This is a genomic window from Myroides odoratimimus, from assembly GCF_038039805.1.
Lineage (GTDB): Bacteria > Bacteroidota > Bacteroidia > Flavobacteriales > Flavobacteriaceae > Flavobacterium > Flavobacterium odoratimimum_B.
This window is the reverse complement of the sequence record NZ_JBBPHK010000019.1, coordinates 1-57671: the sequence shown is the minus strand read 5'-3', so window position 1 is coordinate 57671 and position 57671 is coordinate 1. Positions and strand designations below refer to the sequence as shown.

General features: G+C 34.0%; 53 protein-coding genes (1 of these 53 running past the window's edge). 21 read left to right on the top strand and 32 right to left on the bottom strand.

Going from position 1 to position 57671, the window contains the following annotated elements:
* Positions 1-1390: the 3' portion of a dihydrolipoyl dehydrogenase gene (gene lpdA, locus AABL85_RS13665; RefSeq protein WP_006257123.1), read on the top strand. It extends 2 nt beyond the left edge of the window; the window shows 1390 of its 1392 coding nt (coding positions 3-1392); only part of the start codon is in view: it crosses the left edge, with 1 base visible at position 1; its stop codon occupies positions 1388-1390.
* Positions 1391-1539: 149 nt separating this feature from the next.
* On the opposite strand, the gene purB is transcribed toward lpdA, so the two are convergent.
* Positions 1540-2889: an adenylosuccinate lyase gene (gene purB, locus AABL85_RS13660; protein WP_341310463.1), complete on the bottom strand. Its 1350-nt coding sequence runs from the start codon at positions 2887-2889 to the stop codon at positions 1540-1542.
* 621 nt (positions 2890-3510) lie between these two features.
* Between purB and AABL85_RS13655 the strand changes: the two genes are divergently transcribed.
* Together AABL85_RS13655 and AABL85_RS13650 are read left to right on the top strand one after the other, a co-directional pair.
* Positions 3511-4623: a hypothetical protein gene (locus tag AABL85_RS13655; RefSeq protein ID WP_341310462.1), complete on the top strand. Its 1113-nt coding sequence runs from the start codon at positions 3511-3513 to the stop codon at positions 4621-4623.
* Between the two features lie 81 nt (positions 4624-4704).
* Complete coding sequence (locus AABL85_RS13650; protein WP_341310461.1) at positions 4705-5835, top strand: hypothetical protein; 1131 nt, start codon at positions 4705-4707, stop codon at positions 5833-5835.
* 48 nt (positions 5836-5883) lie between these two features.
* Here the strand turns inward: AABL85_RS13650 and AABL85_RS13645 are convergent, their stop codons facing one another.
* From AABL85_RS13645 to AABL85_RS13625, 5 genes are all read right to left on the bottom strand, one after another.
* On the bottom strand, positions 5884-6729 hold the full coding sequence (locus AABL85_RS13645) for a DUF2911 domain-containing protein (RefSeq protein WP_286413979.1): 846 nt from the start codon (positions 6727-6729) through the stop codon (positions 5884-5886).
* A gap of 243 nt (positions 6730-6972) precedes the next feature.
* Entirely contained in the window at positions 6973-8958 is a 1986-nt protein-coding gene (locus AABL85_RS13640) for a protein-disulfide reductase DsbD family protein (RefSeq protein ID WP_341310460.1), read from the bottom strand.
* A complete protein-coding gene (tilS, locus tag AABL85_RS13635) occupies positions 8955-10274 on the bottom strand; it encodes a tRNA lysidine(34) synthetase TilS (RefSeq protein WP_341310459.1) in 1320 nt (439 codons plus the stop codon). Before tilS ends, AABL85_RS13640 begins: the two co-directional genes overlap by 4 nt.
* A gap of 177 nt (positions 10275-10451) precedes the next feature.
* Positions 10452-11507, bottom strand: coding sequence for an RluA family pseudouridine synthase (locus AABL85_RS13630; protein WP_286413985.1), 1056 nt, complete (start codon positions 11505-11507; stop codon positions 10452-10454).
* An 18-nt stretch (positions 11508-11525) separates the two neighbouring features.
* Entirely contained in the window at positions 11526-12161 is a 636-nt protein-coding gene (locus AABL85_RS13625) for a PASTA domain-containing protein (protein WP_286413987.1), read from the bottom strand.
* A 124-nt stretch (positions 12162-12285) separates the two neighbouring features.
* Here AABL85_RS13625 and AABL85_RS13620 point away from each other — a divergent pair, with 124 nt between their 5' ends.
* Both AABL85_RS13620 and coaD read left to right on the top strand, forming a co-directional pair.
* A complete protein-coding gene (locus AABL85_RS13620) occupies positions 12286-13266 on the top strand; it encodes a D-alanine--D-alanine ligase (protein WP_341310458.1) in 981 nt (326 codons plus the stop codon).
* Between the two features lie 11 nt (positions 13267-13277).
* Entirely contained in the window at positions 13278-13730 is a 453-nt protein-coding gene (gene coaD, locus AABL85_RS13615; protein WP_286413989.1) for a pantetheine-phosphate adenylyltransferase, read from the top strand.
* A gap of 57 nt (positions 13731-13787) precedes the next feature.
* Here coaD and AABL85_RS13610 read toward each other — a convergent pair whose 3' ends face one another.
* Positions 13788-14396, bottom strand: a complete 609-nt coding sequence (locus AABL85_RS13610; protein WP_286413990.1) for an NUDIX hydrolase — start codon at positions 14394-14396, stop codon at positions 13788-13790.
* A 7-nt stretch (positions 14397-14403) separates the two neighbouring features.
* Between AABL85_RS13610 and pyrE the strand changes: the two genes are divergently transcribed.
* Together pyrE and AABL85_RS13600 are read left to right on the top strand one after the other, a co-directional pair.
* Entirely contained in the window at positions 14404-15045 is a 642-nt protein-coding gene (pyrE, locus tag AABL85_RS13605; protein WP_286413991.1) for an orotate phosphoribosyltransferase, read from the top strand.
* A 23-nt stretch (positions 15046-15068) separates the two neighbouring features.
* On the top strand, positions 15069-15461 hold the full coding sequence (locus AABL85_RS13600) for an SRPBCC family protein (RefSeq protein WP_286436808.1): 393 nt from the start codon (positions 15069-15071) through the stop codon (positions 15459-15461).
* A 76-nt stretch (positions 15462-15537) separates the two neighbouring features.
* Here the strand turns inward: AABL85_RS13600 and AABL85_RS13595 are convergent, their stop codons facing one another.
* The 4 genes from AABL85_RS13595 to AABL85_RS13580 all read right to left on the bottom strand — a co-directional run bounded on the left by AABL85_RS13595 (position 15538) and on the right by AABL85_RS13580 (position 20431).
* Complete coding sequence (locus AABL85_RS13595) at positions 15538-16290, bottom strand: hypothetical protein (protein WP_286413994.1); 753 nt, start codon at positions 16288-16290, stop codon at positions 15538-15540.
* 425 nt (positions 16291-16715) lie between these two features.
* The gene (locus AABL85_RS13590; protein ID WP_341310457.1) at positions 16716-18251 is read right to left on the bottom strand and encodes a lectin-like domain-containing protein; all 1536 of its coding nucleotides are present in this window, start codon (positions 18249-18251) and stop codon (positions 16716-16718) included.
* Between the two features lie 8 nt (positions 18252-18259).
* Complete coding sequence (locus AABL85_RS13585; protein WP_286436806.1) at positions 18260-19774, bottom strand: hypothetical protein; 1515 nt, start codon at positions 19772-19774, stop codon at positions 18260-18262.
* A gap of 3 nt (positions 19775-19777) precedes the next feature.
* Positions 19778-20431 (bottom strand): hypothetical protein, encoded by a 654-nt coding sequence (locus AABL85_RS13580; protein WP_341310456.1) that lies wholly within the window; start codon positions 20429-20431, stop codon positions 19778-19780.
* Positions 20432-21043: 612 nt separating this feature from the next.
* Between AABL85_RS13580 and AABL85_RS13575 the strand changes: the two genes are divergently transcribed.
* A complete protein-coding gene (locus AABL85_RS13575) occupies positions 21044-22435 on the top strand; it encodes an RtcB family protein (RefSeq protein WP_341310455.1) in 1392 nt (463 codons plus the stop codon).
* 2 nt (positions 22436-22437) lie between these two features.
* On the top strand, positions 22438-23058 hold the full coding sequence (gene prfH, locus AABL85_RS13570; protein ID WP_341310454.1) for a peptide chain release factor H: 621 nt from the start codon (positions 22438-22440) through the stop codon (positions 23056-23058).
* Between the two features lie 281 nt (positions 23059-23339).
* On the opposite strand, the gene AABL85_RS13565 is transcribed toward prfH, so the two are convergent.
* Both AABL85_RS13565 and prmA read right to left on the bottom strand, forming a co-directional pair.
* Positions 23340-23615, bottom strand: coding sequence for an ATP-dependent Clp protease adaptor ClpS (locus tag AABL85_RS13565; RefSeq protein ID WP_286414002.1), 276 nt, complete (start codon positions 23613-23615; stop codon positions 23340-23342).
* A 21-nt stretch (positions 23616-23636) separates the two neighbouring features.
* Positions 23637-24470, bottom strand: a complete 834-nt coding sequence (prmA, locus tag AABL85_RS13560) for a 50S ribosomal protein L11 methyltransferase (RefSeq protein WP_286414003.1) — start codon at positions 24468-24470, stop codon at positions 23637-23639.
* Between the two features lie 121 nt (positions 24471-24591).
* Here prmA and AABL85_RS13555 point away from each other — a divergent pair, with 121 nt between their 5' ends.
* Together AABL85_RS13555 and AABL85_RS13550 are read left to right on the top strand one after the other, a co-directional pair.
* On the top strand, positions 24592-25827 hold the full coding sequence (locus AABL85_RS13555; protein ID WP_286414005.1) for a porin: 1236 nt from the start codon (positions 24592-24594) through the stop codon (positions 25825-25827).
* Positions 25828-25977: 150 nt separating this feature from the next.
* The gene (locus AABL85_RS13550; protein WP_286414007.1) at positions 25978-26457 is read left to right on the top strand and encodes a hypothetical protein; all 480 of its coding nucleotides are present in this window, start codon (positions 25978-25980) and stop codon (positions 26455-26457) included.
* Between the two features lie 80 nt (positions 26458-26537).
* Here AABL85_RS13550 and AABL85_RS13545 read toward each other — a convergent pair whose 3' ends face one another.
* From AABL85_RS13545 to AABL85_RS13525, 5 genes are all read right to left on the bottom strand, one after another.
* Complete coding sequence (locus AABL85_RS13545; RefSeq protein ID WP_006257142.1) at positions 26538-26774, bottom strand: hypothetical protein; 237 nt, start codon at positions 26772-26774, stop codon at positions 26538-26540.
* A gap of 83 nt (positions 26775-26857) precedes the next feature.
* A complete protein-coding gene (gene lysA / locus AABL85_RS13540; RefSeq protein WP_341310453.1) occupies positions 26858-28024 on the bottom strand; it encodes a diaminopimelate decarboxylase in 1167 nt (388 codons plus the stop codon).
* Between the two features lie 12 nt (positions 28025-28036).
* The gene (locus AABL85_RS13535; protein ID WP_286414010.1) at positions 28037-29356 is read right to left on the bottom strand and encodes an aspartate kinase; all 1320 of its coding nucleotides are present in this window, start codon (positions 29354-29356) and stop codon (positions 28037-28039) included.
* A gap of 477 nt (positions 29357-29833) precedes the next feature.
* Entirely contained in the window at positions 29834-30295 is a 462-nt protein-coding gene (locus AABL85_RS13530) for a hypothetical protein (RefSeq protein WP_341310452.1), read from the bottom strand.
* Positions 30296-30342: 47 nt separating this feature from the next.
* Positions 30343-31170: a siderophore-interacting protein gene (locus tag AABL85_RS13525; protein WP_286436800.1), complete on the bottom strand. Its 828-nt coding sequence runs from the start codon at positions 31168-31170 to the stop codon at positions 30343-30345.
* Positions 31171-31970: 800 nt separating this feature from the next.
* Here AABL85_RS13525 and udk point away from each other — a divergent pair.
* From udk to scpA, 4 genes are read left to right on the top strand one after another with little or no spacing between them, the layout of a single operon-like run.
* Positions 31971-32579, top strand: coding sequence for a uridine kinase (udk, locus tag AABL85_RS13520; protein WP_006257147.1), 609 nt, complete (start codon positions 31971-31973; stop codon positions 32577-32579).
* A 17-nt stretch (positions 32580-32596) separates the two neighbouring features.
* Positions 32597-32920: an FtsB family cell division protein gene (locus AABL85_RS13515; RefSeq protein ID WP_286414015.1), complete on the top strand. Its 324-nt coding sequence runs from the start codon at positions 32597-32599 to the stop codon at positions 32918-32920.
* Between the two features lie 22 nt (positions 32921-32942).
* A complete protein-coding gene (locus tag AABL85_RS13510; protein WP_286436799.1) occupies positions 32943-34313 on the top strand; it encodes a methylmalonyl-CoA mutase subunit beta in 1371 nt (456 codons plus the stop codon).
* A gap of 3 nt (positions 34314-34316) precedes the next feature.
* On the top strand, positions 34317-36446 hold the full coding sequence (scpA, locus tag AABL85_RS13505; RefSeq protein ID WP_286414019.1) for a methylmalonyl-CoA mutase: 2130 nt from the start codon (positions 34317-34319) through the stop codon (positions 36444-36446).
* A gap of 480 nt (positions 36447-36926) precedes the next feature.
* Here the strand turns inward: scpA and AABL85_RS13500 are convergent, their stop codons facing one another.
* The gene (locus AABL85_RS13500; protein WP_341310451.1) at positions 36927-37526 is read right to left on the bottom strand and encodes a hypothetical protein; all 600 of its coding nucleotides are present in this window, start codon (positions 37524-37526) and stop codon (positions 36927-36929) included.
* 201 nt (positions 37527-37727) lie between these two features.
* Here AABL85_RS13500 and AABL85_RS13495 point away from each other — a divergent pair, with 201 nt between their 5' ends.
* The gene (locus AABL85_RS13495; protein ID WP_286414022.1) at positions 37728-38975 is read left to right on the top strand and encodes a DEAD/DEAH box helicase; all 1248 of its coding nucleotides are present in this window, start codon (positions 37728-37730) and stop codon (positions 38973-38975) included.
* 52 nt (positions 38976-39027) lie between these two features.
* On the top strand, positions 39028-39693 hold the full coding sequence (locus tag AABL85_RS13490) for a SanA/YdcF family protein (RefSeq protein ID WP_286414024.1): 666 nt from the start codon (positions 39028-39030) through the stop codon (positions 39691-39693).
* A gap of 83 nt (positions 39694-39776) precedes the next feature.
* Here AABL85_RS13490 and AABL85_RS13485 read toward each other — a convergent pair whose 3' ends face one another.
* The 9 genes from AABL85_RS13485 to recR form a co-directional block, all read right to left on the bottom strand.
* Positions 39777-41168: a hypothetical protein gene (locus AABL85_RS13485; RefSeq protein WP_286414025.1), complete on the bottom strand. Its 1392-nt coding sequence runs from the start codon at positions 41166-41168 to the stop codon at positions 39777-39779.
* A gap of 33 nt (positions 41169-41201) precedes the next feature.
* Positions 41202-42137: a hypothetical protein gene (locus tag AABL85_RS13480; protein ID WP_341310450.1), complete on the bottom strand. Its 936-nt coding sequence runs from the start codon at positions 42135-42137 to the stop codon at positions 41202-41204.
* Between the two features lie 8 nt (positions 42138-42145).
* Positions 42146-43093 (bottom strand): DUF6175 family protein, encoded by a 948-nt coding sequence (locus AABL85_RS13475; RefSeq protein WP_286414029.1) that lies wholly within the window; start codon positions 43091-43093, stop codon positions 42146-42148.
* Entirely contained in the window at positions 43083-43589 is a 507-nt protein-coding gene (locus AABL85_RS13470) for a hypothetical protein (RefSeq protein ID WP_286414031.1), read from the bottom strand. The genes AABL85_RS13475 and AABL85_RS13470 overlap by 11 nt, the downstream gene beginning before the upstream one ends.
* 45 nt (positions 43590-43634) lie before the next feature.
* Positions 43635-44135, bottom strand: coding sequence for a hypothetical protein (locus AABL85_RS13465; protein WP_286414033.1), 501 nt, complete (start codon positions 44133-44135; stop codon positions 43635-43637).
* A gap of 428 nt (positions 44136-44563) precedes the next feature.
* Entirely contained in the window at positions 44564-45094 is a 531-nt protein-coding gene (locus tag AABL85_RS13460; protein WP_341310449.1) for a hypothetical protein, read from the bottom strand.
* Positions 45095-45353: 259 nt separating this feature from the next.
* Positions 45354-47531, bottom strand: coding sequence for a ferrous iron transport protein B (feoB, locus tag AABL85_RS13455; RefSeq protein ID WP_341310448.1), 2178 nt, complete (start codon positions 47529-47531; stop codon positions 45354-45356).
* Between the two features lie 23 nt (positions 47532-47554).
* On the bottom strand, positions 47555-47788 hold the full coding sequence (locus AABL85_RS13450) for a FeoA family protein (RefSeq protein WP_006257162.1): 234 nt from the start codon (positions 47786-47788) through the stop codon (positions 47555-47557).
* Positions 47789-48384: 596 nt separating this feature from the next.
* Positions 48385-49005, bottom strand: a complete 621-nt coding sequence (recR, locus tag AABL85_RS13445) for a recombination mediator RecR (RefSeq protein WP_025126055.1) — start codon at positions 49003-49005, stop codon at positions 48385-48387.
* 166 nt (positions 49006-49171) lie between these two features.
* On the opposite strand from recR, the gene AABL85_RS13440 reads away from it, so the two are divergent.
* Positions 49172-50674, top strand: a complete 1503-nt coding sequence (locus tag AABL85_RS13440) for a sodium:solute symporter (RefSeq protein ID WP_341310447.1) — start codon at positions 49172-49174, stop codon at positions 50672-50674.
* Positions 50675-50720: 46 nt separating this feature from the next.
* On the opposite strand, the gene AABL85_RS13435 is transcribed toward AABL85_RS13440, so the two are convergent.
* The gene (locus tag AABL85_RS13435; protein ID WP_341310446.1) at positions 50721-51077 is read right to left on the bottom strand and encodes a CoA-binding protein; all 357 of its coding nucleotides are present in this window, start codon (positions 51075-51077) and stop codon (positions 50721-50723) included.
* 228 nt (positions 51078-51305) lie between these two features.
* Between AABL85_RS13435 and AABL85_RS13430 the strand changes: the two genes are divergently transcribed.
* The 3 genes from AABL85_RS13430 to AABL85_RS13420 all read left to right on the top strand — a co-directional run bounded on the left by AABL85_RS13430 (position 51306) and on the right by AABL85_RS13420 (position 55499).
* Positions 51306-52016, top strand: coding sequence for an OmpW/AlkL family protein (locus tag AABL85_RS13430; RefSeq protein ID WP_286414041.1), 711 nt, complete (start codon positions 51306-51308; stop codon positions 52014-52016).
* Between the two features lie 112 nt (positions 52017-52128).
* Positions 52129-53451 (top strand): MATE family efflux transporter, encoded by a 1323-nt coding sequence (locus AABL85_RS13425; protein ID WP_286414043.1) that lies wholly within the window; start codon positions 52129-52131, stop codon positions 53449-53451.
* Positions 53452-53546: 95 nt separating this feature from the next.
* Complete coding sequence (locus AABL85_RS13420) at positions 53547-55499, top strand: heavy metal translocating P-type ATPase (RefSeq protein ID WP_341310445.1); 1953 nt, start codon at positions 53547-53549, stop codon at positions 55497-55499.
* Positions 55500-55540: 41 nt separating this feature from the next.
* Here the strand turns inward: AABL85_RS13420 and AABL85_RS13415 are convergent, their stop codons facing one another.
* From AABL85_RS13415 to AABL85_RS13405, 3 genes are all read right to left on the bottom strand, one after another.
* Positions 55541-56146 carry a hypothetical protein gene (locus AABL85_RS13415; protein WP_341310444.1) on the bottom strand — a complete coding sequence of 202 codons (606 nt, stop codon included), beginning with the start codon at positions 56144-56146 and terminating at the stop codon, positions 55541-55543.
* Positions 56133-56573, bottom strand: a complete 441-nt coding sequence (locus AABL85_RS13410) for an RNA polymerase sigma factor (RefSeq protein ID WP_425355296.1) — start codon at positions 56571-56573, stop codon at positions 56133-56135. The genes AABL85_RS13415 and AABL85_RS13410 overlap by 14 nt, the downstream gene beginning before the upstream one ends.
* An 80-nt stretch (positions 56574-56653) precedes the next feature.
* On the bottom strand, positions 56654-57511 hold the full coding sequence (locus AABL85_RS13405) for a TraB/GumN family protein (protein ID WP_341310443.1): 858 nt from the start codon (positions 57509-57511) through the stop codon (positions 56654-56656).
* Positions 57512-57671: the final 160 nt, after the last annotated feature.

Here is a 57671-nt window from a genome sequence, read left to right as displayed (position 1 = left end):
GAAATTCGATATTATTGTTTTAGGAAGTGGCCCTGGAGGTTACGTTACTGCGATTAGAGCTTCTCAGTTAGGTTTTAAAGTTGCAGTTGTTGAAAAAGAAAATTTAGGAGGTATCTGCTTAAACTGGGGATGTATCCCAACGAAAGCTCTTCTTAAATCGGCACAGGTGTTTGAGTACCTTAAACACGCTTCTGACTACGGATTGACTATCAATGGTGATGTAGATAAAGATTTCAATGCTGTTATCGCACGTTCTCGTAACGTAGCTGAAGGAATGAGCAAAGGAGTTCAATTCTTAATGAAAAAGAATAAGATCGAAGTTATCGACGGATTCGGAAAAGTAAAACCAGGTAAGAAAGTAGACGTTACTGACAAAGATGGAAAAGTAACTGAACTATCTGCTGACCATATTATCATCGCTACAGGTGCTCGTTCTAGAGAGTTACCTAACTTACCTCAAGATGGTAAAAAAGTAATCGGATACAGACAAGCACTAACATTACCTCAACAACCTAAGAAAATGATTGTTGTTGGTTCTGGAGCTATTGGAGTGGAGTTCGCTTACTTCTATAAATCAATGGGTACTGATGTAACTATTGTTGAGTTTATGCCAAATATCGTTCCTGTAGAGGATGAAGATATCTCAAAACAATTTGAGCGTTCTTTAAAGAAAAATGGTATCAACATTATGACTAACTCTTCTGTAGAGCGTATAGATACTACAGGTGAAGGAGTAAAAGCATATGTAAAAACAGCTAAAGGTGAAGAGGTATTAGAAGCTGATATCTTATTATCTGCTGTAGGTATCAAAACGAATATCGAGAACATCGGATTAGAAGAAGTAGGTATCGCTACAGATAGAGATAAAATCTTAGTAAACGACTTCTACCAAACTAACGTACCTGGATACTATGCTATCGGTGACGTAGTACCTGGACAAGCGTTAGCTCACGTGGCTTCTGCTGAAGGTATCTTATGTGTTGAGAAAATCGCTGGACACCATGTAGAGCCATTAGATTACGGAAATATCCCAGGATGTACTTATGCTACTCCAGAGATCGCTTCTGTAGGTATGACTGAGGCTAAAGCGAAAGAGGCTGGTTATGAACTTAAAGTAGGTAAATTCCCATTCTCTGCATCTGGAAAAGCAAAAGCTGCTGGTACTCCTGATGGATTCGTTAAAGTTATCTTCGATGCTAAATACGGTGAGTGGTTAGGATGCCACATGATCGGAGCTGGTGTTACAGATATGATCGCTGAGGCTGTAGTTGCTCGTAAATTAGAAACTACTGGATACGAAATCCTTAAAGCTGTGCACCCACACCCTACTATGAGTGAGGCTGTGATGGAAGCTGTAGCTGATGCTTACGGTGAAGTAATCCACTTATAAGAATTAGATTATTCAATATATAGAAACGGGCTGCCTTAGGGTAGCCCGTTTTTTATTTATCTATTCTAGAAACAGTGTTCTAATCATTAAATAAAAAAACGAGTCTTTCTTTCGAAAGACTCGCTTATTCATTTTATTATAAATTCTTATTACAGAATATCTACTCCTAAATAATTAGCTGGTGTGATTGCTTTAAGTTCAGTTTTAATCGCATCAGATACATTTAACGTGTCGATGAAATTATGCATTGATTCTTTATTAATCACTGTATTCGTTCTAGTTAAATCTTTTAAAGCTTCATACGGATTAGGGTATCCTTCTCTTCTTAGGATAGTCTGAATAGCTTCTGCTACTACAGCCCAGTTATTCTCTAAGTCTTGAGCAAACTTATCTGCATTCAGCAATAACTTATTCAATCCTTTTAGTGTAGACTCAAATGCAATAAGCGTATGTCCAAAAGGTACTCCTACGTTACGCAATACTGTACTGTCAGTCAAATCACGTTGAAGACGTGATATCGGTAACTTAGCTGCTAAGTGTTCAAAGATTGCATTAGCGATACCTAAGTTTCCTTCTGAGTTTTCAAAGTCAATAGGATTCACTTTATGAGGCATAGCCGAAGAACCTATTTCTCCTGCCTTAATCTTCTGTTTAAAGTAATCCATCGATACATACGTCCAGATATCTCTATCTAAGTCTATTAGTATCGTGTTAATACGTTTTAATCCATCGAAGAATGCCGCGAAGTGATCATAGTGCTCTATCTGTGTAGTTGGGAAAGAATGCTTAAGCCCTAAAGTCAATTCTACGAAGTCAGTTCCAAACTGTTTCCAATCTTGTTTTGGGTAAGCTACATGATGTGCATTAAAATTACCTGTAGCACCACCAAATTTAGCTGCAAAAGGTACTTGCTCTAATAATGCTAACTGCTGTTCTAGACGCTCCACGAATACGTAAATCTCTTTACCTAGACGTGTAGGAGAAGCAGGCTGACCATGCGTACGTGCTAACATAGGTACATCCTTCCACTCTATGCTTAACTCTTTTAATCTATTGATAACCGTTACTAAAGATGGTTTATACACATCCTCATACGCTTCTTTAGTCAACAAAGGTATTGAGGTGTTATTAATATCCTGAGAAGTTAGTCCAAAGTGAATAAACTCTTTATACTCTTCTAACTTTAGAATATCAAATGCGCTTTTCAGAAAATACTCTACTGCTTTCACATCGTGATTCGTAGTTTTCTCCATCTCCTTAATCCACAAAGCATCTTCTGTAGTAAACTCTTGATACAGTTTACGCAATTCAGGAAAGATAGAACTTGGGACATTGGCTAATTGAGGAACATTGTGCTCACATAGAGAAATAAAGTACTCTACTTCTACTAATACTCTGTACTTGATTAATGCTTCTTCTGAGAAATAATTAGCTAGTGCATTGGTCTTACCTCTATAACGCCCATCGATAGGCGAAATAGCATTTAATTCTGTTAGCATATTTTAGATTGTGTTGTTAAGACACAAAGATAAAGCATTCGATATAGAATCAAAATAACTTAAATAAAAAAGATAGTTGATAGTAGGTTTGTTTTTTTGTGAGGGTGGTTTTCTGTGATAGTGTTTTTCTGTTGTTTGCCTACGGCATAGGGTAATAGGAATTAGAGATATGGTTAATTGACAGTTCACGACTTCACGATTTCACGACTTCACAAAAAAACAACTTCATAGAAACAAAAAAAGATAGCTCATTAGAACTATCTTTTCTTTATATATTCAGCTATAATACTTCATAAATCAGTATTTTAAGCACATTCTTAATTAAAATTACTTGCTCCACTCTCTTATAGCGTCTTTATTGTTCTTAAGATAAAATATCTCGATAATTACATCTAAATCGATAGGCCTAAGTATCACTTCAAAAAGAAACCTTCTTATTATAAACTCTCAATATTCTAACTAAGTCATAAACACTGATAACACATTTAGCCTTAAAAAAATATAACTAATAACTTATCATAACTTCAAACTAAAGCAACATACAATAAATTAACAAATAAACAGATTAATATAAATCAATTTAATATATTTACAACTGCAATTTTATTTAAACTGTAAAAAATGATAGCTAATAAACTACTTTTATCAATTCCTCTACTTTTAACTTATGTATCATTTGCACAAGTAGGAATCAATACTAATTTGCCATTACACCCTTTACACGTAGATCCTAAAAAAAATAATACTGAACAGTTAACTGCTGAGCAGACAAAAGATGACTTTGTAATCACTAAAGATGGGTATGTTGGTATTGGGACAATTACCCCTAATGCAACAGTTGATATCGCTTCGGACCCTACTAATTTAACTAAAGTAGATGGATTAATCCCACCAAGAATAACAGGAGATCAATTAAAAGCTAAAGAGCAATTATACAATATTGAACAAGCTGGTTCAATATTGTACATAACAAAAGCAGTTACAGCAAGCTCTCCTAAAACTAAAAATATTAACAGTGAAGGTTATTACTTTTTCGATGGTAATGTATGGTTAAAATTAGGAAGCATAACAGCTGATAATGGAGTAAATATTGATAATAACACTGTAAAGTTAGGAGGAGCATTAAGCCAATCTACCACTATCTCTACTAGCATTCCTACTCCTTTAAAAATAACAGGATTAAGCAATCCTACTGCAGGTGAAATAACAGAAAACGTCATAATATTAGACGATGGTACCTTAATGAAGCTTAAACCTGATCAAATATCTGGTAATCTTGCAAAAACAATTTATATTCAAGGAACTGATGAACTTACTGTAAAGAATGGGGAAAGAGGAAAAGTACCTGGATTACAGTTTACATATACAGCTACTGTTAAACAAACTCTTTTTTTTACAGTAACAGGTTATACTTCTAAACCTGGAGGAGGAACTGTTGGTTCTGGGCAAGGAGTATTTGAACTCTATCAAGATAATGTAAAGATATCTTCTGCTTATGCAGCTATTGCAGATACTCAGAGTGGAACGGTTGCAACTAACCTTGTTAACTTACCTATTCCTGCAACGTTATTGAAAAGTGTTACTTTAGATCCAGGAACTTATACATTTCACGTATCATTTGCTTCATGGAGAGCAGATTTAGTTATTAATAAAGTTCCAACTAACTATGGAGGATATAACAATGATGCAGAATCTATGTTAACAAAAATGAATGTGTTAATTTATAACAACTAACATTTAAAAAGTTCTCCTACAACATATAAATTTACAATTTATATAAGAGAACATTCTTTTTATGTATTAAAAATTAAACAAATGAAAAGAAATAAGACATTAACGATACTATTTTTTATTTGTGCATATAGTTATGCACAAGTTGGTATCAATACAACTCTGCCCCTTCAGCCTTTACACATTGATCCTAAAGAAAATAATTCAATAAATATTGGATTAGAACAATATAACGATGACTTTATAATTTCAAAAAACAATGGTTCAGTCAGTATAGGCACTCATTTACCTAAAGCGACTATAGACATTATGGCTGAACCAACTAATACTTCTAAAATCGACGGTTTATTATATCCTAAATTAACTGGTGATCAACTAAAAAGTAAAGACGAAATATATAAAATAGAACAAAAGGGTAGTATCGTTTATGTAACTGATGCTGTAACTGTGCAATCACCTAAAACTGAAAATATAACAGCGGAAGGTTTGTATTTTTACGATGGTGATAAATGGCAAAAAATAAACAATGTTACTCAAGTCTCTAATGGACTATCTAAAGACAATGATGATATAAAACTTGGAGGAGTATTAACTCAGCCAACTTCTATTGAAACAAATTTAACAAATAAGTTAAAAATAACTGGATTAAGAAATCCGGATGCTTCAACTAAATTTGAAAATCTAGTCATCGATAACACAGGAACATTAAAGAAATTACCTACAGAACAAGTATCAGGTAATCTAAATGGTACTATATATGTTCAAGGAACAAATGAGCTCACAATAGCTGACGGCAAAAGAGCTAAAGTCCCTGGAATGGAATTTACCTATACTGTACCGAGTAAACAAACCCTTTTCTTTACAATAACTGGTTATGCTTCAAAACCTGGTGATAATACAGTTCAAGGTTCTGGTCAAGGCGTATTTGAACTATATCAAGACAATGTAAAAATATCTTCTGCTTATGTAGCCGTTGCAGACGCAACATCAGATAAAACATCTGGTAACAGTAACACTAACTTAACCAATTTACCTATTTCATGTACTCTCCTTAAAACTGTAGAGCTACAGCCAGGAACATATACTTTTCATGTGTCAATTGCTGCTTGGAGATCAGATCTAATTGTTAATAAAATCCCTACAAATTACAAAGGATATAATAATGATTCTGAGTCTATGTTATCAAAAATGACGGTGCTTGTTTTTAACAATTAAACTAGTTCCACAAAATAAAAGCGAGTGGTTTTAGTACCACTCGCTTATTTATTTACTCCACTCTCTTATAGCGTCTTTATTGATCTTTATATAATCAAGGTTATTCGCTTTCTCTGCTAACTCTAATGCCCATTTGGCAGTTTCTACAGCAGCTATTTTATCTCCCCCTTTAGCTTGGATCTGTGATTTTAAGCGTACGAAGTAGTACGGTATTTTCTCCCCTGATTTTTCTATAGCCTTATTTACCCAATCTAGAGCTTTTACAAGATCTTTATTCGTTAGGTAGTAATATTCTGCTGCACCATAGTAGTCAACGATTGTAGGCCCATCAAATGTCTCTTCTATACTTTGCATTGCCAATTGATCTGTTGGTACTTTAAAACGGATAGGCACAACAGTTTTCTCCCACATAATCTCTAAGTCCGCATAGTCTATGTTCACATTATTCACTGCTACAGTTAATGTCTCAAACTTGCGATCAGAACCAATAGGTTTAACCTTAGTCGATAAAGCTACTTTACTCTCGTCCCATTTCTCTGGTAATCCCCAGTTATTCGTATCTGCATAGAATATTACTTCCCATTCTTCTACTTTAGGAATAGTAAATAATGCATACGATCCTTTCTTTAATTTCTTACCACCGATCTCTACATCATTACCAAAAGTAACTACCGTATTCATATTCGCTCCTGTTCTCCACATTCTTCCATAAGGAACTAAATCACCAAATACTAAACGCCCTCTCATATTCGGTCTTGAGTAATCAATTTTGATATCTGTAAGTCCCACTACTTGATGTGATTCTGCTTTTGTACTTGTAGGTGGAGTGTGAACTTGTGCTTGTGTACACAGTGTAAACAATGCAAATGATAATGCAACTAAACTTCTTTTCATTTTTCTTAGCTTATTTTATACGCTCTAATTAATCATCTAATATTCTGAAGAATACATCCTCTATTATTGATTAACAAAAGGTACTTAAATTAAATATTGTGTTTTGCTACCCTACTTTAGAAGGTTATCAAATGTATTAACTTTCTTGTTAAAATTAAATCAAAACACCTGTGTTTTTTTATACTACTACCATAAAAAAAGCCACGTGATATCACGTGGCTTATCTTAAAATATAATCGTAAGTTATTTTACTTTATTAATACCGCTTTCTAACCATGCTTTATAGTCTGGTGCATCTGGCATATAACCAACAGCTTCATTTAAGCGATTACCTTCTTTATCTAATACGATATAATAAGGCTGTGCATTCGCTTGGTAATGTTTCATTTGGAAATCACTCCATTTATTACCAATCGTTTTTATTTTCTTACCTGTAGTTTCAGAAATATACTGTTCACTCTCTGGTAATTCTTTCTTATCATCTACATATAATGAAATTAAAACAACTTCATTTTTTAAGATAGATAATACTTCTGCTTCTGACCATACATAATCTTCCATCTTACGACAGTTTACACATGCAAAACCTGTGAAGTCAAGTAAAACTGGTTTATTTACAGACTTAGCATAAGCCATACCTTTTTCATAATCTGTAAAGGCAATAATATCATGTGCTCCTAGTTTAGCTCCGTCTGGAATAGCAGTAGCTACTCCTCCTCCGTTACCGCCTTTTCCTCCTACACCATAAGGACTTTCTGAATATGTCATTGGTGGAGGGAAACCTGAGATAATCTTAAGTGGTGCTCCCCATAGCCCTGGTATCATATAAATCGTAAATACAGATACCAATAAAGCCATAAATAACCTTCCTACTGATATACTATCTGTAGGGCTATCATGAGGTAACCTGATCTTTCCTAATAAATACAACGCCCATGCTCCAAAGATAGCAATCCAGATCGCTAAGAATACTTCTCTCTCTAACCAATGTGCTTGTAGAACAAGGTCTGCATTAGATAAGAATTTAAACGCTAAAGCTAACTCTAAGAATCCTAAAGATACTTTCACAGTATTCAACCATCCTCCTGAACGTGGCATAGAGTTTAACCATCCTGGGAACATAGCGAATAACATAAATGGCAATGCTAATGCTAGAGAGAACCCTAACATTCCTACGATAGGTGCTATACCTCCTTTAGATGCTGCTTCTACTAATAATGTCCCTACGATAGGTCCTGTACATGAGAATGACACTATAGCAAGTGCTAATGCCATAAATAAGATACCTACAATACCTCCTCTATCTGCTTGTGAATCTACTTTATTAGCCCATGAGTTAGGTAGCATAATCTCAAATGCTCCTAAGAATGAAGTAGCGAATATCACTAACAATAAGAAGAAGATAATATTAAAATACACATTCGTAGAAAGTGCGTTTAATGAATCTGCTCCAAATATTGCAGTCACTATCGTTCCTAATACTACATAGATAAGGATGATAGATAATCCATAGATAATTGCATTCTTAATTCCTTTCGCTCTAGTCTTAGACTGTTTAGTAAAGAAACTCACTGTCATCGGAATCATTGGGAATACACATGGTGTTAGTAATGCTGCAAATCCTGATAAGAATGCCAAGAAGAAAATAGTAAACAATCCTTTTTTCTCTTCCTTCGTATTCCCCGTAGTAGTTACTGTTGTATCAGTTGTATCACTTTCTTTTTTAGTATCTACAGCAGTAGTTGCTATGTCCTCAAAGTTCTTTACTTCCTTCGTTTCAAGTGTTTTTAAGTCGTAAACAAATAAATTGCTCTGACTAATACACATTTCATCACATACCTGATAAGCTAATTCTACTTGGATAGTTTCCACAGCAGGATTAGTTATCTTAATGTCTTGAACTAATTTAGCAGAGTCTACGAAGTAGATTTCATCCACACCAAAAACGTCATTAAATGAAGTCTTTGTCTCACTCTCCTTTGCTTTACCTTCTAATGTATAATTACCTTCTTGATTATTATAAATAAACTCTAAAGGCAGCGAACCTCCTTCTGGGTTATATTGGGAGTATAAATGCCAGTTCTTTTCTATTACAGCATCCCAAGTAATGGTGTATTCTGTATCAGACTTTTTCTCAATTTTAGATTGCCATTTAGCAGGATTAGTAATCTGAGCCTGAACTGATATAAATGACAATAAAAAAAGTAGCAAATAAGCTAATTTTCTCATAGATTAATTTGAATTTTAATAATGTTTGTTGTTGTATCTTTTATCTTAAATCGTTCATCCATTCGACTACCGATAACCCATACAATCTTATTTTCTGAACATAAAAGCCAAGTATTCTCTTTATCAAAAAGACTATACTTCTCATCTTTAAAGAACTTACTCACTTTCTTTGTTCCTTTCATCCCAAATGGGATAAATCTATCTCCACTTCGATATTTACGTATAGTCAATGGAAAAGTCAATAAATCTCCATCTACATAAATGGTCGAAGCATCGCTTGTTAACTGTTTTTCTTCATAAGGTGTTATACTAATCGTTAGTGGTTGGGTTAATGTTTGTTTGTTCTCTAAAAAATATATTTGTTCTTTATTCTCTATTTCTTCTGAAAGAGGTTTTATAATAAACTCTCCTCTATTCTTCAACAGTACATGAGTAGATGAATAAATCATTTTTCCCGATGTTCCATTAATTAAATCTTCAATATCAGACCAAGCCGTAAATCCTAATGGAGATAACCACTTATACAAATACGCCTTTGGTGAAGAAAGACTTTTTAACTTCTCTAAGTTTATACTTATCTTCTCACCGCCATGTTCGGTAACTACCTGACTGTAATAATATTTGCTAGCATCTTCACTCAAATCTACTGTCTGTTGCAAATATTCTATTGTCTGTAAAAAAGACTGACAAAAATATTCATTCGTCTCTTTTAGAAGTGGCAATATATTCCTACGAATTTTATTACGCAAATATTTTGTCTGACTATTTGTTATATCTTCTCTCCAAGTAATATTATTCTCTTCTGCATAATGGGCGATATCCTCTCTAGTAAATGGCAATAATGGTCTTCTGATATAGCCATTTCTAGCAGGTATTCCCAACAATCCTTCTATACCAGTCCCTCTAGATAAATTAATTAAGAACGTCTCCATTGAATCATCTAAATGGTGAGCAGTTAACAGAAAAGTCTTTCTCTGTTGTGCAGCTAGTTCTCTAAACCAATCATAGCGCAATTCTCTAGCTGCAATTTGTATAGACACTTTGTTCTCTATAACATACTGTTCTGTGTCAAACTCTGCTACAAAAATGGGTATACCTAATCTAGCACCGAACTCTTCTACAAATCTTTGATCTTCATTACTATCCTCTCCCCTTAAATGAAAGTTACAGTGTGCTATAGTGATATCTAATCCTATTTTATGACATAAGTACGCTAAAACAATACTATCTATCCCTCCGCTTACTGCTAATAATAACGGTTCTTCTAATAACTCTTTGAAGTTATTCTCTATATGTAATTTAAACTGATTAAACATCTTCAACTAAAGTCAACAAAGTAACTAAAATAATTTAATTACTTTCCTTCTATTTATGTTTTTTTAACCTAGATTAAAGCTTTTTTCTCCTTTTTTAAATGATTTTTTAGGACAACTTAAAAAAAGAAAAGAAAAAAAGCCTCATCATTAGATGAGGCTTTGATATATTAAAACAGACTACAGTCCATCTACTTTATTTCCAAAATTAGAAGCTTGAGCATACGTTCTCCATTTCTCTATACACTCTATCATATCTGTAGGTATCTCAGAGTTAAACCTCATTCTTTCTTTCGTGATAGGATGTGTGAAACCTAAAGTCTTAGCATGTAAAGCCTGTCTAGGCAAAACAGCAAAGCAATTATCTACAAACTGCTTATACTTCGTGAAGGTCGTTCCCTTTAGAATCAAATTACCCCCATAACGCTCATCGTTAAACAGTGTATGACCAATATGTTTCATATGAACACGTATCTGGTGTGTACGACCTGTCTCTAGACGGCAAGACACTAAAGTTACATACCCCAAGCGCTCAAGTACTTTATAGTGTGTCACAGCCCATTTACCCATACTTTCATCATCAAAGGCTGCCATCTGCATTCTATCTTTTACATGTCTACCGATATAACTCTCTATCGTACCTTCATCCTCTTCTACATTTCCCCATACCATAGCGATATACTCTCGCTCAGATGTCTTCTCTGCAAACTGCTTTTGAAGCTCAGTCATTGCCCATTCAGTCTTTGCAACAACTAATAATCCACTAGTATCTTTATCAATACGGTGGACCAACCCTGGTCTTTCACTACTATTTAGAGGTAAATTCTCAAAATGATAAGCTAAAGCATTTACTAATGTCCCAGTATAGTTACCATGTCCTGGGTGTACTACTAGACCTGCTGGCTTATTCACTACTAATAATGAATCATCCTCATATACTATATCAAGAGGAATATTCTCAGGTATTATAATATTTTCGAATGGTGGTTGTTTCATCAGCACACGCACCACATCATTTGCTTTTACTTTATGATTTGATTTTACAGGTACATCATTTACAAATATGTTACCATTAGTAGCAGCTTGTTGTATTTTATTACGTGTAGCGTTCTCTACTAAGTTCATTAAAAACTTATCCACTCTTAAAGGAGCTTGTCCTTTCCCAGCTTCAAATCTATAATGCTCAAATAACTCACCTTCTAAGTCATCGAACATTTCTACATTATCTTCTTGCATTAATCTTATTTAAATCTTTTAAAAATCAAATTCACTAGAATTACTAGAGTTGCCATTAGCATCTTCAATAGCTGGTGCAACATCCAGTTCCTCCTCAGAATAGCCAGCTCTACCATCTCCTAAAACAAAATCAATTCTAGAGTCTTTCGCTATTTTATCACCTTCATTTAAAACCTTTCCTTTTTGGTAAACTTTAAGAACTACATCTTTCCCAATAAAAGTCTGATATGAAATAGTTCCTTCTTTTAAACCTAATGACTTAATAGTCGCTAAGGCCTGACGGTAAGTTAACTCTTCTAGTTTTGGCAATTTTACATTACCATATCCAGATGCATTAATCTTTACATATATCTTTCTATTTGTTTTCACTCCTGTCTTAGGAGCTGGGTCTTGCTCTACAATGCTTAATGGAGGAAAGTCTTTATCATAGTCAAGTGTATCTAACACAACCATGTTCAACTCATTCTTCTGTAACAATTGTAATGCCTGATCAGTATCTAGCTTAATCAAACTTGGCACTTCTATTTTTTCACCGTGATTAGTTGTATGTGCTAACCATCTAAGTGCTAATAATACACCTAGTATAACGATTACGACAGCACTCGCTAAGGAAATAAAAAAGGCTCTACTTTTTAGAAAATCCATTAATTTCATATCTACTTATTTTGAGCAAAGATATAAAATCGAAAACATTTTTTGTTTCTATGTTTTATTATAAATTTGTTTTGAACAAATACAAAGTAGTAATTTATACTAATGTATTAAAATTTAGCTCTATATGAAGCACGTAGCAGTAATTATGGGGGGATATTCTAGCGAATATAAAATCTCATTGACTAGTGGTAAAGTGGTATGCGAAACACTAGACCGCTCTAAATATATTCCTTATCCAATACATATTTTTGAAAACAAATGGGTGTATGTAGATGAAAACAATGATGAATTCCCTATTGATAAAAATGACTTTTCGGTAAACTATAAAGGCAACAAAATAACCTTTGACGTTGTATTTAACGCTATACATGGTACTCCTGGAGAAGATGGACTAATGCAAGCTTATTTTTCTCTAATCGGAATGCCTCATACTTCTTGTGACTACTACCAAGCTGCTTTAACAATGAATAAAAGAGACATGCTTTCTGTCTTAAAACCGTTTGGTATTAAAACTGCAATATCTTATTACTTAAATGAAGGGGATGTAATCAATACTGAAGAAATTATTCAACGTGTTGGGTTACCTTGTTTTGTAAAACCAAATAGATCTGGTTCTAGCTTTGGTATCTCTAAAGCAAAAACTACAGAAGAATTAATTACTGCCATAGAAGTAGCTTATAAAGAAGATAACGAAATTATAATCGAAAGCTTCTTAAATGGTACTGAAGTATCCGTAGGCGTTATTGACTATCAAGGAGAAATTAAAGTATTACCTATGACAGAGATAGTTTCTGAAAATGACTTCTTTGATTATGAAGCTAAATATTTAGGTAAGTCTCAAGAGATAACTCCTGCTAGAATAGATGACAAAACTAGAGACAGAGTTGCTGATATAGCAAGTAGAGTATATAAAATATTAAATATGCAAGGCTTCTCTCGCAGCGAATTTATCATTGTAGACGGTGTACCTTTCTTATTAGAAATGAATACTGTTCCTGGATTAACAAAAGAAAGTATTTTACCACAACAAGCAAAAGCGGCTAATATTACCTTAGCTGATTTGTTTGACAACGCAATTGTTTTAGCTTTGCAAAAAGCAAATTAATTTTAGATACTATGAGAAGAGCAGTCTTGCCAGGTTCTTTTGATCCTATTACCAATGGCCATTATGATATTATCAAAAGAGCATTACCTCTATTTGATGAGATTATTGTTGCTATAGGAGTAAACTCAGATAAAAAATATATGTTTTCACTAGAAGACAGAAAGCGGTTTATTGAAGAAACATTTAGAAATGAACCTAAAATTAAAGTTGCTACTTATGAAGGCTTAACTACAGATTTTTGCTTTAAAGTAGATGCACAGTTCATCCTAAGAGGGCTAAGAAATCCAGCTGACTTTGAGTTTGAAAAAGCAATTGCACATACTAATCGCTTCTTAACAAAGATAGAAACTGTCTTCTTGCTAACAGCAGCTAGTACATCATTTATTAGCTCTAGTATAGTAAGAGATGTTATTCGCAATAAAGGAGACTATTCTAAACTAGTCCCTCCTACCGTAAAATTCTAATCTAGTATAGAATCAAAAAAAAGCCTATCTAAATAATTTAGATAGGCTTTTTTTGATTTATTTATCTTTCAATATTCCTAGCTCATCTATAAGCAACTTAATATTCTCATACGAGTTATTCATTGCTTCTCTAATCTGTTCTTTATTTAACCAAGCTACTTGTTCTATATCTTCTTCTATCTGCCCCACTAATGGTCCATCAAAAGAAGAAGTCATTTCATACCACGTAGTAATTTTTAATCTATACTTACCATTTCGCTTAAATATATGATATGTCTTAGGCAACTTACGCACTATCTTTAGATTAGATACACCTGTTTCTTCTTCTACTTCACGTATAGCCGTTTCTTCCATTTCTTCTCCTTTCTCTATTCCTCCTTTAGGTAAATCCCACTTGCCACCTCTAAGAATAAACAGTACTTCTCCTTTAGGATTAAAGACCACTCCACCACCTGCTTTTTGCACAGGAATTTTCTCTTTTATCTTCTTTAAGATCTCTTTTTCATCAGGATGATATAAAAAAGCCTTATCAATTTTATTTTGAAAATATTTAATGATAATTTTGTCAATATCGACACTATCTAATAAGAACAGTTGAAAATCGGTTTCTTTCTCGATTTTATCTGTTAAGAACAATGGTTTGTCGTTTACAAAAACTTTATACATTTGTATTATGATTTTTAATAAAGAAACAGCACACAAAACTGCCGAGTCACTTCTGCAAATTAACGCAATTAAATTAAATCCTAAAAATCCTTTTACTTGGGCTTCAGGATGGAAATCTCCAATCTACTGTGATAACCGTATTACATTGTCTTATCCAGAGATACGTAAATTCTTACAAAAAGAGTTTGCTGAGAATATCGTAGCTAAATATGGCAAACCTGATGTTATAGCTGGTGTCGCAACTGGAGCTATAGGTATTGGTCTTTTAGTAGCTGAAGCATTAGAATTGCCTTTTGTATATGTTCGTCCTGAGCCTAAAAAACACGGAAGACAAAATCAAATCGAAGGACAATTAGAAGCAGGTAAGTCTGTTGTGGTAATCGAAGACCTGATCAGTACTGGTAAAAGTAGTCTACAAGCTGTAGAAGCACTAAAAGAAAACGGAGCTAATATCTTAGGGATGGCTGCTATCTTTACATATGAATTCCAAGTAGCGGAAGATAACTTTAAAAGCGCTGGTATCGAACTTACAACACTAAGTAACTACACTTCTTTATTAGAAAATGCTGTAAATCAAAAATACATTTCTGACAGTGATCTAGAAACACTACAAGAGTGGAGAAAGAATCCTTCAGAGTGGAATCAATAATAATATCCTAAATACTAGAATATATGAACTTAGAAAGTCCAAAAGTAACCGTTGCTAAATCAGCTGAATATATCTTCAACGCTTTGACAGACGTTAAAAACTTCGAAAAGTTAATGCCTGAATCAATTGCTAAGTTTGAAGTTACAGGAGATGATTCTTTTATATTTGCACTTAAAGGAATGCCTGAAATCAAATTAAAACAGAAAGATCAAACTCCTAATTCTAAAGTTGTTCTAGGGGCTGCTAGTGATAAACTTCCTTTTACATTAACTGGAAATATTACTGAGATAGATGCTAATAACTCTGAGATACAACTTCAATTCGAAGGTAGCTTTAACCCAATGATGGCGATGATGGTAAAAGGTCCTATCGGTAAATTCATTGAAGCTTTAGCTGGAAATATGAATAAATTATAACATAAGAAAAGAGGAATTTACTAAGTGTAAATTCCTCTTTTTATTTTTAGATGTTCACAATAGAATCTTTATGCTCTTATTTGAACTCCACTTTATACTCTAATACTTTAGGATTAGCTATAATATCAGACATAGAGAATTTCTTTTCAAAAGATTTACCATCTTTACTGATTACAGCATCCTCATAAGATACAGACTTAATCTTCTTGTCAAAACTTGTTTTTAGAACATAAGTAAACATCGCTTCCATTCCTCCCATCTCATTAGCTTTCTTAGCTTCTTCAGTATCTTTTACACTAACCTTTCTTTCGAATTGTTTGCTGTCTAGGCTATACTGACTTTCTACTAATAAAGGTGGTTGTTTTTTCCCATTTTGCTTCTTATCTAATTCACTTGTTTTATCTGTTATTTTATTGATATTTATAAGTGATTGATTTAAATCTGCTACATCCTTTGCTATCACTTTTAAATTAAAATCAGCCAAAGAGTCTTTCATATTAATCATAAAGCGCACATTCTTAGTATTATCAAACAACTCTTTATTCGCTTTAATGATACTATCTTTCTTCTGTTCTCCGTTCTTTTCTTTCAACATCGCAAAGTCAAGTATCTGATCTATACTTAGCTCTTGTCCACTAATTAATTCTAACTTCTCGGCATCTCCTTTAAAAATAGCATTCTTATCAGGCACATTTTGCAATAACTCTTTAAAGTCCATTTTAAAGGTGTAATCTACAGCCCCACTATCCTTCACATACAGTTCTTCCTTCGTCACACATGACTGAAGTGATAAGCTCAATCCTAAAAGGAATAAATAAATCTTTTTCATTTTTTTTATTTTTTTTGATACACAAAGGTAAACTTTTAAACCACTGAAAAAATATGAACATAAAAAAACAACAATAAATCGATCTGACTTATTACTGTCTTTAATAAAGTATACTTTATTAAACTCTTATTAATTCAAACGTTTTACAGAAAAATAAGATACAGGTCCTAATCCTGAATTACCAGCACTAAGAGCTTTAACAATCAATAAATAATATTTCTTAACTAAATGAGTCTTGCTAACCAAGAATATTTATAACAGTATAATTTGCAATACTTATATTTAATATAATTGTGAAGATTAGAAATCTTATACAAATAAAAAATCCTCAAAAGCATATGTTTTTTGAGGATTTTTTATAATATTAATTTCACTAAGTTATAAAGTCCACAACTACTTAAAAAAGTATAAGTATATAGGTCTTTTTAATTAGTTTTCTTAATTCCTTTATTAACAATAAGACTTGGATAAAGATCAACTCCCGTACCTTTTTTTACAAAATTCAGAGTAATAGCAGCCGTTCTAGAGCGATACTCTTCAATACTTATATCTACGCCAGTCGCCGGTTTCAAATTCTTGATATCATAGTAAAAAACATAAGGTGTGTCTCCTACAAATCCTTCTTCTGGAATGAAACTAACTTCCCCACTATCTTTGTCATAATTAAATGTTCCAATACCAGGTTCATTTAACACATAAGGATTAGGTGTTAAGACCACTTGCTTTGTCACTGGATCCATCTTTTTAAATCTAAATGAAGCTTTATCTAAATACAATACTGACTTTATAGGTGGATTCAAAACAGAATAGACATTACTATTGTACCCAAATGCAGAATACAATGGTTTAAAAACATTTTGAATATCAGGTAGAACTCCATAATAGGTCATATCATTTGCTACAGGTGAAAAAGGTAGACTCAAAGCAATATTTCGAATATGTGCACGAATAGAAGCTGCTCCAGTAGAACCTGTAAAAGCCATTTTTAAACTTTGAGGAACAAGGATGTCAAGACTTCTACGTTCTGAATTTTTATCAGTTACTTGTTCTATATAATCAATCTTACCAGCCTTAGGAATAAAATAGTTTTTAACAACCGTTGATTTAAAATCTCCATGAAGTACATCAACCGAAATGAAAAAACCATCCTCACTGTTAACATCATCAATACCTGGAACTAATGAAATAACAATTTTTCGATATCCTACATCTCCAATACTAACATTTGCTTTTCCACTTCTAATATCAAAACGCTGTCCTTCAAAACCTCGTGATTTTATCTCAACAGCACCTGTAGTTCTATTTAAAAAATAATTCTTATTCTCTACAGTATTAATAGCAAAAAGAGCTGGATAACCATCATACTGAGAAGTAGGACTATAAGGCCCTCTCAACACAACGTAATTACCTTTAGCATCGTCAGTCATAAGACCATTTCTAATCTCATCCTTGTTTTTCATTATGTTTTTATAATTCCCATATAAATCCAATCCCAAACCAAGAAAACCTTTAGAAAAACCTAATTTTGAATTCGAACTGGTAAGGTGTTTACGAGGAGCATACCCTAAAGCTCCCCCTTTGGCTCCCATAGTTGGATTGGCCTCTGATCCATCATATAATACCATGGCGATACCATCACCATATCTCGGTTGAGCAGAACCAGAATCCAAACCAAATTCAAATTCCAATATAAAACCTTTTTCTGTAGTAAATTCTAAATTATCTAAAGCTACACCAGCATATTGTTCATAATTATCTATCAACTTGATTCCATCCTTAGTAAACGTAATCAATCCAGGTGAAGGTTTATCTTTAGTACTCTCTCCTAATATTTTAAAACCTTCTGAGGTCTGCCCTGTATTAAAGTAAGGAAATTTATTTTTCTGCCCAAAAGCTAATTGACTTACCACTAACAACATGATACAGTAAAATAACTTACTGTACTTATATAAATTCTTCATATCCATAACTAAATAGAATTACCATTTACCATTAAAATATCGTTGCAATTCACTCCAAACGTCAATCTTACTGTTCCAGTATTAGATCTAAACTGCTCACTTCCTAAATTAGTACCATCAGATAACACTTTCTCTTTATTTCGTATCGTAAAAAAAACCTGATCAGAAACAGGCATGGCAACACCTTTTTTAGGTGTAAAAACAGCTTTCTTTGTTGCTGGATTGTACTCATAAGTACCATAATTAGTAGTTGCAATATATGGTTGAGCTGTATCTTCATACATACCATTAACTAATGTTCTAAACTGAAAACTATAAGCATCTAATAAATCTGACCTTCCTAAATCATGTATATCTCCTTCTCCTTGATATTTATTGTTGTCAAACCCAACACTATTAGCCAAAATATCAATTTCTGTAGGTACATCTTTGCAAATATCAGTTAAGAACAAATCTCTTATCGATGGTGAAAAAGGCATGTATAAACTCAAATTTCTAACAATATGTCTTTGTGTATACGTTCCTGTGGCAGCAGCAAACCCTATTTTAAAAGTTTTAGGAGCTAACAAATGTAATTCTGCTAATTTATCCTCAGATTCTCTAACACTTATTGCCTCCATATAATTAATCTTACTATCATCAGGTAAAAAGAAATCATTAATAACTCTATCTTTTTGATCTTTATGAAGAATGTCAACGGACATAAAAAAACCTTTTAATCCTTCTTTTTCACCAGGTAACATTGATATTTCTACTCTACGATAAGACGGATGTCCATAAGTAGCTGCGATATCATTTTCATTCTCGCTAATACTCTCTCTTAATTTAAAACTAAAAGGTGTTGCCTGTGGAGCTTTAGGTTTTACATTATACTTACCTGTGGTAAAATCAAGCACTGCACGAGATTCAAAATCTTCAGTACTTTGAGTGATTAACACAGGATAACCTTTTCCTTGGTCTCCTTGTCCACGAATCGTTACGTGATTTTTTGCTTCTCCAGACTTTCCTCCTGTTAGTGTATTATTATCCACTCCGTCTCTAATTCCATTTCTATATTCTTCAGATGAAGCACGACGAAGCTTAAAATTCCCCCATACATCAATACCTACAGCCAAAAATCCTTTACTTAATCCACCATCTGATGTAGTAGGTTTTTTATAAGCATATCCCAAACCTGATCCATCAGCCCCCATCTTAGGAGATGTTACTACTCCATCAAATAAAACTAATGACAAACCGTCTGCAAACCCCCTTCCGCCTGTCATTATATAATCAAACTCAATAATAAACCCACGGTCAATAGTAAATGCCATATCATTTAAATAAAACCCACGAGTTAAGTTAGTACTCGAAGTAGTTAAAGTAGCACCATACTTATCAAAAGTTACTTGTCTATTAGGGTTTAGTTGACTAAATTCCTTCCCATCAGTCAATGTACTCTGATATGGAAACTGAGCCAATAACTTAGTCTGACAAAATAAGAACAATGTCAAACTAATTATAAGTATAAAACTCTTCCTCATATCCTATTTTTTAACAATAATAATATTCAAGTAAGAAGCTGCTGTCAACTTTCCAACATTAGCTTTATAAATTAAATAATGTTTGCCATTAGCATCAGGACTTTCTATTCGAAGAGCACTAAAAGCTGTTTTATCAAAACCTATTATCTCAAATTCTACCTCATCAGCACCCCACAAATCAACTCCCCCTCCAATATGACCATTATTACCGATTTGTTTTACATACTCATCATATAAAGAAATCTTCTGTTCTGTAGCATCATACATCTTAATAGGAAATGGAGGCATATATATCCATTGTCTAGTAGGAGCAGCATTTAATCCATCCCACTTCTCACCGTTCCAAATCTTTAGACCCGATGATATTGTACTTGTTCCACCACCTACGTGATACACTTGTAATCCTATGTGTTCTTTTCTATTCTCAGGAGTCTCGGTCTTAACCATAGGGGTTAACTTCTTAATATCTGTCAACATCACTCTTGGTAGCATAAAACCTTTGCTTCCTGTAATATTATCTGCATCTGCCGATTTAGATTTCACATCTACCAATGCTCCCTCTATTGGCATCGTACCCCCACCAAGTACCACCTGCCCGTAAGACAATCCAATATTAGTTCCTACTAATATTCCCATTAACAATAACATTTTTTTCATTTCTTAATATATTTTCTTTCTTTTCACAATAAAACACAATTAAGCAACAGTATGCAAAATCAGAAACAAAAATAATAATAAATACAATTAATTTAACAGAAAATACAAACAAAAAAACCTAAATACGAAAATACAAATCACGTTATGCGATTTAATATTAATTTAATTACAAAAAACACTTTTAATTTCATATTCTTTAACAAAAAACAATATAACACAACACATTTACTAATCGTAAAAACATCATAAACAGTTAATTATCTAAAAACACAATCTTTTCCTTGCACAATTCAAATATTTTACTGAATCTTTGCAACGAAATAAAGTTTAACTATTAAAAACGAAGAACAATGTTTGTACTAAATTATACTTCTACATCATTCGCATCAGCAGGGATTGCTGGGGTGTGTCTTCGTGCTACTTTTATCTAAAATATCTAAATTTTACATATAATAGAAAAGCCCGAAGATTGATTCGGGCTTTTTTTTGTTTATTCCGGACCCTTAACGAGATTAACCCCGAATTGACTGATAGATGCTAAAGATCTTCAGTAAAAATCAAATCAGTCCTATTTATACGGATTGAGCATTTAGTCAATTTAAATTTTACATCATGGGAAGGAAACTTTCTGGGAAAGACTTTATTAAAATAGGTTTTCCTCAAAATAATACCATAAACATCGCCTTAGGGCAAGTAAATAGATATAAGAAAAAAGAGAATAAAAACAGCATACTTGAAGAAGCTAAACTTGTACTACAGAATCCTGAATCTTTTATGGGAGATGGTATCTGGGGAAAAGTAGCAGAGAGTATGATCAAACAAGTAGAAGTCAAAAAACATCAACTCAATACCAATAGAGTTCCGTTCTCTATTTATGGGGAAGATGCTATTGACGAACAGACGAAGTATCAACTGTTCACTGCTTTAAAACTACCTGTAGCAGTACAGGGGGCACTAATGCCTGACGCACACTATGGATATGGTTTACCTATAGGCGGGGTATTAGCTACTGATAACGCAGTTATCCCTTATGGTGTTGGAGTAGATATAGGCTGTCGCATGAGTATGTCAGTCTTTAATTTACCAGCTAATTTCCTAAAAGGTAAAGACCATCAGTTACTAAACATTTTGTCAGAACACACTAAATTCGGTATGTATGACACACATAAAGTAAAAGCTGACCACGAGGTATTTAGTAGAGATGAATTTAAGAATATCCCCTTTGTCAAAGGTTTATTAGACAAAGCCTATAAACAATTGGGAACATCAGGTGGTGGTAATCACTTTGTAGAGTTTGGCATCGTCAGATTGACAGAAACTAAACCTGAGTGGAAACTTGAGCCTGGAGAATATATTGCAGTTCTTTCACATAGCGGATCTAGAGGATTGGGGGCAAATATCGCCAAGCACTATACCTATCTTGCGACTAAACAATGTCCCCTACCAAGCAATGCTCAGCATTTAGCTTGGTTAGACCTCAACACACATGATGGACAAGAGTATTGGCTAGCCATGAATCTTGCAGGAGATTACGCAAAAGCTTGCCACGATGATATACACCGTCGCATTGCTAAAGCATTAGGTAAGCAGATAGCTTTCACCATAGAAAACCATCATAACTTCGCTTGGAAAGAAGTGATTAACAACAAAGAATTAATTGTTCACCGCAAAGGGGCTACTCCTGCTGCAGAAGGACAATTGGGAATAATACCTGGATCTATGACTACTAATGGCTATATAGTCGAAGGTCTGGGAAATGCAGAGAGCTTAAATTCTGCCTCTCATGGAGCAGGACGCCTACACTCACGCGCGGCATGTAAACAGAAGTTTACCAAGAGTGAGATTAAAAAAGAACTTAGTTCTACTGGCGTACAGCTTATAGGAGGTAGTGTAGATGAAGCCCCAATGGCTTATAAAGACATCAACGCAGTAATGCAGGCTCAAAGCGAATTAGTAAAAGTATTGGGAAGCTTTACCCCAAAATTTGTAAGAATGGATAAGTAATTATGGCAAAAGTTATTCAGATTACATCAGGTAGAGGTCCTCAAGAGTGTGATTTTGCCGTTAAGAAAATCGCACAACTTTTTATAGACGACGCAGTCAAATCCAATATTAAAGTTGATCCAATACAGGATAATACCGACGCACATGGCGCGTCGGTCTTTATCCAAATCGTCGAAGCGTCTAAAGAAGTTGATACTTTTTTGAGAACTTGGTTGGGTACTATACAGTGGATTTGTGAAAGTCCATTTAGACCTAAACACAAAAGAAAGAATTGGTACATTGGTATATTTGAAAGTACTAAATCAAGTAATAACATAATTCTTGACACTGATATTCAATACCAAGCCGTGCGCAGTTCAGGAGCTGGCGGACAGAATGTCAATAAAGTTAGCTCCGCTGTCAGAGCTACTCATACCCCTACAGGTATTACTGTACTGGCTATGGATAGTAGATCACAGCACCAAAATAAAAAATTGGCTACAGAAAGACTTTTAGAGAGATTTCAAAAAATGGCATTAAATGAAATCAAACTAGAAGAAAAGAGTACGTGGCTAAACCAAACGAAAATAGAGAGAGGTAACCCTACTCGAACTTTCATTGGCATAAAATTTAGAGAAAAATAAATACCAAAAGGGCTATTCTAAACAGATAGCCCTTTTTTTTGTTAATCTATATCCCTATGATAGTATGTCGGTGGAATAATGATGGGATAATGATCGCATTAAAATAGCCTAAAACTATGCGACTACTATGCGATCACTATGCGACCGTTATGTGACCACTCCAAAAAAAGCTCAATAATGAGCATAAAAAAACAGATTACCCCTTATTGTGATAATCTGTTTTTACTTTCTTTACGATCTTTTAGATACTATAACCTCATTGCTTAGATAGCAAAGACAATCTACACTATTTCTGCACTTAATCCGGCATCTAATAACTGTAAACACTGAGATTTAAGTTTCTTAAACTCTCCTGTCTTCACTGTGCATTTTCCTGTATAATGTACTAACATAGCACATTGCTCTGCTTGCTCAGATGTATGATCACATACACGAATAAGAGTGTCAATTACATGGTCAAATGTATTAACATCATCATTGTATAGAACGATTTCACTATTTCCATTCAACAACTCTTCTACATTGACTTTTTCTTGAATCTGTTCCTGTGTACTCATAATATATTATAATAACGTTTTTTATGCTTTAATGAACTTCAAAGATACCCAATTATTTCTTTCAAAATTACTTTCAAAAACCAAACCAATTTTTTCTGCACAATTTTTTATTGCTGTAATATCTTCTGTATAAAAACCACTAAAGTAAATTTCACCTCCTTTTTGTAAACTAGCTACATACTTATCCATATCATTCAATAAGATATTTCTATTGATATTAGCTAAGATAACATCATATTTTGGCTCCTTACTAATGATAGAAGCATCTCCTTCGAACACCTCTACATTAGTACACTTATTTCTCTCTGCATTCTCTATAGAGTTAAGGTAACACCAGTTATCGATATCGATAGCATCTACGTGTTTAGCTCCGCGCATAGCAGCTAGTATCGCTAAGATAGCAGTACCACACCCCATATCTAACACTACCTTATCCTGCATATCATTATTTAATATCTGACGAATCATCATAAAAGTTGTTTCATGATGTCCTGTACCGAAACTCATCTTTGGTTCTATAACGATATCATACTGAGCACTTGTCTTCTCGTGAAATGGTGCTCTTACATAACATATTCCATCTACATCGATTGGATCAAAGTTCTTTTCCCACTCCTCATTCCAGTTTACCTGAGCTATTTCCTCTTTTCTATAAGTAATCGTAAACTGTTCTGACTGTAAAATAAAAACATCTTCTAGAATATCCTCTGTCCACAAATCTTTTTGAACGTAAGCACTAACACCTGTTGCTGTCTCTTCAAAACTCTCAAATGCCTTCTCTCCTAACTCAGCAATTAGTATTTCTGTACCAAGTTCTCTTGGTTCTACATTAAAATGATAACCTATATATACCATAATTTTTAATTAAATCCGTTTCCTTAACCTTTTGGTAACATTAATTTTACATTGAACTAACAACATAAGTATTTCTATTGCAAAACTAATGTTATTTTTGCACAAATAAATACAACACACTATGAAAAAGCTTTTACAATGTCTTTTTTTGCTTTGTCCAATGCTGATAATGGCACAGGACATTAAGCATGAAACCACTAGTAATGAATTAAAATTAGAACAACTACCATACTATAGTTATGGTAAAGGATTAGGGATGACTTCTGCAGATAGTATCTTCCAGTTGAATATCCGATTCAGAATGCAGAACAGATTAACCTTCAATGAGAACGATGGTGAGAAAAACACCTATGAAGGAGAAATCAGAAGATTACGTCTAAGATTTGATGGTTTCGTAGGTAGCCCTAAGTTCTTATATGTAATTCAGCTTTCATTCGCTCCTAAAGATTTAGGTACAACCAAAGAAAATGAACCTATCAATATTATCCGTGATGCTGCCCTAACTTATCGTCCTAATGAAAACTGGAACTTTATCTTCGGACAGACTAAACTACCGGGTAACAGACAGCGTATTAACTCATCAGGAGCGCTTCAGTTAACAGACCGTTCTATTAATAACGCTAAATTTAATATCGACCGTGACTTCGGTATCCAAGCTTATTATCTACACGAAAAGAAGAATGAGTTCGGATATAACATTAAGACTGCAGTATCAACAGGTAGAGGTCGTAACTTCTCAGGTAGCGAAAGCGATAGTTATGCATTGACAGGTAGAGTAGAGTTATTCCCTTTAGGTAGCTTTTCTAAAAACGGAGCATTCTTTGAAGGTGATTTAGCCAGAGAAGCAACTCCTAAACTAATGTTATCAGGTACCTTCCATCGCAATAATAATGCAATGAAATCACAAGGCCAAACGGGAAATAAGTTAGGAGAAGCTAAATCATTCAACTCATTAATGCTAGACGGTATCGTGAAGTATAATGGGTGGGCTGGTATGGTATCATACATGAACAGAACCTTAGATGACGCCTTATCACTAAACAATCTTGAAGACCCTACAGCTGGATATAACTACATCTTCGCTGGTCAAGGGATGGACTACCAGCTGAGTTATATATTCCCTAGCAATTATGAAATCATAGGACGAGTATCTACTCAAACAATGAAAGATCAATTACACAAAAACACAGACTTTAATTTGCCGAATACAACTCAGTTCTCATTAGGAGCGAACAAATACCTTTGGGAGCATACTTTTAAATTACAAGCTGAGTTAACGTATGATAAACAGAAGTTCTATCAAGGCCCTACAAAGAACAATTGGTATTTTAGACTACAGTTCGAAATAGGAATATAATAAAAAAAATGTCAATAATTTATTATTATCAAAAATACACCCCCTAAATAATTAACTATTATTTAGTGTTTTATCAAACCTACTATAACCAAACTTTAAGTTCTTATTGTTTACTTTTGAAACATAATTCAAAGCTAAAATTAAATAAGTATGAAAAAGATTATCGTTGTAGTAGGTTTTATTTTTGCTTTCATTTCTATGGGTTGTGGGAATAATAGTGCTACTGCAGGCAATGCTCCTGTAGATCAACCGAATTTATTGACTTCAATTACAGCAGAAGATAGAGAGTTTAGAATAATCGAACAGAGTGAAATCAACACGCTGAACAAAACTATTATAGAACAAGAGCTAAACTCTATCGAGAAGATTATGCAAGAATATGCCCCTGAAGATATGGAGGCTGAAGGAAACTATACCTATATCATCACAAAGGCAACTACAACAGATCCTAATAAATTCACTCTTTCTTTATTAGAAGATGGTATAAATGATGATTCGTTAAAAGCACTGAAAGTAATCATGACTGTAGAGAAAAAGAAAGACACTTTTAGAGTACTAGGTATTAAAGAAAGTTACCAGTGCTGGAAAGACAGAGGTCACCAAGACTGGGGAGCCGATTACTGCTTATAACATAAAGAGATACATTACCTCAATTAACTATAATAAAAAAGTCATACTAATAAGTATGACTTTTTTTTGTATTATTTAGCTTATTCAGCTTGCTCTGCTTGAGGCTCATCTTCTTTTCTTCCAATATTCATATTTGGGAATTTTTGTTGAATAGATTTCAAAGCGAACTCATTGATTTCATTCATTGCTTCTGGTGAAGGCAATTTCATTGTTTCTGCATTGTGCTTTAAAACTTCTTCTAATAAAATCTGTGTTCTTAATAATTGAAAATTTAAATCAATTATTTCTCCTGCTACATCAATGTCTCCTAATGTCATTATTACTCTTTTTTAAATTTATAACTTTCTATTGTTCGAACTCAAATTTAACAAACTATTCTTAATATGAAACTATTTTAATGTTATTCTTTGAAAAAATATTCTAACTCTTGTCTCAAGTTATAACGCGATGACATCACCTCTCCGTAAGCTCCTGCAGAACGTATAGCGATTAGATCTCCTCTTTTCAATTTTGGAAGTAAAACATCTTTGCCAAAACAGTCACTACTCTCACAGATCGGCCCTACTACATCATATTTCACTTCTGTTTCGTTAGTCACCTCATCTGTATATTTATCAGATAGCAATTCTACCTTGTGATATGCTTGGTATAAGGCTGGTCTTAATAGCTCTGTCATACCTGCATCTAGAATAGCAAAGTTCTTCTTCAGTCCTTCTTTTATATATAGCACTCTACTAATCAGAGTTCCACTATTAGCAATGATAGAACGCCCTAGTTCAAAGTGAATTTGTTGGTGTGGTCTCACGTCTAAAAACTCATGGAACAAATAGAAGAAATTAGAGAAGTTAACAATAGCTTCATCATCAGGTTCACTGTAATTAATTCCTAATCCTCCTCCTAAGTTTAACACAGGTACATCATGTCCTCTCTCATAGAACCAAGTATTCCACTCATTTACTTTTAGACATAGACGTTTAAACACATTCAGGTCTGTGATCTGTGACCCCACGTGGAAGTGCAACCCTATTAATTCTAAATATTCATTCTTATTGATAATCTCGATACAGTTCGTTAACTCGTGCATCATGATCCCAAACTTATTCTCATCTAATCCCGTAGTGATATAGTGATGCGTCTTTGCATCGACATTAGGGTTTATACGCAAGGCTATACGCCCTTTTAGCTGATGCTTAGTAGCCAAATCACCTATCACTTGTAGCTCTTGTACAGACTCTACATTAAACGACATAATCTGATTCTCTAACCCTATCAGTATCTCTCTATCGGTCTTCCCTACTCCTGCGAATACGATATCTGAAGGAGCAAAGCCTTCTGCTATAGAGCGCTCTATCTCTAGTCCACTCACACAGTCCGCCCCAAAACCATGAGCACTAATCTCTCTTAAGATACGAGGATTATTATTAGCCTTTATAGCATAGTGAATATGATAACCAAAACGATCTGCAGCACTCTTCGCGACAGATAGTGTTTCTCTTAAAAGTGGTAAATCGTAGTAATATAAAGGAGTCTCTACTCCTTCTAATTCTTGTATTATCTCTCTTGTCATCCTATTCCTTGTTTAAAATAATCTACTGTGTAATGATCTCAATGCTTCTAACTTCTGACTAGCTGGAACTAAAATAGAAATATTATGCTCACTTCCACCATACGATATCATACGGATAGGCAAGTGCTTCACTGCTTCAGAGACGATAGTAGCATGTCCTAATTTATTATTTCTAAAATCTCCTACGATACAGATGATAGCCTGATCTGTATCTACTTCTACATGACCGAAGAAGTTTAGCTCTTCTATGATCTCTTTTAGATACTGTGTATTATCTATGGTTAGTGATACAGCTACTTCTGAAGTAGTGATCATATCTATCGGTGTTTTATACCTTTCGAATACTTCGAATACTCGTCTTAAAAACCCGTATGCTAATAACATACGTGAAGAATGAATACGTATAGCTGTAATACCATCCTTAGCTGCTATTGCTACAATCTGATCATCGTTCTGACAGTTATCTGAGATTAAAGTACCTGGCGCACTTAACTCCATCGTATCTAATAATCGCACAGGTACATTAAATCTCTTCGCAGGGAATACACTCTGTGGGTGTAAAATCTTTGCTCCGAAATAAGCCAACTCTGCCGCCTCATCAAAGCTCAGATTAGCAATAGGTTTTGTATTTGGCACATAACGAGGATCATTGTTATGGAATCCATCTATATCTGTCCAGATCTGTATCTCTTCTGCCTGTAATACTGCTCCTATTAGAGAAGCGGTATAGTCAGACCCTCCTCTTCTAAGGTTGTCGATCTCTCCAAACGCATTTCTACAGATATACCCTTGAGTGATAAATAGAGTCTCCTCAGGATATTGTGCTAATAGAGTACTTGCTTGAGTGCGGATATAGTCAAGATTAGGTTCTTGTTCTTCATCGATACGCATAAAATCAAGTGCAGGAAGTAACACAGAGCTTACCCCAATCTCTTTTAAGTAAAAGTGAAATAGCGTAGTAGATAGTAACTCTCCTTGTGCTAATGCTATTCTTTCTTCTATCGCAGTAAATAGATCATTGCTAAAAGACTCTAACAAATTAAAGTGGTGATCTATCACTTCTGTCGCCATCCGCAGACCCTCCTCTGTTTTAAATAATTGCTTTATGAAAGTTTTATAAGTAGCATATAGGTTATCGATTTGTTTCTTTGCATCCTCCTTTTTACCATTAGTATACGCTTCTGCTATTCCTACTAAGGCATTAGTAGTACCTGACACAGCAGATAAGACTACTAAATGACGATCGCTTTGCTGCGAGTGAATAATCGGCAACAGCTGTTGCATCCTTTCTGGGCTTCCTACTGAAGTACCTCCAAATTTTAAAACTTTCATATAAAATTAATTTGTTATTAAATGTATTCTCTTTACTCAGATCAAAAACTATACTACTCTGTAATACCTTCTGACCATAAACCAAAAAAAGGGGCTTGTCGTGATGACAAGCCCCTTTAGTATATCTTTAGTTCATATCCATAGGAAAGCTGCTCACGACGTCGGACGTAAGTACTGTTTCTTTCCCTTCTTTATAATTGATATAAACATTTTCTTCATTGATTTGAGACAAATATAAACACTTTATTTAATAACCAACACTTTAAAACAACTTTTTTAAAATAAACTGTAAAGCTTAATCACCTCTGTTTTAAAAAAACTTACCTTAACATCTCTTCTCTATTCCCATATAAGCGATAACTAAAAAAGAATAACCTTGCTCTTAGTTAATAAAGCTGTATCCTCTTTAAAACAAAAAAAAGAGACAATACAATAATATCGTATCATCTCTTCTTGTTCAATTTATGGAAAACTATTTTATTTCTTCACTAATATATAATCTCCAGACTCATGCTCATTCACCACATCTCCTTCACTATCTAGAAAATATAATTTGCCCTCTTTTACTAAGAAAGCGTGTGCAGCACTATACTCATCTTCTCTTAGGTACAGTCTATCTTGCTCTAGCTCCCACTCTCCTTCTTCATGATGTGTACCTGTGGAGCTAATGACTCTATACACATACTTATTATCTTCTTTGATCTGAGCAGATACTTTGAGTACCTCCATATCTTCTCCTTCTTCTGTCCAAGGAAACCTTCCGTCATAAGTACCATATATGACCTCCTCCTTTACTACATCTTCAGCAGGGAGTATAACACCTTGTTCTGATGGAGTAGACACTTCTATAGTCTGCTCTACTTCTTTACTCTCCTTACACTGTGAGAAAAACACACCTAATAAGGAGAACAACATTACCGCAACACTTCTTTTCATCATTCTATTTTTTAAGACAACAAAGATGAAGCATTTCTTTCAAAAATTGATTATTCTAGGCTCGCTTTTTCAGCTCTACGGTCAGCTTCAGAAGCAGACTCTGCTTTACCGAACTTCCAGTAAGAATAAGCGTACAACTCATCCTTAGTCCAGTTTAATTCTTTTCGAAGGTAGTTTCTCAATTCTTTTACTGTATCAAACTCAGCTGCTACATATCCAAACTTAGATATCTCATCACTGTGCTCTGCTATGATTTCTTTTGCTCTCTTCGCTAGTTCAGAGTTTTGCCCAGAAGTAGGATTGATCAGCCATTCTATTTTAGACTCTGCATGAGTAGGTAATTCCTGTATATCCTCTACACTTTCTACCTCTATCACAGCATTCACTCTAGCATCTACAGGTAGAGACTCTAATATAGCTCCTAGCACTGGTATAGCTGTACCATCTCCTACTAGTATATACCATGCAGCCTCAGGATATAGCTCACTAGGATCACATCCCATAGCTACTCCTAGCGGATCACCGATCTCAGCATTAATAGCCCAGTTAGAAGCTGGCCCTTCATCACCATGTGCTACGAAATCTATGTATAACTCATTCTTCTCTAGATCTATTCCTCTATGCGTATAAGTACGTACATAAGGTTTAATCGCCTCGTCTTGAGGTTTCCATGCCCCTTTCTCGAAGTCAAACTCTGGTAGGTGTACCTCAGCACATCCTTCTGGAGCGATAAATATTTTATTATTTACTCCTATCGTTGTATCCTTAAAATCAGCCACATCATTCCCACTTAATGTAATACGTATATAATGTGGCGTGATATACTCCCTATTCTTTAATGTAAATACTTTGCGCTGTATGTTACCTTTCTTTGCCATATTGTTGTTTTATTCTTTGGTTCTATTTCTATAAATCACACAAATATAACTTTTTTATTTAGATTCAATATAAACAGCTAATTAAATCAGTATTTTATCCAATACGCCCCTCTTATTGTCCAATTAATTCTCATACCTAAGTACAGCTAGTATTATCATACTATTGCAGACGTCAGTATATAGGCTGATTCTGGTTATAATCTATTCTTCCTTTTAGCTATCATTACACTCTACAGCATGGCTATACTACCTTATAATTAGTATTATTTTCTATAGTCTACCTCATATGTTGTACTTAAAGGAGAATACATGGATAATAAAAGATGCATCCTTCGACAAACAATACCTCAGCTCCACTAAACTCGACTTATTCTCCATGTATTGTCGAACAACTTATACACCATTCTATATTTTACAGGGGTTGAGCAACATATAATCAATACAGTAAAAAAACACAAAAACAAACCAAACAACTATAAATCAATCAATTAACAAAAAATGTACTTAAAAAAAAGTATATCATTTATTTTGAAAAACAATCATATTTACCGCTAAAAACTACTTTTTAGAAAAAAAGAGGGTATACATTCTATAAAAGGAAGATTTGAAAACTAAAAAAAGGAGGTGAAAATAAAAAAACAATATCTTTTTTTTAGAAAACAGATCAATATAAGTAGTCTTAATCAGCTTACAGAAGCTTATTAAACTTTTGATAATAAAAGCCAAAAAACAGTGAATCAATAAAAAATGTTTCTATGCAAGATTATTAATTTATACTTTTGCTAAAAATATATTATAACATGCTTATTATAGGAATTGCAGGAGGTACTGGAAGTGGTAAAACTACAGTAGTTCAACAAATTATAAATGAACTACCGGAAACCGAAGTTGGAGTTATATCACAGGATTCATACTACAAGGCGACTGATAATCTTTCGTTAGAAGAAAGAACGTTAATTAACTTTGACCACCCTCGTTCAATTGACTTTGAATTATTGGTAAAACACCTAAAAGAATTAAAAGAAGGAAACAGTATTAACCAACCTGTGTACTCGTTCGTAAAACACAATCGTACTGATGACTATATCTTAACTCACCCTCGTAAAGTAATGATCGTAGAAGGTATTCTTATTCTATGTCATCCAGAGCTACGCGATATGTGTGACATTAAGATATTCGTTCACGCAGATTCTGATGAGCGTCTAATTAGAAGATTAAAGAGAGATATAGCTGATAGAGGTAGAGATATGATGGAAGTAGTAAACAGATATCAGACAACTTTAAAGCCGATGCACGACCAGTTTATCGAGCCTTCTAAGGCATTCGCAGACATCATTATCCCTAATGACACCTATAATACTGTTGCTATCGATATTGTTCGTACAGTTATTAATGAAAAAATCGGTTAATTTACTATCTTTAGGCTATGAAAATAGTTGATACCTTAAAAAATTATAAATATGTAAGCCTACTAAAAAATCCTTTTTTTTTAGTAGGTCTTTTATTTGTAATTTGGATAATATTTTTTGACAGTTCTTCTTTATTAGAACAGCGGGTTATAGATCAAGAGATTAACAAGCTGGAGGACAATAAGAAGTACTTCGAAAACGAAATAGCAAAAGATAGACAGGCTATCAAAGGTCTAAAAAGTGGAGACGCTACAGAAAAATATGCTCGTGAAAATTATTATATGAAGCGGGAGAATGAAGATGTCTTTATTATAGAGTTTGACACACTGTCTGCACAATAAGTTTCACTACCAACCAAAAATTATGACTAACCAATTATTCGAAGAATTTGAAAAAGTTTCTTCTAAGGCGTGGAAAAACCAAATACAGTTTGAGTTAAAAGGCGCTGACTACAATGAAACACTTGTTTGGGAAAGTTTAGAAGGAATTAAGGTAAAGCCATTCTATCACAATGATGCTGATCACCGTCCGATTCCTGTACAGACTCGTACCTCTCATTTTAACATTGTACAGAGGGTATACGTTTTTGATATTGAGAGATCGATAGCAAAGACGCTTGATACACTTAATAGAGGAGCTGAAGTGATCTACTTCACGATAGACAATCCTTCTATAGATGCTACAGAATTATTAACTGCACTACCAAAAACGCACCAATACTTCTTCGTATTTAACTTCCTAGATACTGCATATACTAGAAAGTTATCTACGTATGCTACTAGCAATGGATATAAAATAACTATCTTATTAGACCCTATACACCAACTAACAACTGATGGTAACTGGTACACTAACCTGAACAGCGACCTAAGTAATCTAAATGAATGTGTAGGTATAGCTAATAATGTAGCTATACATGTGGATGCTACTGTGTACCAAAATGCTGGTGCTAATATGACACAGCAGTTAGCATACGCAATAGCACATCTAAATGAATACCTCAACAGAGTAGAACTAAAGAATACTCCTATTTATATAGAAACGGCTGTAGGAACTAACTATTTCTTCGAAATAGCAAAACTACGTGCACTTCGCTTACTAGCAGAACTAGTAACTAAAGAGTACAATATAGATACGAAGATACACATCATCGCTATCCCTACTAAACGAAACAAAACATTATATGACTATAATGTGAATATGCTACGTACTACTACGGAGTGTATGAGTGCTGTATTAGGTGGTGCCGACTTGGTTAGTAATTTAGCTTATGATGCTATCTATCACAAAGAGAATGAATTCGGTGATCGTATATCTCGTAACCAACTCCTAATCTTAAAACAAGAAAGTTATTTCGATGCAGTGGACAATCCTGCTGAAGGGGCATACTATATCGAATCACTTACTGCTCAACTAGCTGATAAAGCATTAGAGCTGTTTAAATCAATAGAAAAAGCTGATGGATTAATCACTTCTCTAATAGAAGGAACAATCCAGAAAAAAATAAATGAAAGTGCTCAGAAAGAACAAGAGCTTTTCAACAATGGTAAAGAAGTCCTATTAGGTACTAATAAGTATCCTAATCCTCAAGATGTGATGAGTCACGAACTTGAGTTATTCCCTTTTGTTAAACAGAATCCTCGTAAGACGCTTATCGTTCCGATTATAGAGAAACGACTGGCAGAAAGCTATGAACAAAATAGATTAGAGGAAGAAAAATCAACTAAACAATAAGGCATGAAAAGAAAGGACTTACAACATTTGACTATAAATACCTCAACAGTGAGAACTCAGTCAGAAGCATCTGACTTCACTACTGCTGAAGGTATCGATATAAATAAAGTCTACAGTGAAGCTGACTTAGATAAAGTAGAGCACATAGGCTTCGGAGCAGGGTTTGCGCCTAACTTACGTGGCCCTTATGCTACCATGTATGTACGCCGTCCATGGACTATACGTCAGTATGCAGGATTCTCTACTGCTGAAGAGAGTAATGCATTCTACAGACGTAACTTGGCTGCTGGACAAAAAGGACTATCTGTAGCCTTCGACTTAGCTACACACCGTGGATATGACTCGGATCACGAGCGCGTAGTAGGTGATGTAGGTAAAGCTGGTGTAGCGATAGATAGCGTAGAGGATATGAAGATCTTATTCGATCAGATACCACTAGGCGAAATGTCTGTATCTATGACGATGAACGGAGCTGTACTTCCTGTTCTGGCTTTCTATATCGTAGCTGCTATGGAACAAGGAGTAGATAAAAAACTGTTGTCTGGTACGATACAGAATGATATTCTAAAAGAATTTATGGTGCGTAATACGTATATCTACCCACCTACTCCTTCTATGAAGATCATCGCTGATATCTTTGAATACACAAGTAATCATATGCCGAAGTTTAACTCTATCTCTATCTCTGGATATCACATGCAAGAGGCAGGTGCTACAGCAGATATTGAGTTAGCTTATACCTTGGCAGATGGACTAGAATATATCCGTACTGGACTTAATGCTGGTATGAAGATAGATGACTTCGCACCTCGACTGTCATTCTTCTGGGCGATAGGAATGAACCACTTCATGGAAATCGCTAAGATGCGTGCAGGTCGTATGTTATGGGCAAAGTTATTAAAACAGTTCGAACCTAAATCCGATAAATCATTAGCTCTGCGTACACACTGTCAGACTTCCGGATGGAGTCTTACAGAGCAAGACCCGTTTAACAACGTGGCTCGTACTGCTGTAGAAGCGGCTGCGGCTGCATTTGGCGGTACACAGTCTCTACATACGAATGCTCTAGATGAGGCTATCGCCTTACCAACAGATTTCTCTGCGCGTATTGCTCGTAATACACAGATATTCTTACAAGAAGAGACTAAAATATGTAAAACTGTAGACCCTTGGGCAGGTAGCTACTATGTAGAGAGTCTTACACAAGAGATCGCTGAGAAAGCGTGGGCGCTGATAGAAGAAGTGGAAGAATTAGGTGGGATGACTAAAGCTATCGAAGCAGGTATTCCTAAACTGCGTATAGAAGAAGCAGCTGCTCGTAAACAGGCTCGTATTGACAGTGGACAAGATGTTATCGTAGGAGTAAATAAGTATCGTCTTGAAAAAGAAGATCCATTACATATCTTAGAGGTAGATAATCAGACTGTGCGCAAAGCTCAGATAGATCGTCTAAACCATATTAAAGCTACTCGTGATAATGCTAAGGTAGCTGAAGCACTAGCTGCATTAACACAATCAGCTAAGACTGGAGAAGGTAACCTACTAGCTCTAGCAGTAGAGGCTGCTACACATAGAGCTACATTAGGAGAGATTAGTGACGCATTAGAAAGCGTATTCGGAAGATTTAAAGCACAAATCCAATCTGTAAGTGGTGTGTATAGCAAAGAAATAAAAGATGATAAGAGCTTCAAGAAAGCTCGCGAACTAGCTGATAAATTCGCTGAAGTAGAAGGTCGTCGTCCTCGTATTATGATTGCGAAGATGGGACAGGATGGTCATGACCGTGGCGCAAAAGTAGTGGCTACGGGTTATGCTGATGTAGGATTTGATGTGGATATAGGTCCATTGTTCCAAACACCTGCAGAAGCTGCTAAACAAGCTGTAGAAAATGATGTACACGCATTAGGAGTTTCTTCTCTAGCGGCAGGTCATAAAACATTAGTTCCTCAAGTAATAGAGGAGTTAAAGAAATACGGTAGAGATGATATTATGGTTATCGTAGGTGGAGTTATTCCAGCTCAAGATTACCAATTCTTATTCGATGCTGGTGCAGTAGCTGTATTTGGTCCTGGTACTAAAATCAGTGATGCTGCGATAACAATGTTAGAAATATTATTAGGTGACGAAGCTTAATCGTCACAAGATTATAAAACAAAAGCTCTTCAGTGATTCTGAAGAGCTTTTATCTTTTTATAATACATACGAATAAAAACTATATTCACGATAAACAATAGACTTGTATATATTAGTATAACTAAAATTTTATACTGTATTATAGCTAAAATAATTGCAACTACAAATGGAGATAATAATACAGTTCTCCACAGCCAACTTCGTTTTAATGATCTTTTAGTTTGAATATAAACGAGTTACTTTTTATTAAGTTTATATAGAGTTAGAATAACAACACTTACAACTAATGTAAGCAATAAACAAAAAAGTATACCTGATGTCTGAATAAAGACACTAAAACCAACTATAAAACTAACGATAACAAGTAAGTAGAATAATAGTACATAAACAACAGTGTAGAACAGGTCTTTCATAAAATAAATATGATACGAGTAGTTATGACCTTACAGTACTAATACGTTGTCTCCCTGATTACATTCCTTAAAAAAGGCCTTTTATAGTATCTACTACATTATGTTCTATCAATACAGATACTAAGCATATCACTACGATAACACTTAAGATATAGATAAACTTAAGCAACCAGCCTAAATCTTCCATCACAAACTGTTTTGCTGTAAAAGTATCAGGTCTATCTCTATCATAAGTAATATCAAATTCTTCTCCTACAGGATTATAGTCTCGTAGAGCAATGTATTTCTCATTATAAGGATACTCAAAGTCAGTATCTTCTAGTTCTGGTTTATTCAATTTATACTGCATAGGTTTACCACGCACTATTTTGTTATCCTTAGTAGTAAACTCCACGATAAGAATCTCTTTTTTTACATCTCCTCTACGGCTAGTAGCTAGGTCTTCATCGAAGTTTAGGTATGATTCGTATTGTACTATTTTAGCAGTTGTGGTTATACCTGCGTATTTTAAACGCTGATTAGTGGTATAGATCTTAATCATTGCTAAAAGTAGTAATACAGGTATAAATAATAATAGATAAATCATATCCTGAATAGCTGCATAGATAACTATGACAATCATAATAATTGCTGCAGGATAGTATATTTTTTCAAGTTGTCTGACCATAATAAAGTAATTTACATTACAATTTAATCATTTTTTTATTAATACGGAAAATAGATGCTTAGAAAATAGACTAGCTCCTACATATACTGATGGCAAAGAGCATTACCCTACATACAATATAAAAAGGAAAAGCTTATCAATAGCACTTCGTGTAATAAAAATAAAATAAAGTACCTTTGTATTCATAAATAGATGAAGTATATGACATTCGAAGACTTACAATTAAATAAGAATATATTACGTGCCATAGATGAGTTAGGTTACAAAGAGCCTACTCCTATTCAACAAAAAGCAATCCCTTTTATCTTAGCTGAAAAAGATCTAATAGGGTGTGCACAGACTGGTACAGGTAAAACAGCTGCCTTTGCTATGCCCATTATTCACTATTTACACAAACTTGGAAATACTAAAAAAGCAAAGAAAGCTAAAGTACTAATCGTCACTCCTACTCGTGAACTAGCTGTTCAGATAGGTGATAACTTTGAAAAGTACGCTAAGTATACTAATGTGACGTATATCACACTATATGGAGGGATGTCTATCAAGCCTCAAATAGAACAATTAAACAAAGGAGCAGATGTTATCATTGGTACTCCTGGTCGTCTATTAGACTTATATAAACAAAAACACTTAGACTTAGATCATCTACACTTTTTAGTATTAGATGAAGCAGACTTAATGTTAGATATGGGATTCATTGATGATGTAAAAAAGTTAATACAACTTACTCCTTCTAATAGACAGACCTTGTTATTCTCTGCTACGATGCCACTCCCTATTAGAGAGTTAGCTCATGAATTCTTACAAAAACCAGAATATGTAGCAGTAGACCCTATCTCATCAACTGCACAATCTGTTAAACAAAAAGTGTATTTCGTAGAGAAAGGAGACAAGAAAAAGTTATTATATCATATCATCCGTAACGAAAAATTAGCTGATGTACTTGTATTTACTCGTACCAAGGCAGGTGCTGACACTGTAGTGGAATCACTTAAAAAGAATGGTGTCAATGCTGAGCCATTCCATGGCGATATGTCACAAACTGCTAGACAAGCTGCTTTAGATAGCTTTAAAAACAAAGAAACTAAAGTACTAGTAGCTACTGATATAGCTGCTCGTGGTATTGATATAGATAATCTACCTGTTGTGATCAACTATGACTTGCCTAATATTCCAGAAACCTTTGTACACCGTATCGGGCGTACTGGTAGAGCTGGTAATGATGGTATAGCTATTTCTTTCTGTGATAAGTCTGAGAAGACCTATTGGGAGGCTATTTGTAAGTTCGGTAGATTACAACCAAAGATTGTTACAGACCATCCTTTCCCATGGAAAGAGACTACCACTAAAGATGGTCAAACTCCTAAAAAAGATTATAGAAAAAAACCTGGTCAGAGCAATTCTCGTAAATCAGAAAACTCTAAAAAGAATAAAAAACGTTGGTATTAGTACTAACGTTTTTTGCTTTATATTTGATCTTATCAATTGCTATTATACTATTATGAAAAAGATCTTTAAATACACTTTCTACTTAGCTCTACTCGCTTTATTTCTAATATGGTTTGCAAACTATAGGGTAACTAATACAACCAAAGACCAGTTGTATAACTCTGTACATGAAATACCCCATAACAAAGTAGGTATGGTACTTGGGACTACTAAGCTACTTGCAGGAGGCTATGTAAACTACTATTTCACTTATCGAATAGAAGCTACAGCAGCTCTCTATAAAGCGGGTAAAATAGACTATATAGTAGTAAGTGGAGACCATAGTCGTAATGATTATAATGAACCCCAAGACATGGAACAAGCACTTATAGAAAAGGGCGTTCCTAAAGAAAAGATTTATTTAGACTACGCTGGTCTTCGTACATTAGACTCTGTTTATCGAATGAATGTTATCTTTGGACAAGATAGCTTTACAATAATCTCTCAACCCTTTCACAATGAACGTGCTGTGTATATTGCTAATCATCTAGACCTTAACACTGTTGCTTATAATGCGCAAGATGTTTCTCGTAATTATGGCTTTAAAACCATGCTTAGAGAAAAATTTGCAAGAGTTAAAGTATTATTAGATAACCTAATCAATAAAAAACCTAAGTACTTAGGAGCACCAGTTCTTATAGGAGAAGGTAAAATACAAAAAAGAGCTCAAGATAAATAACCTTGAGCTCTTTTTATAATAACAAAGTCCCTGATTTCTCAGGGACTTTGTCTGCAAAAAAATATTAACAAAATACTAGAATGTTAATTAATCTGTCTAATTAACATACCTGGATATATGTTCTTAGCATTACCTGAGAATGAAGTAGCTTTAATCTTTTGTACTTCTCCTGCATTATTTGCAGCATTCTCAGCTTGTTCTACATCAGCCTCAAATCGGTTATCCCATATTTTATTCTTCTCAGCTTTAATAACTGTAACTCTTTTATATTTTGTAACCTTAGTTTCTGGATCTTCTGTTTTCTCTAATACTTCAAATTTGTCTCCTGCTTCTACATCTTCTTTCATACCAATAAATGCAGTAATTTCTGATTCAGTTGTAGCCAATGGTGTCTTAGTACGGAAAGGTTCATACTTTTTCTGTAATTTAGCAATAACATTATCAATAGAACGAACTGTTGCACGTTCTACCAATTCTTTTTCAGAAACTTTAGAGAAAGTAGTAGACTGAATATCAGCCCAAGCAGTCTCTGTCCCAACTAGTTTTAACTTAAACAATCCTGATTTAATTAATTGATCAGCACTATTAGCATTGTAGTATTTTGTATAGAACGTAGCTGCAGCTTCCTCAGTCCAATCTAATTGGAATAAAAATGCTGTCGCTTTTACCACATACCCTTTACCAGCTACAGAAGCTCCTGATTGTACAGCAGAGTTAGTAGCTGCAGCTGCTTTACCTCCGATTAATCCAGTAACAGCAGCAGTAGTAGCAGACAATTGTCTAGCCATTTCTTCTTTACTAACATAGTTAAAACGAACTCCCACTACGAATGTATTCGAGATTAAGTTCTCTCCCGCATCTTCTAACATTGCTTTACCTCTAGTTGATTTATCAGCAATATCTTTATCAAATACAGAAGCATTGTATAATCCACGTTCTTTAATCAACTCCATATTATAAGGAGATTGAGTAGACGCATTATATTTACCTGCGTTAAACCATTTAGCAACTAACTTATCTCCTACATTATTCTGAGCTAAGAACTTGATAAATTGAGCAGTTACTTTATCCGTACTAGTAGTATCCACAACACCTGCTGTATTATCATTAGCTACACTCTTACCGAATTTACCTAAAGACTTACCTAACCCTCCTTTTTTCTTACCTGAATCAGATTTTCCACTAACAGCAGCGATCTCTGCTTCAGATACTGGATACTGACTAGGTTTAAAAGAACGCAAAGATTTATCTAAATTATGATCATTAAACTTCTCTGGCAATGGCGTTTTATAGAACGTTTCTTTGATGATTTGTCCTTTTAAGTTTCCATTTCCATTGATACCGTGATCATCCACGATGATAGTATACAATGAACTACGCATGTAGTCATCTGCTACTTGTTTTTTATCTTGTGCTAATGCAGCTATTGATGTACCAATCAATGATGCTACTAACATTAAACTTATTTTATTCATATCGTTTATTTTGAATATATTATTCTGAAGTATTTATTTTCTAAAGACTACATAAGTATTCCCTTTTCTTTTAGCAAATGCAGTACCTACAGCTTTCCATGCTTCGATTCGTTGTTGTTCTAAACTTACTGCATCATTATACATCTTGATTTCAAAGTCCAAATCAGCTTTTACTTGTGCCTTCATTTCGCGTTGTAGAGCTATTGCAGCAGAGTAACATTTAGATTCAGGGAAAATAGTTACTAAGTATTGACCAGCTTCATGTGCCCCATAAGCATCTTGCTGTGCATTCCAAGCAGCCTTAGCCTTATTAAAGTTTTCCATACAAGAATGATCTACATATAACTGATAAACTTTTTCAGTCGCCTTCATTCCTGCATCATAACCTTTACTACACTCAGGAATAGCTGTTAATAAAAACATAGCTTCTTCAAAGTTCTTTTGATTAGCTAAGCTCTCTGCTTTCTTGATAATTGTAGTATAGTTACCATCATAATATTCAATAATCTTCTTCTTACTATCTTCTATAAAAGCAACTACATCTTTATTCTTTGCATTTAGTTTTTTAAATGCATTGATATAAGCTTTTGTTTCACTTTCTCCTACTCCTTTTAAGTTCACTGAAGTAGATGCAAATACCTTTTGCCCAAAAGAATCTCCTATGAATAGATTCATCTCTAAGTCTAATACAAAAGATCTTGGTGGACCAGGTAGTATATTCTTCTCTACCACATTAAACTCAGGTGTAATAGCGAACTGAGCATAACCATCTGAAGATCCTAACCCATTAGCTGCAACTATACTTTTTAACTTTGTTCTTAATTGTCCCTCTGCTCCAGAGTACAAACCATCTGTCTGCTCTGGTATAGAAGCCATTAATGATATTTCACATTTATCTGTTTGTCCATACGTAAACAAACTTGCGAATAACAATAAGACTACAGATACTTTTCCTATAATTCTCTTCATAGCACTTATTATTTCTCTCCGATGACTAAAGCAGCTCTTCCTAATCCTCTGTTGATTAATTTAGCTTCTAAACTATACGGTGCTTTCTTTAAAAAACTTCTTAATTCTCGAGCAAAGCCATCAGTGTCTTGAGCCATACCATTCGCTTTATAAAGAGGAATACGTACACTCTCATATAAAGTCATTGTCTCTGTAGCATCTGCTTTACTAAAACGGTGATTAACAGTTTTCTCTGCTAACCAATTATCAATAACCTCTGTCAACTCAGTACCATCAAACTCAGTTTCTAAATCAACACCTGATCCATTGTCAAACACTAAGATATCTAGTGTTACCTCTCTTCCGTTTGTTAATAAGTCATCGAAGTGAGCTTGTAACTGATTAACGAAACTATCCATATTCACTAATACAGCTTCTTCTAATAATACAGCTACATCAGCAGAAAAAGAAGGCGCTCCAGTACCTTGTGCACCTGCTACTTGCTTACTAGTATAAGCATCTAAAGCTCTTAAGTTATAAGTAATAGACTTCTTAGGTCCTGTAGCATTTATAGTCCAGTCTACTTCTAATATAATATCAGACTTAGCTGTACGTCTTACTCTATCTAATGGGCTTTCTGCTAATGCTGCACCGGATGCTTTACTTGTAATCAAGTTATTCTCAGCATTAGTTTTATTAATAGCTTTCATCGTTGCAGATAAATCTTTAAGTGGGAATCCTCTGTCTGCCATTAGAATATTAATCTTAGAAATTACATTCATCAAATCAGAATGTAAAAGTGCTAATTTATAATCTGGAATATATTCTTCTACCCCTTGATTATAATATACTTCCATTACTCTATTCTTCGTACACCATGAGTCAGAAGGAACCACCATTAAAGATGGCTTCTTAGCTTGTGCAAACATCCCTACACTCAACAGGCATAGACAAATAGTCAAAAATTTATTTTTCATAGCTTTTTATTTTTACAATTTTATCTTTTTCAAGTCTTTTTATTATCTCTTTACGAGCTACAGTTACCTCTACACTATATGATTCATAACTGATTCCATGTTTAACCACATTACTTTGAAATGCTACTCTTTTTACAGAGGTATACTTTCTATTCTTACCTCCTTTTTTAAAGAATTTATCAAAGTACTTTTTATACTTCTCTTCAGCATTTGGCTCAGTAACGATAGGTTTTACAGAACACTCTTTTTTATCCGTTACGATCCCTTGAAACATTACTGTTTTTATAGCCGTCTCTTTAGCTTCAGCGATAGCCGCACTTCTATTTTTTCCAGTAGCATATACATGTACTACTTCATTGCCGTACATATCTGCACTTACACACTCTACAGTCTTTCCTGTATAGAAGCTAGCCATAGTATTAGTAGGTTTGCTTTTACACGACAGAACTAAGAATATTAGAGATAGTACGGATAACCGAATTACTTTATTGATCATCCTATTATTGTTTTAATTAGTAGTACCAGCGTACATATAAGTTGATTAGAATCCTGCTGATAAGCTTTTTACAATACCAGCTACTTCTAAATCTTTACGCAATAAATCTTTAGATACAGATACTACATATCCTACTTTGTATTCTTTTTTGCTTACCTTGATTACTTCAGGAACAGAAGAAGATATAGTAGCGTATTTTAAATAAGGACTTTCTTTACCAAAAAAAGAGTTGAAGTAATCTGCTTTTTCATGTTGTACAGAAGCATCCTTGATAAGAGGTCGTTGAGAAACACACCCTACTCCATTCGCTGCAAAACCACGGAACAGAACTCCATGTACAGCATTTTTCTTAGCTTCTTCATTAGGAATGGTTCCTTTATTACTATAAGTCCATATTTTCACTAAGAAGGTTCCTTCACTTCCTGTACCAGCACACTCAATATCATATTTCCATTGAGCTGCTTCTTTTTTTGGACTAGAAGCGAAACTTATATGAGCAGAAAAAGTTAATACTGCACATACTAAAACAAGTAGATATCTATTCATTTTTTCAAAACTTTATATTACACAAATATTTTATTATATATTTTTAACACAAATTTAGACCATATAAATAAATATATCACAAAAAACACTTATACTATTCAAACACATTGCGCCAAAGCCAATAAAGTCATAATAAAATGGGTGAAAGAATATTTTTTATGAGTAAACCATATTACTATTCACCTCTTTCATTGTATTAATCAACTATACTACACTAAATAATTAAGAAGTAGACCTACTGAATATTTGATTTATTTCATTAGATAATTAAATTGGTAAATAATAAAAATCACAATACAGACTAATCAATGCATTGTACATGTACATTTTGTACATCTTACACCTGTTTCTAAAACGGAAATACCTCCTTAACAAACCATTGGTTTATCAAGGAGGTATTTTATAACATACTGTTTTACAAAACAATATTACAGCTTATTCTTCTGTCTCTTAAGTTTTTCTTTTTGTTGCTTATACTCTGCTTTTCTATTATTCTTTGCTATCTTCCTTTTAGAATCATTGTCCTTATAGATGATTTCGATATTTTTAATATCTCTTTCATACTCTATCTCTAACATATCTAATTGGTATTCTATATCTTCCTTACTTCTTTTATTTTGATACTTATGATAAGATGCTTTATCCCACTTCACCCTCTGAGAGTCATTTAAAATAATATAAATATCTTGTCTGAAACTAATAGCTAACTCCCTCTTTTTTAAACCTTTTTCTCTACCTGACAGTGAACGGTCACGTCCTATTGCTTCAAACTCTCTACCGATAGTACGCTTTCGTTCTATAATCTTAGTTCTCTGACTTTCTGTTAGTTTGTAATAATCCCCTTTATCTAATAACTCTGAAGCACTTACTTCATAATCTGTCTGTTTGCTATTCTTAGGTGATTGTGCATATATACTAGTAAAGACTAGCAATGCTCCTAATACTAAAACTCTTCTCATAGCTCATTTTTTAAAATTAAAGAATAATCCCTATAAAGATTATTACTCAAATAAAACAATTCGTATGCAAGACGACAAACATAAAGAGTTAATTCACATAAAATATGTACTTACACTAAGAGAACCTATATTATCCATCATATAATCTCGTGATTCGCCCAATAATAAAGTAATTCTACAGTCATAAAAAGAAAATCCCCTTCTCCATATCAAATGAATAAGGGGATACTATAATAAATATAATTATACTCTTAATAAATTAGGTAAATAAATACCATAACTGAGCTACTACAAAACACACAATAACTCCAAAAAGAACTGGTAATAATGACGCTACTGTAGTCCATTTCACACTATTCGTTTCTTTATAAATCGTATATATTGTAGTACTACATGGATTGTGTAGTAAACTAAACAACATCAAGTTCACTCCTGTCAATGTAGTCCAACCGGCCATATGTAAGATAGTCGCTATCTCACCATCTGATACCTCAAACATGACACCTGCTCCTTCACCGATAGATGCATCTCCTAATACCATAGCGGTCAACATTAACACCGTCGGGATAACAATCTCATTGGCAGGAATAGCTACGATATAGGCTAATAAAATAACTCCATTTAATCCTAAAAACACTCCTACAGGATCTAATCCTTGAATAGTCCATAAGGCAATACTTTTATCTCCTATATCTATATTACAGATTAACCAAATAACTGCTCCTGCAGGTGCTGCAAAGACAATAGCTCTCCATAATACGATTAACGTTCTATCTATTAACGATGTGTAGATCGTCTGTAACACTCTTGGAGGTCTATAAGGAGGCAATTCTAAGGTAAAGAATGAAGCCTGTCCTTTTAGCATAGTCTTAGACAGCATCCATGAAGTAAAGAATGTAAATCCTATCCCTAATACTACGATCCCCACTACTGCAAGTGTAGAGATAGTATTAGACAAATACGATGGTACTAAGGCTCCGATAAAGATACTTGCCATCAATATCTGTGTAGGCCAACGACCATTACACAGCGAAAAGTTATTTGTAATGATAGCAATTAGTTTTTCTCGAGGACTGTTAATAATACGAGTAGAGACCACTCCAGCAGCATTACACCCGAAGCCCATACTCATTGTCAAAGCTTGCTTACCATGTGCTCCTGCTCCTTTAAAAAGTCGATCTAGGTTAAATGCTACTCTTGGTAAATACCCAAAATCTTCTAATAAGGTAAACAAGGGGAAGAATATAGCCATAGGTGGTAACATCACTGCTATAACCCAAGCTGTAGCTAGATATACTCCATCTACTAAAAAACCGGATAACCACCATGGAAAATGAAGACTCTCTGCTCCACTCTTTAAAATAGGATATAACTCTTCTAACAATAAGGTAGATAATGCACTAGATGGATAGTTAGACCCGATAATAGTAAGCCATAGAATACCCCCGAGCATCAATAACATAATAGGAAAGCCAAATCGCTTACTCGTCACTACATTATCGATCATACGGTCTACTCTGAACGCGCGCTGATTCATATCTGATTTCACAGTACTCTTCACTGTCTTCGATACTTGAGTGAAGATAGCTCCAGCCACATTATCAGAATAGTCTAATCCTAGCTTTTCGTGATAACTATTCGCTAAAGTGATCACCTCTTTAATATTCTCGTTATTGACTTTAGTAGATAAAGTTTGGTTTACTAAAGCTGATTGAATAGTAGCATCTTGCTGTATCAATCTCATCGCTAGCCATGACGGACTAGGCAAATCTGCATCTATATTTAATAACTTAGACGCTACCTGCTGTACTGCCTCTCTAGATTCTCCTGATATACCAGATATTGTCTTATGCTCAGGTACATATTTACCTGTTGCTACTTGATCTATTGCTACTAATAAGTCTGTAATACCTTCTTTTCTTCTCGCAGAAGTAGGGATCACAGGTACTCCTAGATCACGAGATAACCCTCTCACGTCTATTTCTACACCATGGCGCTGAGCCTCATCCATCAGGTTCAGACACACCACCACCTTATTTGTAATCTCCTGTATCTGTACTACTAAGCTCAAATGACGTTCTAGTCGACCAGCATCTACTACTACTACAGTAACATCAGGACGACCAAATAAAATAAAGTCACGTGCCACTTCTTCATCTTCAGAAGTAGACATCAGTGAGTAAGTACCCGGAAGGTCGATTATCTTATACTTACTATCCTTAAACTGAAAGTTTCCTTCTGCACGTGTAACTGTTTTTCCTGGCCAGTTTCCAGTATGTTGTTTTAGACCAGTAAGAGCATTGAAGATTGTACTCTTACCTGTATTTGGATTTCCTGCTAGAGCAATGGTATAATCAAACTTACCAGATGACTCACCTAGTTTTTTTAATTCTGCTGTTGCATTAAGATCACAAATATCACAGGCTGATTGCGCCATAATTTTTTTCCTTCTTTTATAATTTAGTTAGCTAAAGTCACTAATACCATCTCTGCATCCTCTTTTCTCAACGAAATAATGGTATTATAGATAGAATAAGCTACAGGATCCTTTAGTGGGCTGATATTATGGATATAGATTTCAGCACCAGGTACAAACCCTAAGTCTAAGAAACGCTGATGTACCTCCACAGGACACCCTCGCTTTATACCTTGTATAGTAGCTTTTTCTCCTTTAGCTAATTCTGATAAATTCATTACAATTTTCTTTAGATATGTAAAATTACAAAATTAGACGCGTCTAACAATTAATTTAGTGTTAAAACCTCTATCTAAAAACATTCTAATTTAAGATTATGAATCTATTTATAAGCAAATAAGCCCATACGTCTAGCATAAACAAGCCTTTCATACTAACTTATAATAACACAATTCATTACTTAATTAAAATTCAAATCATTCTAAGGTGATTTTATACTATTCTTGTAGGGTAATGATAAGATAGTGGTCGCATAAAAAATAGCCAAAACTATGCGACCACTATGCCATCACTATGCGACCACTATGCGATCAGTCAAATTAGGATTTGCCTTATCCTACTATAGCTGTACAGTTATTGTTTATAATCCTGATTTTAACTATACACTTATTTTTATAATCCTATGATGTAAATAGCGGTTTGCATGAAGATAGGGTAAAATATATAAATGATAACTGATCACAATGCTACTATCTTCTAAAGCTAAGATCCTTAAACAAGACATCCTAAATCTCAAACTTAAGTCCATAAAAAAAGAGTAATTGGTAAGGGCTACTAATTACTCTTCTATGATTTTCTTTTAAAAACTGTAATACTATACAGCTTTAAATGCATTCTCAAAAGGTACACGATGTACTAAACTTCTACCTAACGTCACTTCATCTGCATACTCTAATTCATCCCCTACCGCTATACCTCTAGCAATAGTAGAGGTGATAACACCAGTATCTTTTATCTGCTTATAGATATAAAAGTTGGTAGTGTCTCCCTCCATAGTAGAACTCAGCGCAAAGATAATTTCTTTTACCTCCCCTGCTTTTACCTTTTCTACTAGAGATTGAATATTTAATTGACTAGGTCCTATACCATCTATAGGAGATATTTTACCTCCTAGCACATGATATATTCCTTTAAATATCTGAGTATTCTCTAGTGCCATTACATCACGTACATCTTCTACGACACATATCGTCTGATGATCACGTGCTTCATTAGCACAGATATCACATAGTTCTGTATCTGATATATTATAACAACTCTTACAGAAGATGATATCTTTTCTTAGTTTTAGTAATGCTTCTGCTAAGTGTAGAGTTTGTTCCTCTGGTTGCTTTAATATATGTAACATTAGTCGTAATGCTGTACGCTTACCTATCCCAGGTAATTGTGATACTTCTTCGACTGCTTTTTCTAATAATTTTGAAGGGAATTCCATAACTGCAAAGATAAAAAATAAACTAATAAATAACTCTACTCCTCTAAACTACTACTATACTTATGTACTCTCTCTATTCTATAACTGATCGCTATAAAAGCAATAGTCGTTATTTCTAAAAAAGAATTACTTTTGAATTCTAAGCAAATAAAACAATTGACTTACTATGACTCCTATAACCATAATCACGATTATTATCATCTACTTCGGAATACTGATAGGTATATCACATTATATCAGTAAAAAAGATAGTAGTAATAACGCATTCTTTAGTGCTAATAAAAATGCTAAATGGTACTTAGTCGCTTTTGGGATGATAGGTACAGCCTTATCAGGGGTAACCTTTATATCCGTACCAGGAGAAGTAGGTTCTCCTAATGGTGAACAGTTTAAGTACTTTCAGTTTGTTCTAGGTAATGCTGTCGGTTTTTTATTAACAGCCTCTGTATTACTTCCTTTGTATTATAAATATAATCTGGTATCTATCTATACCTATATAGAAAAGAAGCTTGGGCATTATAGTTATAAGTCGGCTGCTTCTATATTTTTATTGAGTAGAACGATCGGTTCAGCATTTAGACTGTATTTAGTAGTCATCGTACTACAGCGATATGTATTCGATTATTTCGGAATACCCTTTTTCGCCACAGTACTGATTGCTTTATTATTAATCTATGCATATACTTATAAAGGTGGATTAAAAACCATTATCGTTACAGATACCTTACAGACTTTCTTCTTAGTTGCCTCTGTTGTATTTACCATTATATTTATCTGTCACAGTCTAGACCTTTCGGCCGTAGAAGCCTTTGAAACTATAAAAAACAGTAACTATTCTAAGATATTTTTCTTTGAAGACTTTGTATCTTCTAAATACCATTTCTTAAAGCAGTTTATAGGAGGAATATTTGTAACGCTAGCGATGGTAGGTCTTGATCAAGATCTTATGCAAAAAAATCTAAGCTGTAAGAACATCAAAGAAGCACAAAAGAATATGTATTCTTTCACTGCTATCTTTGTAGTGATTAACCTATTCTTCTTAGGTGTAGGAGCATTATTATACATCTATGCAGAGAAGAACGGCATCCAAGTACCACTAGATTTAGTTACTGGTAAGCCTAGAACAGATTTGCTATTCCCAGAGATTGCTTTTAACTACCTAAGTATAGTACCTGCTATCATATTCTTATTAGGATTGACAGCGGCTACATTTGCTACTACAGACTCAGCTCTGACGGCATTGACTACATCATTCTGTATAGACTTTCTGCACATGGATAAGAAGAAAGACGATGCTTCTAATGTGTGGAAAAGAAAGGTAGTACACTTAGTGTTCTCTTTATTAATGTTCTTAGTGATTATATTATTCAATGCGATTAACGATGCCTCTGTAGTAAGTATGATCTTCAAGATAGCCTCTTATACATACGGACCTCTATTAGGTTTGTTTGCCTTCGCCATTCTGTTTAATAATAGAACTGTCAAAGATAAGTTAGTACCTATTATATGTATAGTCGCTCCATTTTTGACACTATGGTTAAGCAATAACTCTGCTACCTTATTAGGTGGCTATGTTTTTGACAATGAGCTAATACTTGTCAATGGATTAATCACCGTACTATTATTATTCTCCACTAGTCAAAGCAAGGTATTAAACAAAATAAATTAAAACAGTAAAGGTCTTATGATTGCATAAGACCTTTATTGTTTTATGACTAAAACTGTTCAGTACGCAGTAATACTAATGTACACGCTTCTTCAGATTTTATACCTGCATCAGATAGTTTCTGAACAAACTCATTATTCTCTGTACCAGGGTTAAAAATCACACGTCTAGGCATTAGTTTTATAATCTCTTCATAATACTCTTGCTGTCTAGTAGGATTAAGATATAGGGTCACTGTATCTATATCATCACCAGTATACCAGTCTGTATGAATAGTCACATCCTCTACCATACCAGTTCTTAGTCCATGAGCTACTACCTCATGTCCATATTCTCTAAGCATCTTTATGGCTTTATTAGAATACCTTTCTTCTTTCAAAGAAGCACCTACAACTAATGTTTTCATAATTTTTATATTTTTAACAAATTAATCACACAAATACATAAATTAAACTATCTATATATTAAAAGATATTAATTTTAGAAGCTAACCTACTTACTTCAATAAATTATATTTTATAAATTTAGCTAATATTTAAACTTTTTTTACAACAAAAAGTATTTAAATGATAAAAGTCATATTTCAGATACAAATTTAACAGTAATTTTACTCTAGAAATTTAAAATCTCAATTATGAAAAAGTTACTACTTTCAATTTTAGGAGCTGCATTATTCGTAAGCGGTTCTACATTCGCACAAGAAACGACTAGTGCACCTGAGAAACAAGATTATAAATGGCAAATGCGTCTACGTGGTGTAGGTGTTATACCTCATAACAGAGCAGATATTGGAATCATCGGTGGACAAATCGATGTAAGTAACAACTTTATTCCAGAATTAGACTTCACTTACTTCTTTACAGAAAACTTAGCTGCTGAGTTAATTCTAGGAACTACTAGACATACTGTAGGGACTATCGGATCTAGCTTAGATAACCCTATTACTCAAGGGCCTAGCACAGCTAACGTAGACTTAGGAAGTGTATACTTATTACCTCCTACATTAATGTTCCAATACCACCACAAATTTGGTGAAGTATTTAAACCTTATGTTGGGGTTGGGGTGAACTACACTATTTTCTATAACGAAAAGTCTGGTGTAGCGAAAGATATAAAATATGACAACAAGTTCGGTTGGGGTTACCAATTCGGTTTTGATATTGATTTAACAGAGAAATTCTTTATCAACGTTGACTTCAAAAAGTTATTCTTAAAAACAGATGTTACTGTTGACGCTACTAACTTAGTAGCTCCAGGTGTAACAGGTGTTGATCAGTTAAATATTCCTGCAAAAGTAAAATTAGACCCAATGTTAATTGGTTTTGGTGTAGGAATGCGTTTTTAATTATTTAATGAGACATTTTTTTTTGCCAGCCTTCTATGTACTGCATAGAAGGCTGGTTTTTTATTGTCTATTATTTAACCGACCTTTGCAACTTTATTGAAAACAATAAGATATGCAAACTACAATCAGTTTTAAAGAAATAAATAAACTAGCTATACCTGCTATTTTTGCAGGGGTATCAGAGTCCTTAATTTCTCTAACTGACATCGCTATCATCGGCAATGTAAAAGAAAATAGTGTAGAGGCATTAGGCGCCGTAGGATTAGTAGGTTCTTTTCTATCTGCGATAATATGGATTGTAGCACAAACTAAAACTTCTATATCTGCTACTGTCTCTCAACATTTAGGTGCGAATAGAATATTCGCTGTAAAAACACTAGTACCGCAGGCTATATTATTTAATTTCTGTCTAAGTGTACTACTATTCATATTCACTACTTTCTTCGTACAAGAAATTTTTATTGCCTATAATGCTGAAGGCTTACTTCTAACCTATGCTAAAGAATATTACTTAATACGAGCTTGGGGGTTTCCTCTTACCCTAATTACCTTTGCACTATATGGAGTTTTTAGAGGGTTACAAAATACTGTGTGGGCAATGAAATGTAGCTTAACGGGAGCGATTATCAATGTGGTATTAACGTACTACTTTGTCTTTGGTATAGATGGTGTATTACCCGCTATGCATATCAAAGGAGCGGCATATGCTAGTGTGATTGCACAAACGATCATGTTGATTATGGCATTCTATTACTTCTTTAAACATACCCCTTTTAACCTAAGCGTAAGAAGAACAATTAACCCTTCTCTAAAGCCATTAATCATTATGAGCTTTAACTTCATTATTCGTACTGCAACACTAAATTTAGCAATATATTTAGCTAATGCTTATGCCACAGGATATGGCAAAAGTTATATCGCTGCACAAAGTATATTGATGAATATCTGGTTATTTTTCTCTTTCTTTATAGATGGTTACGCCAGTGCAGGTAATGCTATGTCAGGGAAACTAGCAGGTGAAAAAAACTATCAGACTATGTGGTCTCTCTCTAAAAGTATCAGTAAATACGCCATTATTATTTCACTGATTTTAATTGCAATCTGTGCAATCTTTTATAAACCGATAGGCTTATTATTTAATCAAGATCCTGAAGTCATCAAGGTATTCATAAGCGTGTTTTGGTTAGTTCTCTTTATGCAACCTATCAACTCACTCGCTTATATCTTTGATGGTATTTTTAAAGGTATGGGAGATGCTAAAGTACTTCGCAATAATTTACTCTTTGCTACCTTCTGTGGGTTCATCCCTACTCTATTGCTGTTTGATTATTTAGATTTCAAATTGTACAGTGTGTGGATTGCTTTTGGTGTTTGGATGTGCTGTCGAAGCTTCCCTTTAATGTACTTATTTAAAAAGAATTACGTGGATAAGTAAGTAATGCAACAGCATTGCAAACATGGCTTGACATTATTTATAATCATTATAAGGTGGTACATTTGCTTTAAACAAAAACAAAAAATCATCAAATTATGTGTCAAGAACATTCAAATCATAATCACTCACATAACCACAGTGATCATAATCATGGACACGACCATGATCATGACCACAGCCACGGAGGAGAGAATACAAAGCTATTTGTTGGCTTCAGTTTAGTTATGTTTTTTATAGGAGTCTTTCTGGCTAATATTATAAAAGCAGATTGGTTTATCAACAATAATACATTAAGGCTATCGTGGTACATCGTTGCTTACCTACCAGTAGCATTCCCTGTTCTAAAAGAGGCTGTGAAATTAGGAGGCAAAGGAGATTTCTTTAATGAGTTCTCGTTAATGGGAGTAGCTACGTTAGGAGCTTTCTTTATAGGTGAATATCCTGAAGGAGTAGCTGTAATGATATTCTATACCATCGGTGAAATATTCCAAGAAAGCGCTGTAAATAAAGCTAAAGGTAATATCAAGGCTCTACTAGATATACGCCCTAATGAAGCAACAGTGTTTAGAAACAATGAATACACTGTTGTCAATCCAGAACAAGTAAGCATCGGAGAGATCATTCAAGTAAAAGTAGGTGAAAAGATTCCATTAGATGGAGAGCTACTAACGGATAAAGGTAGCTTTAATACTTCTGCCTTGACTGGTGAAAGTAAACCTAGTACATACGAGAAAGGAGAAACTGTCCTTACAGGAATGATTAACTTACAGAATGTAATCGAGATTAAAACAACAAAGTTGTATCAAGATAGTTCTCTTGCTAAAATCCTTCAAATGGTACAAGAAGCAAGTGCACGTAAGGCTACAACAGAACTTTATATTAGAAAATTCGCTAAGGTATATACTCCTATTGTATTCTTTCTAGCTGTTGCTTTGACGATTATACCTTATTTTGTATTAGGAGAAGGATATGAGTTTAAAACTTGGTTAGAGCGCGCATTAGTATTCTTAGTAATTTCTTGTCCTTGTGCATTAGTTATCTCAGTCCCGTTAGGATACTTTGGAGGAATAGGGGCTGCTTCTAGAAATGGTATCTTGTTTAAAGGGTCTAACTACTTAGAGTTAATGGCTAAATTAGACATTGTAGTAATGGATAAAACAGGTACACTTACAGAAGGAGTTTTTAAAGTTCAAAAAGTAGAAACTACAGTTGAACAGACTGAATTTGTAAGTATTGTATCAGCTATTGAAAAACAATCTACACACCCTATAGCGAAGGCGATTGTAGAAGCTTACCCTACTTCCAAAACTGCAGAAGAGGTACATGAGATTTCGGGAAAAGGATTAATGGGTAAAGTAGATGACAAAGAAGTACTAGTTGGTAATACAGCTCTTTTAAAACACTATAACATTAATTACCCAATAGATATAGATGATATTGTAGAAAGTATCGTTATCGTGGCTATCAATAAAGAATACAGTGGATATATTACCATTGCAGATCAGATCAAAGTTGACTCTAAGGATGCAATCAAACTGATGAAGTCTCTTGGAGTAAAGAAAACTGTAATGCTTAGTGGTGATAAAAATACAATCACTCAAAAAGTAGCTAAAGAAACAAATATAGATTTAGCATTAGGAGGTTTACTACCTGAAGGTAAGGTAGAGCAAGTAGAAAAGCTTAAAAAAGAACATCCGAATATGTCAATCGCTTTTGTAGGAGATGGAATAAATGATGCACCTGTACTAGCTTTAAGTGATGTAGGTATAGCTATGGGAGGATTAGGAAGTGATGCAGCTATAGAAACAGCTGATGTCGTGATACAGACAGATCAACCATCTAAGATTGCTACTGCAATGCATATAGGTAAAGAAACACGTAAAATAGTAATTCAGAACATTACACTAGCCTTAGTAGTGAAAGTGATTGTGCTTATATTAGGGGCTGGTGGAGTAGCTACGATGTGGGAAGCAGTATTCGCAGATGTAGGAGTTGCATTACTAGCCATACTAAATGCTGTAAGAATTCAAAAGATGAAGTTTATATAACTTAATACAAACATAAAATCCCGACAGTAATCGGGATTTTTTTATTCTTGTTCCTTAAACTGATTTAAGGTATGCTCAATTTGTAGAAGATATTGTCCATATAGTTTTTTAATCCAATACTTGGCAATAAAGTAAATTAGAACAACCATAATAATAGACACTATTCCTAAATACTTTAAAGCGTGTAAATCACCTCCCAAAATAAGGTCTAATTGAGAAGAAGGAGATACCACTAAAAGTAATAGAATACCAAAAGGAATAAGTGAATAACAAAAGTTCTCATACATTTGAATATACAACTTTACATTATAATAGCTATCATATACACTGTCTCTACTGTTTAATTCTAAAGAAGCAGATGTTCTATAAAAGCGATACATCTTCAAAATATAATACCCTGTAATAAGTACAAATATTCCATAGAAAAGATAAAAACCACCTATTCTATTATTTTGTATATCCAAAATATTTGGAGTGAAAACGATAAAAACTATACTTACAATCTGTATCCAAATCTCCTTTTTGACATTACCTCTAATCTTGTCTAATGGTAGACGACTTACTTTTTTCTTAAGCTCTTGAGAAGCTACTATATCTGTAGGCAGTTCTTGTTCCTGCCATGACTTCTTTAAATCATCTAAATTCATAGCCTTGATTCTTTATTATTACTTGTAATTTATTTTTTGTTCTATTGAGTTTCACCCTAGCATTTCCTTCAGAAATACCAAGATTACTACCTATCTCTTGATGAGAGAATCCTTCTAAATACAAAAATATCAATGCCTTTTCTACATCATTTAATAAATAGATAGCATTGTACAAATATTGTACTTGGCTTTCTACAATCATATCAACTTCACTTGATTGAAGATTTTTAACTTTATCATCAAAAATATCATTTCGTTCAACTACTTGCTTAGCTTTTTTAAAATAAGTAATAGCTGTATTTAAAGCCACTCTATACATCCAAGTAGAAAATTGACTCTGCCCTTGAAAACGAGTATAGGACTTCCACAGTTGTAAAACAATTTCTTGATACAAATCGTTTTGATCCTCTTGGTTATCCATATACATCTTAGATACTTTATATAAAATACCTTTATGCTCTTCTATTTGATCTAGAAAGATTTGTTCTAAAGTCTTGCTCACATTTACTAATTATAAATAGCTTTTACTTTATACCCATCTTTTTCTAATAATTTTAGGACTCCATAGTCTCCGCCAAGATGTGCGCTTCCTACAGCAAATATTGTGGACTTTTTCTTCATTATTTCTGGCATCTTAGTTACCCATTTTATATTTCTATTATCTAATAAGTCTTTCTTAAACTCTATAGGTACAAACTTAGGATCGGTTCCAAATTCATATAAAGCTTCAATATCTTCATCTAAGAAAGATTGCTTCATCTCATTATAAGTCTCCTTATAAGCATTAACTTCCTTAAATTGATTAATCAACTCTTTAGGTGAAAATATATTTTCCATTACTTTCTGTTGATCAATGAAATGTTCTAAACCAATTATTGATTTATTAGCGTGCAATGCTTTCTCAAAAAGTTCTAAATCATATCCTTTAACTTCACATGTCACTAACTTAGACATCATTAATCCAACCAAAGCAATAGTTGAAAAGCTATTTACTTGCTCTAGTTCTAAATCATATTCCTCCTTCAAAATATCCACAAACTCAGCTAACTCTTCCTGGGTCAATTGAGAAGATAAAGATTGCTTTGACACGAACATTTTTTGCATATATGCCAATTCAACAGGATCACTAAAGTTAACCTCTAAAGCTAATTGCTCAACGCTATCTAAAGCCTTTTGAACTTTGTCACTAATAATTAATTCATCCTTACACAAAATGTGAAATGTACCTAAAACATAAGAAGGCTCGTTCAAGTCCTTTCCAGAAACTTCCCATAATAAGCTTTTCTCTGATAAATTAATATCTTGAGCAACGCACTGAAAACTAACTAAAACAAATAATAAAATACAAGAAAATACACGCTTCATAACTATGTAGTATTTATAAGACTATAATATACATAATAAGTATAGAATAGAATGAAACGTTACAAAAAAAGATCACTTTTTTAAAAAATCTTGAAGTAGAAAGGCATACAAACAAAAAAATCCCCAACCTCTAATGAGATTGGGGATTCTATAAAGAAAG

What these genes read in the sequence shown, in the direction of transcription:
- purB (WP_341310463.1), bottom strand. Translation starts at nt 2,889, where the DNA reads ATGCTAACAGAATTAAATGCTATTTCGCCTATCGATGGGCGTTATAGA.
- AABL85_RS13655 (WP_341310462.1), top strand. Translation starts at nt 3,511, where the DNA reads ATGATAGCTAATAAACTACTTTTATCAATTCCTCTACTTTTAACTTAT.
- AABL85_RS13650 (WP_341310461.1), top strand. Translation starts at nt 4,705, where the DNA reads ATGAAAAGAAATAAGACATTAACGATACTATTTTTTATTTGTGCATAT.
- AABL85_RS13645 (WP_286413979.1), bottom strand. Translation starts at nt 6,729, where the DNA reads ATGAAAAGAAGTTTAGTTGCATTATCATTTGCATTGTTTACACTGTGT.
- AABL85_RS13640 (WP_341310460.1), bottom strand. Translation starts at nt 8,958, where the DNA reads ATGAGAAAATTAGCTTATTTGCTACTTTTTTTATTGTCATTTATATCA.
- tilS (WP_341310459.1), bottom strand. Translation starts at nt 10,274, where the DNA reads ATGTTTAATCAGTTTAAATTACATATAGAGAATAACTTCAAAGAGTTA.
- AABL85_RS13630 (WP_286413985.1), bottom strand. Translation starts at nt 11,507, where the DNA reads ATGCAAGAAGATAATGTAGAAATGTTCGATGACTTAGAAGGTGAGTTA.
- AABL85_RS13625 (WP_286413987.1), bottom strand. Translation starts at nt 12,161, where the DNA reads ATGAAATTAATGGATTTTCTAAAAAGTAGAGCCTTTTTTATTTCCTTA.
- AABL85_RS13620 (WP_341310458.1), top strand. Translation starts at nt 12,286, where the DNA reads ATGAAGCACGTAGCAGTAATTATGGGGGGATATTCTAGCGAATATAAA.
- coaD (WP_286413989.1), top strand. Translation starts at nt 13,278, where the DNA reads ATGAGAAGAGCAGTCTTGCCAGGTTCTTTTGATCCTATTACCAATGGC.
- AABL85_RS13610 (WP_286413990.1), bottom strand. Translation starts at nt 14,396, where the DNA reads ATGTATAAAGTTTTTGTAAACGACAAACCATTGTTCTTAACAGATAAA.
- pyrE (WP_286413991.1), top strand. Translation starts at nt 14,404, where the DNA reads ATGATTTTTAATAAAGAAACAGCACACAAAACTGCCGAGTCACTTCTG.
- AABL85_RS13600 (WP_286436808.1), top strand. Translation starts at nt 15,069, where the DNA reads ATGAACTTAGAAAGTCCAAAAGTAACCGTTGCTAAATCAGCTGAATAT.
- AABL85_RS13595 (WP_286413994.1), bottom strand. Translation starts at nt 16,290, where the DNA reads ATGAAAAAGATTTATTTATTCCTTTTAGGATTGAGCTTATCACTTCAG.
- AABL85_RS13590 (WP_341310457.1), bottom strand. Translation starts at nt 18,251, where the DNA reads ATGAAGAATTTATATAAGTACAGTAAGTTATTTTACTGTATCATGTTG.
- AABL85_RS13585 (WP_286436806.1), bottom strand. Translation starts at nt 19,774, where the DNA reads ATGAGGAAGAGTTTTATACTTATAATTAGTTTGACATTGTTCTTATTT.
- AABL85_RS13580 (WP_341310456.1), bottom strand. Translation starts at nt 20,431, where the DNA reads ATGAAAAAAATGTTATTGTTAATGGGAATATTAGTAGGAACTAATATT.
- AABL85_RS13575 (WP_341310455.1), top strand. Translation starts at nt 21,044, where the DNA reads ATGGGAAGGAAACTTTCTGGGAAAGACTTTATTAAAATAGGTTTTCCT.
- prfH (WP_341310454.1), top strand. Translation starts at nt 22,438, where the DNA reads ATGGCAAAAGTTATTCAGATTACATCAGGTAGAGGTCCTCAAGAGTGT.
- AABL85_RS13565 (WP_286414002.1), bottom strand. Translation starts at nt 23,615, where the DNA reads ATGAGTACACAGGAACAGATTCAAGAAAAAGTCAATGTAGAAGAGTTG.
- prmA (WP_286414003.1), bottom strand. Translation starts at nt 24,470, where the DNA reads ATGGTATATATAGGTTATCATTTTAATGTAGAACCAAGAGAACTTGGT.
- AABL85_RS13555 (WP_286414005.1), top strand. Translation starts at nt 24,592, where the DNA reads ATGAAAAAGCTTTTACAATGTCTTTTTTTGCTTTGTCCAATGCTGATA.
- AABL85_RS13550 (WP_286414007.1), top strand. Translation starts at nt 25,978, where the DNA reads ATGAAAAAGATTATCGTTGTAGTAGGTTTTATTTTTGCTTTCATTTCT.
- AABL85_RS13545 (WP_006257142.1), bottom strand. Translation starts at nt 26,774, where the DNA reads ATGACATTAGGAGACATTGATGTAGCAGGAGAAATAATTGATTTAAAT.
- lysA (WP_341310453.1), bottom strand. Translation starts at nt 28,024, where the DNA reads ATGACAAGAGAGATAATACAAGAATTAGAAGGAGTAGAGACTCCTTTA.
- AABL85_RS13535 (WP_286414010.1), bottom strand. Translation starts at nt 29,356, where the DNA reads ATGAAAGTTTTAAAATTTGGAGGTACTTCAGTAGGAAGCCCAGAAAGG.
- AABL85_RS13530 (WP_341310452.1), bottom strand. Translation starts at nt 30,295, where the DNA reads ATGATGAAAAGAAGTGTTGCGGTAATGTTGTTCTCCTTATTAGGTGTG.
- AABL85_RS13525 (WP_286436800.1), bottom strand. Translation starts at nt 31,170, where the DNA reads ATGGCAAAGAAAGGTAACATACAGCGCAAAGTATTTACATTAAAGAAT.
- udk (WP_006257147.1), top strand. Translation starts at nt 31,971, where the DNA reads ATGCTTATTATAGGAATTGCAGGAGGTACTGGAAGTGGTAAAACTACA.
- AABL85_RS13515 (WP_286414015.1), top strand. Translation starts at nt 32,597, where the DNA reads ATGAAAATAGTTGATACCTTAAAAAATTATAAATATGTAAGCCTACTA.
- AABL85_RS13510 (WP_286436799.1), top strand. Translation starts at nt 32,943, where the DNA reads ATGACTAACCAATTATTCGAAGAATTTGAAAAAGTTTCTTCTAAGGCG.
- scpA (WP_286414019.1), top strand. Translation starts at nt 34,317, where the DNA reads ATGAAAAGAAAGGACTTACAACATTTGACTATAAATACCTCAACAGTG.
- AABL85_RS13500 (WP_341310451.1), bottom strand. Translation starts at nt 37,526, where the DNA reads ATGGTCAGACAACTTGAAAAAATATACTATCCTGCAGCAATTATTATG.
- AABL85_RS13495 (WP_286414022.1), top strand. Translation starts at nt 37,728, where the DNA reads ATGACATTCGAAGACTTACAATTAAATAAGAATATATTACGTGCCATA.
- AABL85_RS13490 (WP_286414024.1), top strand. Translation starts at nt 39,028, where the DNA reads ATGAAAAAGATCTTTAAATACACTTTCTACTTAGCTCTACTCGCTTTA.
- AABL85_RS13485 (WP_286414025.1), bottom strand. Translation starts at nt 41,168, where the DNA reads ATGAATAAAATAAGTTTAATGTTAGTAGCATCATTGATTGGTACATCA.
- AABL85_RS13480 (WP_341310450.1), bottom strand. Translation starts at nt 42,137, where the DNA reads ATGAAGAGAATTATAGGAAAAGTATCTGTAGTCTTATTGTTATTCGCA.
- AABL85_RS13475 (WP_286414029.1), bottom strand. Translation starts at nt 43,093, where the DNA reads ATGAAAAATAAATTTTTGACTATTTGTCTATGCCTGTTGAGTGTAGGG.
- AABL85_RS13470 (WP_286414031.1), bottom strand. Translation starts at nt 43,589, where the DNA reads ATGATCAATAAAGTAATTCGGTTATCCGTACTATCTCTAATATTCTTA.
- AABL85_RS13465 (WP_286414033.1), bottom strand. Translation starts at nt 44,135, where the DNA reads ATGAATAGATATCTACTTGTTTTAGTATGTGCAGTATTAACTTTTTCT.
- AABL85_RS13460 (WP_341310449.1), bottom strand. Translation starts at nt 45,094, where the DNA reads ATGAGAAGAGTTTTAGTATTAGGAGCATTGCTAGTCTTTACTAGTATA.
- feoB (WP_341310448.1), bottom strand. Translation starts at nt 47,531, where the DNA reads ATGGCGCAATCAGCCTGTGATATTTGTGATCTTAATGCAACAGCAGAA.
- AABL85_RS13450 (WP_006257162.1), bottom strand. Translation starts at nt 47,788, where the DNA reads ATGAATTTATCAGAATTAGCTAAAGGAGAAAAAGCTACTATACAAGGT.
- recR (WP_025126055.1), bottom strand. Translation starts at nt 49,005, where the DNA reads ATGGAATTCCCTTCAAAATTATTAGAAAAAGCAGTCGAAGAAGTATCA.
- AABL85_RS13440 (WP_341310447.1), top strand. Translation starts at nt 49,172, where the DNA reads ATGACTCCTATAACCATAATCACGATTATTATCATCTACTTCGGAATA.
- AABL85_RS13435 (WP_341310446.1), bottom strand. Translation starts at nt 51,077, where the DNA reads ATGAAAACATTAGTTGTAGGTGCTTCTTTGAAAGAAGAAAGGTATTCT.
- AABL85_RS13430 (WP_286414041.1), top strand. Translation starts at nt 51,306, where the DNA reads ATGAAAAAGTTACTACTTTCAATTTTAGGAGCTGCATTATTCGTAAGC.
- AABL85_RS13425 (WP_286414043.1), top strand. Translation starts at nt 52,129, where the DNA reads ATGCAAACTACAATCAGTTTTAAAGAAATAAATAAACTAGCTATACCT.
- AABL85_RS13420 (WP_341310445.1), top strand. Translation starts at nt 53,547, where the DNA reads ATGTGTCAAGAACATTCAAATCATAATCACTCACATAACCACAGTGAT.
- AABL85_RS13415 (WP_341310444.1), bottom strand. Translation starts at nt 56,146, where the DNA reads ATGAATTTAGATGATTTAAAGAAGTCATGGCAGGAACAAGAACTGCCT.
- AABL85_RS13410 (WP_425355296.1), bottom strand. Translation starts at nt 56,573, where the DNA reads ATGTATATGGATAACCAAGAGGATCAAAACGATTTGTATCAAGAAATT.
- AABL85_RS13405 (WP_341310443.1), bottom strand. Translation starts at nt 57,511, where the DNA reads ATGAAGCGTGTATTTTCTTGTATTTTATTATTTGTTTTAGTTAGTTTT.